Origin of the sequence: Streptomyces sp. ATCC 21386, from assembly GCF_018728545.1 — a bacterium.
Taxonomy (GTDB): Bacteria; Actinomycetota; Actinomycetes; order Streptomycetales; family Streptomycetaceae; genus Streptomyces.
Map to the genome: position 1 here is coordinate 3,725,915 of NZ_JAAVVL010000001.1, position 56,673 is coordinate 3,782,587.

General features: G+C 70.6%; 53 protein-coding genes and 7 tRNA genes (1 of these 60 running past the window's edge). 44 read left to right on the forward strand and 16 right to left on the reverse strand.

Features of this window, described 5'->3' with window-relative positions:
* Positions 1-10: 10 nt before the first annotated feature.
* A complete protein-coding gene (locus GWK25_RS16260; protein ID WP_215457397.1) occupies positions 11-1,351 on the reverse strand; it encodes a serine/threonine-protein kinase in 1,341 nt (446 codons plus the stop codon).
* Positions 1,352-1,547: 196 nt separating this feature from the next.
* Here GWK25_RS16260 and GWK25_RS16265 point away from each other — a divergent pair, with 196 nt between their 5' ends.
* The 4 genes from GWK25_RS16265 to GWK25_RS16280 all read left to right on the forward strand — a co-directional run bounded on the left by GWK25_RS16265 (position 1,548) and on the right by GWK25_RS16280 (position 3,929).
* On the forward strand, positions 1,548-1,787 hold the full coding sequence (locus tag GWK25_RS16265) for a hypothetical protein (RefSeq protein WP_033532621.1): 240 nt from the start codon (positions 1,548-1,550) through the stop codon (positions 1,785-1,787).
* Between the two features lie 266 nt (positions 1,788-2,053).
* Positions 2,054-2,254, forward strand: coding sequence for a hypothetical protein (locus GWK25_RS16270; protein WP_215450932.1), 201 nt, complete (start codon positions 2,054-2,056; stop codon positions 2,252-2,254).
* A 322-nt stretch (positions 2,255-2,576) separates the two neighbouring features.
* Positions 2,577-3,530 carry a phosphotransferase family protein gene (locus tag GWK25_RS16275; protein ID WP_215450933.1) on the forward strand — a complete coding sequence of 318 codons (954 nt, stop codon included), beginning with the start codon at positions 2,577-2,579 and terminating at the stop codon, positions 3,528-3,530.
* An 87-nt stretch (positions 3,531-3,617) separates the two neighbouring features.
* Positions 3,618-3,929 (forward strand): zf-TFIIB domain-containing protein, encoded by a 312-nt coding sequence (locus GWK25_RS16280; RefSeq protein ID WP_184898708.1) that lies wholly within the window; start codon positions 3,618-3,620, stop codon positions 3,927-3,929.
* Positions 3,930-4,024: 95 nt separating this feature from the next.
* On the opposite strand, the gene GWK25_RS16285 is transcribed toward GWK25_RS16280, so the two are convergent.
* From GWK25_RS16285 to GWK25_RS16305, 5 genes are all read right to left on the reverse strand, one after another.
* Positions 4,025-4,096: transfer RNA gene (locus GWK25_RS16285), tRNA-Val, on the reverse strand.
* Positions 4,097-4,128: 32 nt separating this feature from the next.
* A tRNA-Val gene (locus GWK25_RS16290) sits at positions 4,129-4,200 on the reverse strand.
* A gap of 40 nt (positions 4,201-4,240) precedes the next feature.
* Positions 4,241-4,312: transfer RNA gene (locus GWK25_RS16295), tRNA-Val, on the reverse strand.
* 1 nt (position 4,313) lies between these two features.
* Positions 4,314-4,387 (reverse strand) — tRNA-Cys (locus GWK25_RS16300).
* 40 nt (positions 4,388-4,427) lie between these two features.
* Positions 4,428-4,500: transfer RNA gene (locus GWK25_RS16305), tRNA-Gly, on the reverse strand.
* A gap of 157 nt (positions 4,501-4,657) precedes the next feature.
* Between GWK25_RS16305 and GWK25_RS16310 the strand changes: the two genes are divergently transcribed.
* The 3 genes from GWK25_RS16310 to GWK25_RS16320 all read left to right on the forward strand — a co-directional run bounded on the left by GWK25_RS16310 (position 4,658) and on the right by GWK25_RS16320 (position 7,424).
* Positions 4,658-5,701 (forward strand): chorismate-binding protein, encoded by a 1,044-nt coding sequence (locus tag GWK25_RS16310; protein WP_215450934.1) that lies wholly within the window; start codon positions 4,658-4,660, stop codon positions 5,699-5,701.
* Entirely contained in the window at positions 5,698-6,519 is an 822-nt protein-coding gene (locus GWK25_RS16315; RefSeq protein ID WP_215450935.1) for an aminotransferase class IV, read from the forward strand. The genes GWK25_RS16310 and GWK25_RS16315 overlap by 4 nt, the downstream gene beginning before the upstream one ends.
* An 80-nt stretch (positions 6,520-6,599) precedes the next feature.
* Positions 6,600-7,424, forward strand: coding sequence for a GNAT family N-acetyltransferase (locus tag GWK25_RS16320; RefSeq protein ID WP_215450936.1), 825 nt, complete (start codon positions 6,600-6,602; stop codon positions 7,422-7,424).
* A gap of 143 nt (positions 7,425-7,567) precedes the next feature.
* On the opposite strand, the gene GWK25_RS16325 is transcribed toward GWK25_RS16320, so the two are convergent.
* Positions 7,568-8,086: a DsbA family protein gene (locus GWK25_RS16325; protein ID WP_215450937.1), complete on the reverse strand. Its 519-nt coding sequence runs from the start codon at positions 8,084-8,086 to the stop codon at positions 7,568-7,570.
* Between the two features lie 192 nt (positions 8,087-8,278).
* On the opposite strand from GWK25_RS16325, the gene GWK25_RS16330 reads away from it, so the two are divergent.
* Together GWK25_RS16330 and GWK25_RS16335 are read left to right on the forward strand one after the other, a co-directional pair.
* A complete protein-coding gene (locus GWK25_RS16330) occupies positions 8,279-8,734 on the forward strand; it encodes a hypothetical protein (RefSeq protein WP_215450938.1) in 456 nt (151 codons plus the stop codon).
* 181 nt (positions 8,735-8,915) lie between these two features.
* Positions 8,916-9,068, forward strand: coding sequence for a hypothetical protein (locus tag GWK25_RS16335; RefSeq protein ID WP_189785967.1), 153 nt, complete (start codon positions 8,916-8,918; stop codon positions 9,066-9,068).
* Between the two features lie 83 nt (positions 9,069-9,151).
* On the opposite strand, the gene GWK25_RS16340 is transcribed toward GWK25_RS16335, so the two are convergent.
* Positions 9,152-9,712, reverse strand: coding sequence for a CGNR zinc finger domain-containing protein (locus GWK25_RS16340; protein ID WP_215450939.1), 561 nt, complete (start codon positions 9,710-9,712; stop codon positions 9,152-9,154).
* Positions 9,713-10,026: 314 nt separating this feature from the next.
* Positions 10,027-10,440 (reverse strand): SsgA family sporulation/cell division regulator, encoded by a 414-nt coding sequence (locus tag GWK25_RS16345; protein WP_004002642.1) that lies wholly within the window; start codon positions 10,438-10,440, stop codon positions 10,027-10,029.
* A gap of 191 nt (positions 10,441-10,631) precedes the next feature.
* Between GWK25_RS16345 and GWK25_RS16350 the strand changes: the two genes are divergently transcribed.
* The 7 genes from GWK25_RS16350 (at position 10,632) to GWK25_RS16380 (ending at position 18,487) form a co-directional block, all read left to right on the forward strand.
* Complete coding sequence (locus GWK25_RS16350; protein ID WP_215450940.1) at positions 10,632-11,111, forward strand: TIGR02611 family protein; 480 nt, start codon at positions 10,632-10,634, stop codon at positions 11,109-11,111.
* Between the two features lie 78 nt (positions 11,112-11,189).
* Positions 11,190-11,261 (forward strand) — tRNA-Val (locus GWK25_RS16355).
* 533 nt (positions 11,262-11,794) lie between these two features.
* Positions 11,795-13,084, forward strand: coding sequence for an ABC transporter substrate-binding protein (locus tag GWK25_RS16360; protein ID WP_215450941.1), 1,290 nt, complete (start codon positions 11,795-11,797; stop codon positions 13,082-13,084).
* Entirely contained in the window at positions 13,084-14,088 is a 1,005-nt protein-coding gene (locus GWK25_RS16365) for a carbohydrate ABC transporter permease (RefSeq protein WP_215450942.1), read from the forward strand. Before GWK25_RS16360 ends, GWK25_RS16365 begins: the two co-directional genes overlap by 1 nt.
* Positions 14,088-14,993 (forward strand): carbohydrate ABC transporter permease, encoded by a 906-nt coding sequence (locus tag GWK25_RS16370; protein WP_215450943.1) that lies wholly within the window; start codon positions 14,088-14,090, stop codon positions 14,991-14,993. Before GWK25_RS16365 ends, GWK25_RS16370 begins: the two co-directional genes overlap by 1 nt.
* A gap of 13 nt (positions 14,994-15,006) precedes the next feature.
* Positions 15,007-15,642, forward strand: coding sequence for a hypothetical protein (locus tag GWK25_RS16375; protein WP_215450944.1), 636 nt, complete (start codon positions 15,007-15,009; stop codon positions 15,640-15,642).
* A gap of 97 nt (positions 15,643-15,739) precedes the next feature.
* Complete coding sequence (locus GWK25_RS16380) at positions 15,740-18,487, forward strand: Tat pathway signal sequence domain protein (RefSeq protein ID WP_215450945.1); 2,748 nt, start codon at positions 15,740-15,742, stop codon at positions 18,485-18,487.
* A gap of 131 nt (positions 18,488-18,618) precedes the next feature.
* Here GWK25_RS16380 and GWK25_RS16385 read toward each other — a convergent pair whose 3' ends face one another.
* Positions 18,619-21,102, reverse strand: coding sequence for an SCO7613 C-terminal domain-containing membrane protein (locus tag GWK25_RS16385; protein ID WP_251828882.1), 2,484 nt, complete (start codon positions 21,100-21,102; stop codon positions 18,619-18,621).
* A gap of 102 nt (positions 21,103-21,204) precedes the next feature.
* Between GWK25_RS16385 and GWK25_RS16390 the strand changes: the two genes are divergently transcribed.
* Positions 21,205-21,663 (forward strand): SRPBCC family protein, encoded by a 459-nt coding sequence (locus GWK25_RS16390; protein WP_215450947.1) that lies wholly within the window; start codon positions 21,205-21,207, stop codon positions 21,661-21,663.
* Between the two features lie 39 nt (positions 21,664-21,702).
* Positions 21,703-21,774 (forward strand) — tRNA-Val (locus GWK25_RS16395).
* A gap of 39 nt (positions 21,775-21,813) precedes the next feature.
* Here GWK25_RS16395 and GWK25_RS16400 read toward each other — a convergent pair.
* Positions 21,814-22,542 (reverse strand): 3'-5' exonuclease, encoded by a 729-nt coding sequence (locus GWK25_RS16400; protein ID WP_215450948.1) that lies wholly within the window; start codon positions 22,540-22,542, stop codon positions 21,814-21,816.
* A gap of 168 nt (positions 22,543-22,710) precedes the next feature.
* Between GWK25_RS16400 and GWK25_RS16405 the strand changes: the two genes are divergently transcribed.
* The 3 genes from GWK25_RS16405 (at position 22,711) to thrS (ending at position 26,633) form a co-directional block, all read left to right on the forward strand.
* Positions 22,711-23,277: a DUF4365 domain-containing protein gene (locus GWK25_RS16405; protein WP_215450949.1), complete on the forward strand. Its 567-nt coding sequence runs from the start codon at positions 22,711-22,713 to the stop codon at positions 23,275-23,277.
* A gap of 50 nt (positions 23,278-23,327) precedes the next feature.
* Entirely contained in the window at positions 23,328-24,551 is a 1,224-nt protein-coding gene (locus tag GWK25_RS16410; RefSeq protein ID WP_215457398.1) for a hypothetical protein, read from the forward strand.
* A 105-nt stretch (positions 24,552-24,656) separates the two neighbouring features.
* Positions 24,657-26,633 (forward strand): threonine--tRNA ligase, encoded by a 1,977-nt coding sequence (gene thrS / locus GWK25_RS16415; RefSeq protein ID WP_215450950.1) that lies wholly within the window; start codon positions 24,657-24,659, stop codon positions 26,631-26,633.
* A gap of 41 nt (positions 26,634-26,674) precedes the next feature.
* On the opposite strand, the gene GWK25_RS16420 is transcribed toward thrS, so the two are convergent.
* Positions 26,675-27,331 carry a potassium channel family protein gene (locus tag GWK25_RS16420; protein ID WP_215450951.1) on the reverse strand — a complete coding sequence of 219 codons (657 nt, stop codon included), beginning with the start codon at positions 27,329-27,331 and terminating at the stop codon, positions 26,675-26,677.
* A 67-nt stretch (positions 27,332-27,398) separates the two neighbouring features.
* On the opposite strand from GWK25_RS16420, the gene GWK25_RS16425 reads away from it, so the two are divergent.
* A complete protein-coding gene (locus GWK25_RS16425) occupies positions 27,399-27,959 on the forward strand; it encodes an HIT domain-containing protein (RefSeq protein ID WP_215450952.1) in 561 nt (186 codons plus the stop codon).
* Between the two features lie 232 nt (positions 27,960-28,191).
* Here GWK25_RS16425 and GWK25_RS16430 read toward each other — a convergent pair whose 3' ends face one another.
* Together GWK25_RS16430 and GWK25_RS16435 are read right to left on the reverse strand one after the other, a co-directional pair.
* Complete coding sequence (locus tag GWK25_RS16430; RefSeq protein ID WP_215450953.1) at positions 28,192-29,862, reverse strand: hypothetical protein; 1,671 nt, start codon at positions 29,860-29,862, stop codon at positions 28,192-28,194.
* 265 nt (positions 29,863-30,127) lie between these two features.
* Positions 30,128-32,326: an elongation factor G-like protein EF-G2 gene (locus GWK25_RS16435; protein ID WP_215450954.1), complete on the reverse strand. Its 2,199-nt coding sequence runs from the start codon at positions 32,324-32,326 to the stop codon at positions 30,128-30,130.
* A gap of 228 nt (positions 32,327-32,554) precedes the next feature.
* Here GWK25_RS16435 and pgsA point away from each other — a divergent pair, with 228 nt between their 5' ends.
* From pgsA to GWK25_RS16510, 15 genes are all read left to right on the forward strand, one after another.
* Positions 32,555-33,304: a phosphatidylinositol phosphate synthase gene (gene pgsA, locus GWK25_RS16440; RefSeq protein WP_215450955.1), complete on the forward strand. Its 750-nt coding sequence runs from the start codon at positions 32,555-32,557 to the stop codon at positions 33,302-33,304.
* A complete protein-coding gene (locus GWK25_RS16445; RefSeq protein ID WP_215450956.1) occupies positions 33,301-34,338 on the forward strand; it encodes a phosphatidylinositol mannoside acyltransferase in 1,038 nt (345 codons plus the stop codon). The genes pgsA and GWK25_RS16445 overlap by 4 nt, the downstream gene beginning before the upstream one ends.
* On the forward strand, positions 34,335-35,495 hold the full coding sequence (locus GWK25_RS16450) for a glycosyltransferase family 4 protein (RefSeq protein WP_215450957.1): 1,161 nt from the start codon (positions 34,335-34,337) through the stop codon (positions 35,493-35,495). The genes GWK25_RS16445 and GWK25_RS16450 overlap by 4 nt, the downstream gene beginning before the upstream one ends.
* Before the next feature lie 101 nt (positions 35,496-35,596).
* Complete coding sequence (locus GWK25_RS16455; RefSeq protein WP_215450958.1) at positions 35,597-36,136, forward strand: hypothetical protein; 540 nt, start codon at positions 35,597-35,599, stop codon at positions 36,134-36,136.
* Positions 36,137-36,393: 257 nt separating this feature from the next.
* Positions 36,394-37,311 carry a pyridoxal 5'-phosphate synthase lyase subunit PdxS gene (gene pdxS, locus GWK25_RS16460; protein ID WP_215450959.1) on the forward strand — a complete coding sequence of 306 codons (918 nt, stop codon included), beginning with the start codon at positions 36,394-36,396 and terminating at the stop codon, positions 37,309-37,311.
* A 6-nt stretch (positions 37,312-37,317) separates the two neighbouring features.
* Positions 37,318-37,926: a pyridoxal 5'-phosphate synthase glutaminase subunit PdxT gene (pdxT, locus tag GWK25_RS16465; protein WP_215450960.1), complete on the forward strand. Its 609-nt coding sequence runs from the start codon at positions 37,318-37,320 to the stop codon at positions 37,924-37,926.
* A 48-nt stretch (positions 37,927-37,974) separates the two neighbouring features.
* Positions 37,975-38,727 carry a YebC/PmpR family DNA-binding transcriptional regulator gene (locus GWK25_RS16470; RefSeq protein WP_215450961.1) on the forward strand — a complete coding sequence of 251 codons (753 nt, stop codon included), beginning with the start codon at positions 37,975-37,977 and terminating at the stop codon, positions 38,725-38,727.
* Between the two features lie 145 nt (positions 38,728-38,872).
* Positions 38,873-39,403, forward strand: a complete 531-nt coding sequence (ruvC, locus tag GWK25_RS16475) for a crossover junction endodeoxyribonuclease RuvC (RefSeq protein WP_055521854.1) — start codon at positions 38,873-38,875, stop codon at positions 39,401-39,403.
* A complete protein-coding gene (gene ruvA, locus GWK25_RS16480) occupies positions 39,400-40,005 on the forward strand; it encodes a Holliday junction branch migration protein RuvA (protein ID WP_215450962.1) in 606 nt (201 codons plus the stop codon). Before ruvC ends, ruvA begins: the two co-directional genes overlap by 4 nt.
* A gap of 87 nt (positions 40,006-40,092) precedes the next feature.
* The gene (gene ruvB / locus GWK25_RS16485; RefSeq protein WP_215450963.1) at positions 40,093-41,163 is read left to right on the forward strand and encodes a Holliday junction branch migration DNA helicase RuvB; all 1,071 of its coding nucleotides are present in this window, start codon (positions 40,093-40,095) and stop codon (positions 41,161-41,163) included.
* A gap of 174 nt (positions 41,164-41,337) precedes the next feature.
* Complete coding sequence (yajC, locus tag GWK25_RS16490; protein WP_215450964.1) at positions 41,338-41,847, forward strand: preprotein translocase subunit YajC; 510 nt, start codon at positions 41,338-41,340, stop codon at positions 41,845-41,847.
* A gap of 133 nt (positions 41,848-41,980) precedes the next feature.
* Complete coding sequence (secD, locus tag GWK25_RS16495) at positions 41,981-43,771, forward strand: protein translocase subunit SecD (protein ID WP_215450965.1); 1,791 nt, start codon at positions 41,981-41,983, stop codon at positions 43,769-43,771.
* Position 43,772: 1 nt separating this feature from the next.
* Positions 43,773-44,867: a protein translocase subunit SecF gene (gene secF, locus GWK25_RS16500; RefSeq protein ID WP_215450966.1), complete on the forward strand. Its 1,095-nt coding sequence runs from the start codon at positions 43,773-43,775 to the stop codon at positions 44,865-44,867.
* On the forward strand, positions 44,864-45,403 hold the full coding sequence (locus GWK25_RS16505) for an adenine phosphoribosyltransferase (protein ID WP_184896358.1): 540 nt from the start codon (positions 44,864-44,866) through the stop codon (positions 45,401-45,403). Before secF ends, GWK25_RS16505 begins: the two co-directional genes overlap by 4 nt.
* A 307-nt stretch (positions 45,404-45,710) precedes the next feature.
* Positions 45,711-48,272, forward strand: a complete 2,562-nt coding sequence (locus GWK25_RS16510; RefSeq protein ID WP_215450967.1) for a bifunctional (p)ppGpp synthetase/guanosine-3',5'-bis(diphosphate) 3'-pyrophosphohydrolase — start codon at positions 45,711-45,713, stop codon at positions 48,270-48,272.
* A 68-nt stretch (positions 48,273-48,340) separates the two neighbouring features.
* On the opposite strand, the gene GWK25_RS16515 is transcribed toward GWK25_RS16510, so the two are convergent.
* The gene (locus tag GWK25_RS16515; RefSeq protein ID WP_215450968.1) at positions 48,341-49,570 is read right to left on the reverse strand and encodes a DUF349 domain-containing protein; all 1,230 of its coding nucleotides are present in this window, start codon (positions 49,568-49,570) and stop codon (positions 48,341-48,343) included.
* A gap of 135 nt (positions 49,571-49,705) precedes the next feature.
* The gene (locus tag GWK25_RS16520; RefSeq protein ID WP_215450969.1) at positions 49,706-50,551 is read right to left on the reverse strand and encodes a peptidylprolyl isomerase; all 846 of its coding nucleotides are present in this window, start codon (positions 50,549-50,551) and stop codon (positions 49,706-49,708) included.
* A gap of 167 nt (positions 50,552-50,718) precedes the next feature.
* Here GWK25_RS16520 and GWK25_RS16525 point away from each other — a divergent pair, with 167 nt between their 5' ends.
* The 7 genes from GWK25_RS16525 to GWK25_RS16555 all read left to right on the forward strand — a co-directional run.
* Complete coding sequence (locus tag GWK25_RS16525) at positions 50,719-51,438, forward strand: MBL fold metallo-hydrolase (RefSeq protein ID WP_215450970.1); 720 nt, start codon at positions 50,719-50,721, stop codon at positions 51,436-51,438.
* A 13-nt stretch (positions 51,439-51,451) separates the two neighbouring features.
* Positions 51,452-52,714: a histidine--tRNA ligase gene (gene hisS / locus GWK25_RS16530; protein ID WP_215450971.1), complete on the forward strand. Its 1,263-nt coding sequence runs from the start codon at positions 51,452-51,454 to the stop codon at positions 52,712-52,714.
* Positions 52,715-52,861: 147 nt separating this feature from the next.
* On the forward strand, positions 52,862-53,500 hold the full coding sequence (locus GWK25_RS16535) for a vitamin K epoxide reductase family protein (protein WP_215450972.1): 639 nt from the start codon (positions 52,862-52,864) through the stop codon (positions 53,498-53,500).
* A gap of 66 nt (positions 53,501-53,566) precedes the next feature.
* Positions 53,567-54,922, forward strand: a complete 1,356-nt coding sequence (locus tag GWK25_RS16540) for a replication-associated recombination protein A (RefSeq protein ID WP_215450973.1) — start codon at positions 53,567-53,569, stop codon at positions 54,920-54,922.
* Positions 54,923-55,225: 303 nt separating this feature from the next.
* On the forward strand, positions 55,226-55,840 hold the full coding sequence (gene rpsD / locus GWK25_RS16545) for a 30S ribosomal protein S4 (protein WP_033532580.1): 615 nt from the start codon (positions 55,226-55,228) through the stop codon (positions 55,838-55,840).
* Between the two features lie 195 nt (positions 55,841-56,035).
* Positions 56,036-56,482, forward strand: a complete 447-nt coding sequence (locus GWK25_RS16550; protein ID WP_215457399.1) for a DUF948 domain-containing protein — start codon at positions 56,036-56,038, stop codon at positions 56,480-56,482.
* Positions 56,483-56,489: 7 nt separating this feature from the next.
* Positions 56,490-56,673: the 5' portion of a hypothetical protein gene (locus GWK25_RS16555; protein ID WP_215450974.1), read on the forward strand. The gene runs 191 nt beyond the window's last position; 184 of the gene's 375 nt are visible here — the first part of the coding sequence; it begins with the start codon at positions 56,490-56,492; its stop codon lies off the right edge, out of view.

Sequence of the window (56,673 nt, forward strand, 5' to 3'; positions counted from 1 at the left end):
GGAGCACCTCTCAACTGCCGCCCGACTCCACAACCGCTCGCTCGGTCCGGAGCCCGTCGTCCCCGAGCCCCCGCGACGGCCCCTGACACCCCTGGGCCGTGGCGATCCCCAGCGCGGCCAGCAACGTCACCACGACGAACACGACGAGCCGCTGCCGCAACAGCCGGGGATTGGCGGGCCGCCGCCCGGTCCCGTTGGTCCGCGGCCCCGGCCGCCCCGCACCACTGCGCGGCGCGGGCCGCTTCCCCGACCCGGAGGTGTGGCGCGACGACCCGGAGGTGTTGCGCGACGGCGCGGGCCGCGCACCCGACCGCGAGCCGCCACCGGTGCGTGCACCGCCACCCCCACCCGTCCGGGAGCCACCCCCGGTGCGCGGCGACGGCGTCCCCGCCGCGCCCGGCTGCGCCCGCCGCGTCTCCGGCGGCTGCCGCAACGTCCGCTGGTCGACGTACTGCTCCGCGAGCCGTCCCGAGGGCCGGTCCGGATCGCCGCGCGGCGCGGGCGGGCGGACATCGGCCAGCCCCTGTGCCTCGCGTGCGGCGATCTCCTTGAGCCGCAGCGACAGTTGCAGGGTGCTGGGCCGCTCGTCCGGGTCCTTCGCCAGACAGGCGCGGACCAGCGGGGCGAGCGCGTCGGGCACTCCGCGCAACTGCGGTTCCTCGTGCACCACCCGGTAGAGCATGACCTCCGAACTGCCGTGTCCGAAGGGTGAGTCGGAGGTCGCCGCGTAGGCGAGGGTGGCCCCGAGGGAGAAGACGTCCGTGGCCGGTGTGACCGCGGCCCCGCGCACCTGCTCGGGCGCGAGGAACCCGGGCGACCCCACGGCCGTGCCGACATGGGTCAGAGTGGACGCTCCCGTCGCCCAGGCGATGCCGAAGTCGATGATCCGCGGCCCCTTCGGGGACAGCAGGATGTTGGACGGCTTCAGATCCCGGTGCACGACCCCGGCCTCGTGCACGGCCACGAGCCCCTCGGAGAGGGCGGCGCCGACGGCGGCCACGTCGGCGGCCGACATGGGCCCCTCCTCGGCGACCTTGTCGTGCAGCGAAGGCCCCGGTACGTACTGCGTGGCGAACCACGGGCGGTCCGCCTCCAGATCGGCGGCGACCAGCCGGGCGGTGCACCCGCCCCTGATCCGCCGAGCCGCCGACACCTCGCGCGCGAATCGCGACCGGAACTCCTGGTCCTCCGCCAGATCCGGCCGGATCACCTTGAGTGCGACGCGCTGTCCACGCCGGTCGGAGCCCAGGTAGACGACGCCCATTCCGCCCGCGCCGAGCCGTCTGTGGATCCTGAACGAGCCGACGACGCGCGGGTCCTCGCGCCTCAGGCGCATCATCGCCATGTTCATCCCCGCTGCCCGTTCCGTCTGACGAGCCACAGCTTACGTTTCCACGGCCGGGCGTGCGCAGAGGCCGCGCCCTCACGACCCGATCGATTGTCAGTGCCGGGTGGGAAACTTGAAGGGTGGTCAGGGAACAGGAGTTCGGGCCGGTGTTGGGCTCCCTGTGATCCCAACCACCCACCACAGAAGGGGGATTGAACCCGTGAAGGGTGACCGTGTGGAGATAGTCGTCGACGCCGGGGACACGACGCGCACCTACGAGGTGATCGCGAGCAGGGCGGGCCGCCGGGTGGAGACGGCGGTACGCCGAGGTGTTGTGGAAGTGAGCGAAGTCACCCGCAATGGATCGGTGGTCCGAACGGCCAGGTTCATGGCGAACAGGGTCCTGGCCCTGGTCGAACAGCCGGTGCCCCGGGAGGACGGCTCGGAGCGGACGGCGTGACGACCGAGTGACAACAGGGGGCAGACCGGACGTCCCCTCCGGGAAGACCCCGAGACCTAGGACCCCGTCTCCACCCTGGGGAGTACATCGCACGTCACCGCTCATCCTCGGGGAGGCCCGGCAATCGGTACGAGGGCATGACGACCCGGACGGGCCGCGCGCCTAGATTTGAGGTCAAGCGGCGGGTGCAGCACTCGTCCCCCGAGGTCAGACACCCGCCGCTGCCAACGACAGAGCAAGACCTACGAGAAGTCAGAGGAGGGACCATGGCCCACACGGCACCGCGGACCGCGATCCGCACACGGGAGCGCAGGGTGTTCACCGCCGACCGCCGCGCGGGTCGTCGCCACCCCTTGGTCGCGACCGCGATGGTCCTCCCCCTGGCGGCCCTGCTCGTGTACGCCTTCGGCGGCTGGGAAGCAGTGGTCACACAAGCGTCGTCCGTGGGTGTGATGCTGGGGCGCTGAGCGGCGACCCCAGGCCCGGAAGAGCGGTCCGGGCGGGGACATCCATCCATGAAACCCCGTGGGGACGGGGGTGCGGCGGACGGCAAATAAACGCCCGCGCAGCTGGGGAGCTGCGCGGGCGTTGCCGTGCCCAAGACCAACCCCCGGCACTTTTCCCCGCACCCCACTCCACGCTTCTTGCGGGGTCGTGCCGCCGGGGCGGCGCGGGTGGGCACAGGCGGCGCATCGTGACCGCCGAGCAGCGGGACCTCCCCCCGGCCCACCACCCCGCACCCGGACGTACGCTCACCCGCAGCGCCGTACGACATCCGCAGGGGGACCCATGACCGCCACAGCCGACGCCGACGGCGACGTACTCCCCGCCCTGAGGGCCAAGGTGCGACGCGCGGCCCACCCCCACCCCACCTCCTGCGCCCACCCCGACACGGTTCTCGCGCAGCGCCCCGACGGCACGGTCGTCCGCCACGCGAACACCGTCGCCAAGGCCCACGCACCCGACACCGAACCCACCCGGCTGGCCCTCCTCCTGACCGTCGCCGGCTCCCACCCCGACATTCTCCTGGCGCCCCTCGACCCCACCCCCACCCCCCTCCACGGACGCCTGGTCACGTTCTGGCCGTACGGCAGCCCGGTGGACCCCGACACCCCGGAGGCCGCCCCCTGGGAGGAGGCGGCCACCCTCCTCGCCCGCCTCCACCGGCAGCCCCCGTCTCCGGGCCTGCCGCCCATGCGCGGCCCGGACAAGGCCGCCCGTGCCATCGCCCGCCTCGAAGCCACAGCGCCCCGGCACCCCGCCACGCCCTCGATCCTCCGCGCCTGGCGCACCCTCCCCGCCTGGGCCAGGAACGAGGCACCCATGCCGGACACGGCCACCCTCTGTCACGGCGATCTGCACCTCGGACAACTGGTCCGCCACCCCGCGACGACCGGTCCCTGGCGCCTCATCGACGTCGACGACCTGGGCGTGGGCGTCCCCGCCTGGGACCTCGCCCGCCCGGCTGCCTGGTTCGCGTGCGGCCTCCTGCACCCCGACGACTGGGCCCGCTTCCTCGCCGCGTACCAGCGGGCCGGCGGCCCCGCGGTCCCCCCGCACGGCGACCCCTGGCCCTCACTGGACGTACCGGCTCGCGCACTGACCGCGCAGACCGCGGCCCTGGCGATCGCGAAGTCCACCGCCGCCGGTCACCCCCTCGACGACGCGCAGCAGTCCGTTGTGGACGCATGCGACCGAATGGGAAGCATCCCGCCGGAGTCGGTGGATCCTTTCCCGAAGTAGGGTGCAACCGACCGGAGCCGGACAGTGTCTGTCCTGGCGTAACGCGAAGCAGGACCGAACGGCGAGGAGTTGAACCGAACCATGCACATGCAGTGTCCGAAGTGCCATGCGCCGATGCACACCTACAACCGCAGTGGCGTCCAGATCGAGCAGTGCAGCGGCTGTCGCGGGATCTTCCTCGACTACGGCGAGCTGGAGGCGCTGACCCGCCTGGAGGGCCAGTGGGCCGGTGGCCCGGGCGTCCCTCCGCCGCCGGCCGCCCCGCAGTACCCGGCGGGCGGCGGCCACAACGCCCCGGCCTGGGGCGCCCCGCACGGCGGTCACCATGGTGGGCACCACGGCGGCCACCACGGGGGTCACCACAACCGAGGCTTCGGCCACATGCTGTTCTCCAGCTGAGGCGCGTGGGGCGCACCCGCGCCCCTCGCTCGCACGACGAGCGCCCGCACGACGAAGCCCCCGGCCGTACGAGACGGCCGGGGGCTCGGTGTGTGTGGACGATACTGGGATTGAACCAGTGACCTCTTCCGTGTCAGGGAAGCGCTCTCCCGCTGAGCTAATCGTCCTCGGGATCACAGCCGGGGCTGTGGATCTTGCGTGCGCGATACTGGGATTGAACCAGTGACCTCTTCCGTGTCAGGGAAGCGCTCTCCCGCTGAGCTAATCGCGCGGGGCGAAGCCGTAGGGCTCCAGAGGCCGACAGGCCTCAGTGGACGATACTGGGATTGAACCAGTGACCTCTTCCGTGTCAGGGAAGCGCTCTCCCGCTGAGCTAATCGTCCTTGGAGGTGGAGACGGGATTTGAACCCGTGTAGACGGCTTTGCAGGCCGTTGCCTCGCCTCTCGGCCACTCCACCAGGAGTGCGGGGGTTCAAGAAGATCCCCCACCTTCCTGCGAGCGGACGACCAGGTTCGAACTGGCGACCTCAACCTTGGCAAGGTTGCGCTCTACCAACTGAGCTACGTCCGCTTGTCGTTTCCGTTTCGCTTCCGCGTCCCGGCGACGAGTTGAACTCTAGCGGATTCCGGGGCCAGTACAAAAACGCGTTTGTGCAGCGTGCTGCGCTGCGTCCAGTCCGGGACCCGGCCGGGCCCGCCCGCAGGGCACCCGTCCTAGACTCGACTGCGTGCCCGACCTCCCTCCGCTCGCCCGCTTCGGCAACCTCGTGGCCACCGGTCTCACCGATGTGACCAGCGACGCCGCCGCCCTGGACTCCTCCGGCTTCTGGGCCGTGTGCGCGGACTACGAGGGTGGTCTGGTCTGCGCGCGCTTCAGTGACGTACGTCGCGTGCCCGCGCCCGCCCCCGTGCCGGGGGAGTGGCGCGGGCCGCGCGTCGGCGACTGGACGTCGTCGCTCGACCGCGCCGCGTACACGGCGGGTGTACGCCGGATCCGTGAGCACATCGCCGCCGGTGAGGTTTACCAGGCGAACCTCTGCCGGGTGCTGTCGGCGCCCGTCGCACCGGACGCCGACGTGGACGCCCTGACCGCGCTGCTGGCCCGTGGCAATCCGGCCCCGTTTGCAGGAACGATTCGCCTCCCGGCGCACGGCGTCGAGATCGCCACCGCCTCCCCCGAGCTCTTCCTGCGCCGCGACGGCAAGTTCGTCGAATCCGGTCCGATCAAGGGCACCGGAGCCACCGAGGCGGACCTCCTGGAGAAGGACTATGCCGAGAACGTCATGATCGTCGACCTCGTCCGCAACGACATCGGGCAGGTCTGCGCCACCGGCACCGTGACCGTCCCCGACCTCTGCGCCGTCGAGAAGCACCCGGGGCTGGTGCACCTGGTGTCGTTGGTGCGCGGTGAACTGCGCGAGCACGCAGGATGGCCCGAACTGCTCGCCGCCGCGTTCCCGCCCGGCTCCGTCACCGGGGCGCCCAAGTCGAGCGCCCTGCGGATCATCGACGCCCTGGAGACCGCCCCGCGCGGCCCGTACTGCGGGGGAGTCGGCTGGGTCGACGCCGACCGGGGCACCGCCGAGCTGGCCGTCGGCATCCGCACCTTCTGGATCGACCGGGCGGCGGGCGAACTGCGCTTCGGCACCGGCGCGGGCATCACCTGGGGATCGGACCCCGAGGCGGAGTGGCGCGAGACCGAGCTGAAGGCCGCCCGGCTGCTCGCGGTAGCGTCGGGGACGTACGAGGCGAGTGGGAGGACCCTTACGTGAAGATCTGGCTCGACGGCGGACTGCAGGACACCGACTCCGCCCGTGTCTCCGTCCTCGACCACGGACTGACCGTGGGCGACGGCGTCTTCGAGACCGTGAAGGCGGTCGGGGGCCGACCGTTCGCGCTGACCCGCCACCTCGACCGGCTGGCCCTCTCGGCGCGCGGACTCGGTCTGCCCGAGCCCGACCTCGACGAGGTGCGCCGTGCCTGCTCCGCCGTCCTGGAGGCGGAACCGGTCGCGCTCGGCCGGCTGCGCATCACCTACACCGGCGGCCTCTCCCCGCTCGGCTCCGACCGGGGCGACCACGGCCCGACGCTGGTCGTCGCCCTCGGCGAGACCGTCCGGCGGGCGGACTCCACCGCCGCCATCACCGTCCCCTGGACCCGCAACGAGCGCGGCGCCCTCACCGGCCTGAAGACCACCTCGTACGCGGAGAACGTCGTCGCCCTCGCCCGCGCCCACGAACAGGGCGCCTCCGAGGCGCTGTTCGCCAACACGGTCGGGCAGCTCTGCGAGGGCACGGGCTCCAACGTCTTCGTCGTCCTCGACGGAGAACTCCACACACCGCCGGTCGCCTCCGGCTGCCTCGCGGGCATCACCCGCGCCCTCGTCGTCGAGTGGACCGGCGCCCGCGAGACCGACCTGCCGCTGGACGTCCTGGACCGCGCCGACGAGATCTTCCTGACGTCGAGCCTGCGCGACGTACAGGCGGTGCACCGTGTCGACGCCCGCGAGCTGCCGAACGCGCCGGGCCCGGTGACGGCCAAGGCGATGCGTGTCTTCGACGAGCGGTCCGGCGACGACCTGGATCCGTGATCCGGACCCCTTCACGCGGTCCCGAGAATGCTGACGATATTCAGCGGACTCCTCGCGCCGCGGCGGGTAGAACACCCCTGATGACCACCACCCTGCGGCCGATCGAGCCGCTTCAGCAGGCCGCCGACGGGACGCGCTCGCGTCGCTACCAGGTATGTGTCAACAGCCGTCCCGTCGGCGAGATACACCTCGGCACCCGCCCCGACCCCGGATCGACGGCCGCGTGCATCCTGGACCTGCGCATCGACGAGCCGGACCGGCGGCGGGGCCGTGCCACCGTGGCGGCGCTCGCCGCCGAGGAGGTGGCCCGCGGCTGGGGCTGCCGGCGGATCGAGGTGTCCGTACCGGCGGGGGCCGAGCCCGCCCTGCGGCTGGCCCAGACGCTCGGGTACGTCCTGCGTAACCGGAACATGCGCAAGGCCCTCGGCGGCACCCCGCCCGAACTGCCCGAGGGCAGCAGGGGCAGGCCCATGACGAAGGCCGAGTACAGGCCCTGGAAGGAAGCCGGGCTCGAGGGCTACGCCCAGGACTGGATCGCCCGCGGCATGCCCGAGGCGGAGGCGTACGCGAAGGCCGCCCTGGACTACGAGCGCTGTCTCCCGCAGGGCGTGGCCTCGCCGAACAACCTGTGCAGCGTGCTGGAGCACGAGGGCACGAGGGTCGGCACCCTCTGGCTGTGGCTGACCGACGACCGGGCCTTCGTGTACGACGTCGAGGCGGACGCCGCCCACCGGGGCCAGGGCCACGGCCGCACACTGATGCTGTTGGCAGAGGCCCAGGCGATCGCGGCCGGGAAGCCCGAGATCGGACTCAACGTCTTCGCGGGCAACTTCCGGGCCGAATGCCTCTACGACTCCCTCGGCTACGAGACGACCAGCCACCACCTCTCCAAGCCGCTGCTCTGAACGGTCGTGGGGCGCCCGGGTCCCGGCCCGGCAACGGGGGAGCGTGGCCCCGGCTGGAGTGCCCTCAAGGGCGCGTGCCCCCCGACAGCGGGCCGCGTGGATCACGGGTGCCCCGTCGGCGCCTCGTCGGCGGCCTACGGTGCTCAGGCGCTCTGGGCCAGCAGCCGGTCGGCGATCTCCTCGATGCGCTCGCGCAGCCCCTCCTGGCTCTTGCCGCCGTCGAGGCGCTCGCCGCCGATGACGTACGTGGGCGTGCCCGTCACGCCGATCGCCTTGCCCTCGGCCTGGTCGGCGTCGACGATCAGGATGTGCCGGCCGTCGATCAGCGCCGTGTCGAACTCCTCGGCGTCCAGCCCGAGTTCACGGGCCGCCTCCACCAGGAACGGTTCTCCCGCCCGGTCCAGCTCCTCGACCCGGCCGAGCACGGCCTCGACGTACGGCCACGCCTGCCCCTGTTCCGCTGCCTCCTCGGCGGCCTGCGCGGCGGCGAAGGCGTGCTTGTGCTTCTCCAGCGGGAAGTGCCGCAGCCGTACGTCGAGCCGGTCGCCGTAGCGGGCCCGCAGCGCGCGGATGTCGTCGAGGGCGCCGCGGCAGTCGGGACACTGGAGTTCGCACCAGACGTCCAGGACGACGGCGGAGGGCACGGGGGAGGAGTCGCTCATGGGATCAGTCTCCCAGCTTCCGGGCCCGCGCCCGGACGTGGCCCGGTCGAGGCCACGGCGTGCACACCGACCCCGAGACGACCCGGAGATGTCCCTGAGGTCTCCCCGGACCATGGCATATCGGACGCCTGGCGGTGCAGGATGGAAGGGACGCACCGCGAACGCCCGACCGAGCACCGCCTGGAGGACCGGATGATTGCCGAGACAGTCTGCGCCGCCGTCTCAGCGGCGGGCCTGGGCATCGCCGCGATCACGGCGTATCGGAAGCGGTTCCTCCGGGCGGCCCGTATCGCCGCCTACTCGCTCGTTCCGCTCGGTCTGGTGATGACCGGAGTCGTCGAGTGGCTGGCCGACACCGCGTTCAGCCCGACCGCGTGGGCCGGCTTCGGTGTGCTCGGGGCCGCCTGGTTCCTGTTCATGACCACCCGCGCCGTGGAGCGGCGCCGCGGGGTCACCGGCAAGGAGCGCAAGGAGGCCAAGGCGTCCCGTACGGAGGCGATAGCCCCGACGGCCTCGGCCCCCTCGCTCGGCCAGGGCGCCCGGCCGGCGGCGCGCCCGGCGGCGACCCCTCGGGCGGCGGGTTCCGGAGCGTCCGGCGCGGACGACTTCAGCGACATCGAGGCGATCCTGAAGAAGCACGGCATCTGATCACGGCGGGCACGGCCTCCGACCCCGGTGAAGGCGTGCGGACTGAAACGACACAGAAGGTCGGGCGGCGGCGCCGAAGTGATCACGTTCGCTCCGTACATTGTGGATATTGGCGAACTCTCCGTCATTCCGGGTTGGTTGATCGCGCGGAGGGCCTCCGCTGCGTCATCATCGCGGCGAGATGCTGGACACAACACAAAGCGACACCGCCGCCCCGCCCGAGGAGCGACGAGGTTGTCTCTTCGCGCTCTCCCAGCCACCGCTGATGATCTTCCTAGCGGTGATCGGCTGCCTGCTGCTCATGGCGTCACTGCACGACCTGCTGATGCTGTGAGCTGTAAACGGAGCCCCTGACGTCACCCGTCGAGGGCTCCGTCAGCCCCCGTACGCGCACCCGGCCGCAGGGCCGGTGGTGCGTCAGCCCGCCGCCTCCTTGCGGCGTGCCCGGTAGGCGGCCACATGCAGACGATTTCCGCAGGTACGGCTGTCGCAGTAGCGGCGCGAGCGGTTGCGGGAGAGGTCGACGAAAGCCCGTCTGCAGTCGGGTGCCTCGCAGCGGCGCAGCCGCTCCTGCTCCCCGGCGACCACGAAGAAGGCCAGCGCCATGCCGCAGTCGGCGGCGAGGTGGTCGGCCAGCGACGCGCCGGGGGCGAAGTAGTGCACATGCCAGTCGTAGCCGTCGTGGTCGGTGAGCCGGGGCGTGGTGCCCGCGGCGGCGACCAGTTCGTTGATGACGGCGGCGGCCGAGCCCGGGTCGGGGGCCGCGAAGACCTCCGCGAACCGGCCACGGACCCTGCGTACGGCCGCGAGGTCGAGCTCGGTCAGCACTCCGACCTCGCTGACCTCGTGGTTTCGTACGAACTCGGCGAGCGCCGCGACGGTCGCGAGCCCGTCGGTCGCCGTGTCGTTCTCCGGCACGGTGTTCACCAGATCGACCACGGCGTCGAGAGAACACCGGGTGTCGTGGGTGATCAGCACGTTTCGCTCCCTGGCCTGCGGGGTCGGGCGGGCGCCCGCCGATGCTGGCCGATGGTAATGGTTCGGCGGGCGGCGGGCCGGTGTGGACCGTACTGGAGCTCCCTGGAGGACCCCTGGTACGAGCGGAACGGGCCAGGGCCCCGATTCGTGCCCGGGCCCGGGTTCGAGGGTTCGCGCGGACACGACACGGCGACGCCGCCGCACGGAGATCCGCGCGGCGGCGTCGATGGGTCGGCCTGAAGCCGTATTCGGTTGTACGGGCCCGAGCCGTCTCCCCGAGTGGACGGCGCCGGGCGGCTCTGTGGCCCTCGCCCCTAGCTTTCCGCCAGGATGTGCGAGAGCTCCTGATCGAGGTCGAAGTGCCGGTGTTCCGTGCCGGGCGGCACGGCGGCGTCTGTGCGCTTCAGGAAGGACTCCAGGGCCCGCGCCGGGGCTTCGAGGAGGGCTTCGCCCTCCGGGGAGCTCAGGGCGATGCACACGACGCCCTGGCCGTGACTGCGCGACGGCCAGACACGGACGTCACCGGTGCCGGTGGGCCGGTGCAGCCCCTCGGCGAGGAGGTCGCGGGCGAACACCCATTCGACGGTTTCCTCTGCTCCGGTGTGGAAGGTGGCGTGCACGGCGTAGGGATCGGCCGTGTCATACCGCAGTCCCGCGGGAACGGGCAGTGAGGACTCGCTCGACACAACGAGGCGCAGGTGCAGCTCGCAGCTGACCGTGGTGTTCATAAGCGCCAAGGCCTTTCGCTCAGTGTGCGCTCGGGGATTCGCACGTCGGCGAAATCGACATGCCACCTACGGTGCCGTTGTAAACCCCTCTGGGAGTTTTGCGTCGCTTTTGGTAGCTCATCCGGCCGAGACCGTCTTCTGTCGGTACGACCATTCCGGTGACCGGTTTCTCTCCGGTAGGGTTTGGCCGTATGGACACGGGGAGTTACGGACCGGGGGAGGCCGCACTGACGGCCGACGGAACGAAGAGTGACGGCAACGTAGCGAACAGTGAGGCCGATGTGGCCAAGAACGAGGCGCCGCTCGGATCCCGTGCGCCGGAATTCATCAGAGCGCGGCGGATGCTGCACCTGAGCTGGCAGGTGGCCATCTTCATCGTCGGTCTGGCGGTGGTGGTCGCGGGTGTGATCATGCTTCCGCTTCCCGGTCCCGGCTGGGTCGTGATCTTCGCAGGCATGGCGATCTGGGCGACGGAGTTCGTCTGGGCCCAGCTGGTGCTCCGCTGGACCAAGCGGAAGGTCACCGAGGCCACGCAGCGCGCCCTCGACCCCAAGGTGCGGCGCCGCAACATCATTCTGACCTCGGTCGGCCTGGTGATCGTGGCCGGCCTCGCCGGTTTCTACGTATGGAAGTTCGGCTTCGAGATGCCCTGGAACATCAAGAACCAGTGAGCCGCGCCGGGACGGCAGCGGGATTCCAGGTGTGGTCGGAGGCACCCCCTGACATGGGGTAATGTTCTTCCTGCGTCCGGGCGATTAGCTCAGTGGGAGAGCGCTTCGTTCACACCGAAGAGGTCACTGGTTCGAACCCAGTATCGCCCACCGGATGATGGCGGCCCGGTCCACGGAAACGTGGACCGGGCCGTTTTCGTGGTGGCGGCCGGGGGGGGGCGCGGTGTGCCCGGGGCGTTCGCCCTGCGGAGGTCCGGGTGCTGTGAGAGGCGGGCCGGCGGTCGTGCGCCGCCTCGGTGACGGCTCCGGCACTTCGGCATATGGCCGAATTCGGTGCTTGCGTGCCCTCGCGCCGCACTCGTGCTCGGTCGGCTCGCCGTGCTTCGCGGGCGGTTCGGGGGCGGGGGCGGGGCCCGCCCCGCTGACTCCTTTCAGCCTCGTCCGTCAGTCGCGCTGCGGACCTCTTCCCGTTCGGCCCGTCGACCGCAACTCGCCCACCTGCGCTTTCAGTTGACCGGCTGTCACCTGCGGGGCCGCAGCGCCGGGCGCGTCGCCGACTCCGCTTTCCATCAATTCCTGTCCGCATCATTGACGTCTCCTGAGGGGCTCCGTACCTTGTGCCAGCAAGCGCTTACTTGAAACGATTCATGGAGCGGTACGCAGCGTCGCGGGGAGGCTCAACCATGCAGCAGTACGGGAACGTTGAGAGGCGGACGGTCCTCAAGGCGGCCGGAGCCTCACTGGCCGTCGCGGGGCTGGGGGCGACGGCCACGGCTTGTGGCGGCGACAGTGGCGCGGGGGACGGGACGGTGACGATCCGTTACGCCTGGTGGGGCGCCGAGGACCGCGCGGAGCGCATCAAGAAGTGCATCGCGCTTTTCGAGAAGAAGTACCCGAAGATCAAGGTGAAGACGGACTTCCAGCCGTACCTCGACTTCTGGAAGAAGTTCAACACCCAGGCCTCCGGTGGAAATCCGCCGGATGTGTTCCAGAATGCCATCGGTTTCCTCCGGAAATATGACGCCAAGAATGTGCTGCTCGATCTCAGCCCACAGGTCGAGGCGGGCAATCTCTCCCTCGACGGCTTCAGAGCCGGCCTGGAGAAGTTCGGCGAGGTCGACGGAAAGCTGCTCGGCATCCCGGTCGGGTCCAACTCGATGGCCCTGGTGATCGACAAGCCCGTCTACACCAAGTCGGGTGTCAAGCCCGAGCAGGGGTGGACCTGGGACGACTTCGACGCGGCGATGAAGAAGATCCGCGACAAGACGGGGCGCGCCGGCGACAGCGGCATGTACGGGGTGATGTACCTCTACGACCTCTACCTGCGCCAGAACGGCAAGGCGTTCTTCACCGAGGACGGGCTCGGCTTCACCGAGGCGGACCTGAAGGCCTGGTGGTCGAAGGCCGAGAGGGGCATCGAGGAAGGCCTCTTCGCCGACCCCAAGAAGGTCGCGCAGATCAAGCCCAAGTCGGCGGTCGCCGCGGAGCTCGCCGCCGGTGAGTTCACCTGGGACAACTTCACCGTCCGCTACACCTCCGAGGGCAAGAGCGATTACGGTCTGGCGCCCATCCCGACCACCGACGGCAAGAAGACCGGCCAGTACCTCGGTTCCCTCATGCTCAGCGGGTCCAGGCGCACGCGGCACCCCAAGGAAGTCGCGCAGTTCATCGACTTCATGGTGCACGAGCCGGAGGTGGCCAAGATCATGGGCTATGACCGCGGGGTGCCCGCGACGCAGGCCCAGTACGACGCGTTCCAGCCGACCGACCCGGTCAACAAGGCCATCGCCGAGTACGAGGAGTCCCTCGTCTCGGCGGGCGTGCTGGAGCCCATCACCCCGCACCCGAACGGCGCGGACATCTGCGAGGCGGCCTTCCTGCGCATCGGTGAGGAACTCGGTCTCGGCACGCGCTCGGTCGACGACGCCGTCAAGCAGTTCTTCACCGAGTCGAAGACGGCTCTCGGCACCTGATGGGAACCACCGTGACACACGCCCCTGCGACGGAGGGCCTGTCCAAGGGCGAGCGCTCCGAGCCGCGGCAGAGTCCGGCCGACACCCCGAGCCCCGCCGCGCGTCTGCGGCGGGGCCGCCGGGAGAACCTGGCCGGCTATCTCTTCATGTCCCCGTGGATCGCCGGATTCCTGCTGCTCACGGCAGGTCCGATGGCCGCCTCGCTCTACTTCGCGTTCACCGACTACAACCTGTTCGACGCGCCCAGGTGGATCGGCCTGGACAACTTCTCCGAGATGTTCGCCGACCCCCGCTGGCGTCACTCGGTGCGGGTGACGCTGTGGTACGTCGTCGTCGGTACGCCCCTCAAGCTGCTGCTGGCCCTCGGCGTGGCGCTGCTGCTGGCCCAGAAGCGGCGCGGCCAGGCCTTCTACCGAGCCGCCTTCTATGCGCCGTCGCTGATCGGGGCCAGCGTCTCCATCGCGATCGTCTGGAAGGCGATCTTCTCCGACGACGCGATCGTCGACCGTACGCAGAAGATCTTCGGGATCGACGTCGGCGGCTGGACCGGCGACCCGGAGCTGATCATCTACAGCCTGGTGGCGCTCACCGTCTGGCAGTTCGGCGCTCCCATGGTCATCTTCCTCGCCGGGCTCAAGCAGGTGCCGCGTGAGCTGTACGAGGCCGCCGAGGTCGACGGGGCGGGCCAGTGGCGGCGGTTCTGGAACATCACCCTGCCGATGATCTCGCCGGTCCTCTTCTTCAACGTCCTGCTGGAGACGATCCACTCGTTCCAGATCTTCAGCTCGGCGTACATCGTCGGCGGCGGTGCCGGAGGCAACGCCTGTGGTCCCGCGGACGGTTCGATGGTCTATACCTGCTACCTCTACGTCCAGGGCTTCGAGAACAGCCGCATGGGTCTGGCCTCCGCCATGGCGTGGCTGCTGCTGATCGCGGTCGCCCTGGTGACAGCGGTGCTGTTCTGGTCCCAGAAGCGCTGGGTGCACTACGAGGAGGGTGCCTGATGAGCGCACAGGCCACCGAGATCGCCCCGGCCCCGGCCCCGGCACCGTCCGGACGGGCGACCGCACTGCGGCGCAGGCTGCCGGGTTCCCTTGCCTGGCACCTCGGGTCGCTCGCACTCCTCGCCGTGATCCTCTATCCCGTGATCTGGGTCGTCGGCGGCTCGTTCAAGAAGAGCGAGGACATCGTCGGCAGTCTGGATCTGCTGCCGACCGACCCGATCATCGCCAACTACACCCGGCTTTCCGACGGCATCGCCGACATCCCGATCTCCACCTTCTTCCTCAACTCGGTCGTGCTCGCGCTCGGCTCGGTGGTCGGGATCCTGGTGTCCTGCTCGCTGACCGCGTACGCCTTCGCGAAGATCAGGTTCGCGGGCCGCAACCTGCTCTTCACCCTGATGATCGGCACGCTCCTGTTGCCGTACCACGTCCTGCTCATCCCGCAGTACGTGCTGTTCCGCAACATGGAGATGATCAACACCTACACCCCGCTGCTGCTGCCGAAGTACCTGGCCACGGAAGCGTTCTTCGTCTTCCTGATGGTGCAGTTCATGCGGAACCTGCCCAGGGAGCTCGACGAGGCGGCCCGGCTCGACGGGTGCGGGCACTTCCGGATCTACTGGTCGATCGTCCTGCCGCTGTCCCGGCCCGCGCTCATCACCAGCGCGATCTTCACGTTCATCAACTCCTGGAACGACTTCATGGGTCCGTTGATCTATCTGAACGAGCCGGACAAGTACACGGTCTCGCTCGGTCTGAAGATGTTCGTGGACCAGGACGGCGTGGCCAACTACGGCGGCATGATCGCGATGTCGCTGGTGGCCCTGCTGCCGGTGCTCGCCTTCTTCCTCGCCTTCCAGCGCTACCTCATCGACGGTATGGCCACGTCCGGTCTGAAGGGCTGAGGTGAAGCCGACCATGGCCCTCGCCCGCAGCCGCAGCCGCAGCCGTACCCGCGACCGCGACCGCGCCAAGTCGGCCGCGCTCCGCGAGGAGTCCCCGTTCGCCGAACGGTTCGCGCTGTTCGCCGAGTGTCTGCTCACGGGGGTGTGGATCGCGCTGGCCGCGCTGCCGCTGGTGACGTACCCCGCCGCGTTCGCCGCGGGCTCCCGGCACCTGCGACGCCATACGGCCCATGTGGGCGGTGGCCGGCGGGAGTTCGTGGCCGACTTCCGGGCGGCGGTGCGAGGCGGCTGGATCGTCGGGCTCGTCGGCTGGGCGGTGCTGGCGGCGGTCTGGGTGGATGTCCAGGCCGTACGCGCCGGTCTCCCGGGCGGGCCGTTGGTCGGCGCGATCGGGGTCCTCGGGCTGATCGGCGCCGCCGTCGCCGTGCTCCGCGCGGCGGCGGTCTGGCGGCCCGGGGCCACCTGGCGGGGCCTGCTGGGCGCGGCCGGGCGGCGGACCGTGCTCGATCCCGCCGGATCCTTTCTGCTCGTCGGTGGACTGGCCGTGGTGGCCTGCTCCGCCTGGTTCGTCGCGCCGCTCGCGGTCCCCGTGCTCGGGGCCGTCGCGGCGGCGGCCGTCGCCGTGGAGGAGCGGCACCGGCGCCGCTGACCGGCCGGGGCCAGGTCGGCGCCCCGGAGGTGCCGGGTCTCTCTGTCATGCACCTGACCACCCGCACGTACGACTTCCCGTTCGGAAAGGAAAGGCCATGTCCCCGATCGACCGCAGGTCCCTTCTCAAGGCGGCCGCCGTCGCAGGAGCCGCCGCGCAGTTCAGCTGGGCGCTAGGGAGTTCGAACGCGCAGGCCGCACCCCGAGCCGAGGCCGCAGAGGCGGAACCGGTGACCCTGGACTGGCTGGAGGACGGCGGACTCGGCGCCGCTCCCGGTTCGACCCTGGGTGTGCCGTGGCCGAAGGGCGCCTATGAGAAGGAACAGTCGTTCTCTTTGCAGGACGCGGACGGCAAGGACATCCCGGTCCAGTCCTGGCCCATCGGCTACTGGCCAGACGGCTCCGTGAAGTGGACCGCGCACGCGGTGGGCGCGGGCGCCGGCTCCGGCAAGCTCACCCTCGCCGCCGGTACCCCCGCTGCCCCGGAGAAGAAGGTCACCGTCGACAGGAGCGGCGGCACCATCGACGTCTCCACCGGCGTCATCACCGCCAGGATCGGCACGTCCGGCTCGACCCTGGTGAAGTCCGTACGGCGCGGCTCCACCGAGGTCGCCCACACCGGCCGACTGGTCCTGCTGCGCCAGCCCGAGATCGAGGACGGCGACCAGGGCACCGAGAAGTACGAACGCTTCGAGAGCGTCATCGGCGAGGTCGAGGTCGAGCAGGAGGGCCCGGTCCGCGCGGTTGTCCGCATCGACGGCAAGCACCGCAAGGGGAGCCGCAGTTGGCTGCCCTTCTCGATCCGCCTCTACTTCTACGCGGGCGCCGAGTCGTTCCGCATGGTGCACACCATCACCTTCGACGGCACCCAGGAGCCCGGCAGGGCGAGCGGCGACTTCATCCGGGGCATCGGCGTCCGCTTCAAGGTGCCGATGCGCGACGCCGCGTACGACCGCCACATACGTGTCGGCGGCGAGGGCACCGGTCTGCTGCGCGAGGCGGTCAAGGGCATCACCGGACTGCGCCGCGACCCCGGCGCGGCCGTGCGCACCGCCCAGTTCGAGGGCAAGAAGCTGCCCGACCCCTCGACGTGGGACCAGCGGGTCACCACCCGCCTGCAGTACATCCCCGAGTGGGGCGACTACACGCTCTCGCAGCTGTCCGCCGACGGCTTCGGGGTGCGCAAGCGCACCAAGAAGGGCCACGGCTGGATCCCGGCCGGCGGCGGCCGCAGGGCGAGCGGCTTCGGGTACGTCGGCGGCGCGTCCGGCGGGTTCGCCTTCGGCCTGCGCGACTTCTGGGAGAAGTTTCCCGCCCAGCTCGACATCCGCGACGCCCACACCGACACCGCCGAGATCACCCTCTGGCTCTGGTCACCCGAGGCGCAGCCCATGGACCTGCGCTTCTACCACGACGGCATGGGCCAGGACACCTACCCCGAGCAGCTCGAAGGCCTCAACATCACCTACGAGGACTACGAGCCGGAGTTCGGCACCCCCTACGGCATCGCCCGCACCAGCGAACTGCTCTTCTGGGCCCACGAGTCCACACCCGGTGCCGAGGACATGGCCAAGCAGATCGAGGCCGTCCGCAGGCCCCCGCAGCTCGCCGCCCCGCCCAAGCAGCTCATCAAGGCAGGCGTCTTCGGCAAGCTCTTCTCCGAGCCCGACCGCTCCACCGCCGCCAAGGCGAAGATCGAGGACCACCTCGACTTCCTCTTCACCTACTACAAGGACCAGGTGGAGATGCGCCGGTGGTACGGCTTCTGGGACTACGGCGACATCATGCACAGCTACGACCCCAGCCGCCACCAGTGGTGCTACGACGTCGGCGGCTACGCCTGGGACAACTCCGAGCTCTCGCCCGACCTGTGGCTGTGGTTCGCGTACATGCGCTCCGGCCGCGCCGACATCTTCCGCTTCGCCGAGGCCATGACCCGCCACACCGGCGAGGTCGACGTGTACCACCTGGGGAAGTGGGCCGGCCTCGGTACCCGCCACGGTGTCCAGCACTACGCCGACAGCGCCAAGCAGCAGCGGATCGCCAACACCACCTACCGCCGCTACTACTACTTCCTCACCGCGGACGAACGCGTCGGCGACCTCATGCACGCCAATGTCGACTCCGACGAGACGTTCCTCGTCCTCGACCCCATCCGCAAGATCCGCACCGAGCCGTACACGCCCGACCGCAACGCCCTGTCGATCGGCTTCGGCACCGACTGGTCGGGCCTGGTGTCGGCGTGGCTGACCGAGTGGGAGCGGCGCGGCCCCAAGTGGGAGAAGGCCAAGGCCCGCGTCCTGTCGACCATGGAGACGATCGCTGCCCAGCCCAACGGATTCGTCCAGGGCACCGGCCTCTACGACCTGGACACGGGCAGGTTCGCCGTCGCGGACAAGCCCGTGGTCGGGGTCTCGCACCTGTCGGCGATGTTCGGTCTGGTCGAGATGTGCGCGGAGCTCATCGACCAGGTCGACATGCCGAAGTTCAAGGAGGCGTGGCTCGACTACTGCCGCTACTTCAACGCGACGAAGGCGGAACAGGCCGCGCGGTACGGCTCCAACTTCGGCAACCTGCTGCTCTTCCAGGGGCACTCACGGCAGGACGCGTACGCGGCGGTCCACCTGGGCGACGACAAGCTGGCGGCGCGGGCATGGCGGCAGTTCTACAACAGCGCCGACACCTGGGACTACAAGGAGTCGACCGACTGGTCCACGAAGAGGATCGAGGGCCCGACGGCGCTTGTGCCGGGCAGCGAGGCGGCGTGGGTGTCGACCAACGCGACGGCGCTGTACGGGTTGGCGGCGATTCAGAACCTGGCGTTGGTGGGCGACAAGATGCCGTGACGCTCCGCTGGGGGTGCTGGGGGGCTTCGGTTGCCTGGTGCCGGGGGGCTTCGGTTGCCTAGGGTTGGTGGGAAACCACAGGCTCGTGGGGGCTTCTCGCGCAGTTCCCCGCGCGTCTGACGGGGCGCGTCTCAGCTCAGCTTTCCCAGCGCGTTCCGCACTCGGCGTGCGTCGCGCAGGCGTTGTTCGTAGGTGGCGCCTGCCGCCAGCAGCGCCAGACCGGCGAGTGCGGGAGGCACCCAGCGGGGGAGGGCGTCCACGACCTGGGCGATGTAGGGGGCCAGCTCGTGCAGGGCGACCAGGGCGAGGGTGGCACCGCCGAGGAGGAGCGGGGCCTGCAGGCGGTGGCGGGCGCCCAGCAGGGTGACCGCCAGGGCGGCGGCGCCCAGCAGCAGGGGGCGGAGCCAGTGCGGGTCGCCCCAGGCAGCGAAGAGGCTCGGGACCAGCGTGACGGCGAGTCCCGGGCCGTACGCCGTCCAGGACGACGCCGTCACGTCCCGGCGCCGGCGCAGCAGGCCGACGACCAGGGCGGGCAGGGTCACCGGCAGGGTGTACGCCTCGGGCGCGCCGACCTCCCAGACCGCCAGCCGTACCCATGAGGCGGTCACGAAGAGCACGGCGGCCAGACAGCCGAGGTGACGGCGGTCCGGTCGTACGGCCCTGCCCGTGACGATCACCCCGCAGAGCGCGAGGGTCAGGGCCAGCAGAGGCGGGTGCGTGGCCGAGAGGGCGATGGCCAGGAGGCCGGCCGCTGCACCGGTCGCCTCGACCGGGATCGTCGTGGGCGAGTCGCCGAGGCGCGCCGCGAGCAGGGCCGCGATCGCCGGGACCGTCAGGACGAGCAGGGCGGTGTGCTGCGGCTCCCAGCCGACGGACGCGCCGATCGCGCAGGTCAGGGCCGTGGCGTGGACGAGCGAGGCCGGTGCGGCGAGGGGGCCGAGGCCGGTGCGCCAGGCGGCCCCCGCGAACAGTGCGGCCGAGATCGCGAGGGCGACGAGGGTCGTGGGCTCGGTGGCCAGGGAGAGGAGGACCAGGCTCACGGAGGTGACCAGGGCCAGCAGGGCACCGGTGAGCGGCAGCGGCGACCGAAGGCGATCGGACAGCGGGGAGGGCTTGGACGGCTCGGACTGCTCGGACGGCTGGGAGGGCTCGGGGGCCGCCAGTCGCAGGAATCCGGCCAGAGCCAGGGTCGCCGCCATGAGGACGCCCTGGGTCATCAGCCCGGCCAGGTACGGCAGTTCCAGGACCGCCGGGAGGACCAGGGCCGCGGCCCAGGCGAGGACCGAGGCGCCGGCCAGGGCCGGGGTCCGCCATGGGGCCGTGCGTCCGGTCAGGGCCAGTGTTCCGGCGACGACGGCGAGCACGAGGGGGACGGTCGCCGTGTTCGGGGGCCACGGGGCGTCGAGCGTCACCGCCGTGCGGGCGCTCTCCGGCGCGCCGGACCAGATCCGCTCCAGCAGGCCCACCGGGCCCAGCAGCGCGATCGCCACCACCGGCACCGTCGTGGCCACCGCGAGGCCCTGGACGACGGCGGAGGCGTGGACGAGACCGCGCCGTACGGGCTCGGGGGCCTGGGCCCGTACGGCAGTCAACAGGGCGAGCCCGCAGAGGAGATGGGCCGGAACCGTCCATACCTCGGGCAGGATCGTGCGGGCGATGCCGCCGACGCCCGTCACCGTCAGAAGCCCGCCGGCGAGGGCGGTGCCGAGGGCCAGAGCGGGCTTCGGGGCGAGCCGGGCCGTGGTCAGGGCGATCGCGGCGGCGAGGGCGAGGAGCGCCGCCGCACGGGCGGCGGCGCCCGGGCCGGTGGCGGCCCACGAGAGCCACCCGGCCGCCGACACACCCCAGGCACCCCAGCCGGACGCGCCGACGACGGCGACGATCCGTACCGGCTCGAGGGAGACCCGGAGCGCGATCGCGGTGTCGGCCGCCGCTGTCGCCAGCAGCACGGCCGTGACCGTCTCCACGCTCGCGTCCATCGCGAACGACCAGAGGAGAAGCGGGAGTTGAGCGGCGCACAGGGCGAGAGGAAGCGGGAGGCCGAGGGCCGTGCGGGGTGACGTCCCGCCGGACTCGGCCACTCCGGCCCGCAGTGCGCCGAGCCCCAGCCCGTAGGCCGCCCACACCGTCGCGAGCACCGCCGCCGCGGCCGCCGCGTACCCCGTACCGTCCGCCCCGGCGAACGCGACCTCGTGCAGGGCGTACGCGTCCAGGACCGTCAGGGCGAGGCCCAGACCGGCCACCGCCTCGGCCGTCGAACGCAGGCCCCGTCGCAGCAGGAGCACGGGAGCGCCGAGGGCGGCCACGGTCACCGCGCCGAGCACCAGGGCCCGGCCCGCGATGCCCAGGTGGCCCCAGCTGACCAGAGTGAACGCGATCGCCGCGACCGTCAGCAGGATGCCCCCGAGGACCAGCAGCACGTTCTGGACGCGAGGCGCCGTCGCCTCGGGGCGTCGTACGGGCGGTGCGGCGGGCGTGGACCCGGGCGCGGCGGTGTACAGGGCGTTCAGCAGCCACGCGCGGCGGCCGAGCAGGAAGGCGCGGCGGGCGTCGAGGTGCCGCAGCTCGGCATCGAGGGCCCGCAACTCCTCGGCAGGGGACGGAAAGGACGTCATGCAGGGGAGTGTGGTCCGCGTCACGGCGTACGACATGAGTGCGGATACTCAGGGCGTACTCACTTCCCGAGTGAACCGGCCCTGTGCAGGCAGAATCCGACCATGGACTGGTGCCACTACCGCTTCCTCAGCCACTGGAACCTGCCCGCCCGGCCCACCGCCGTGTACGACGTGCTCCAGTGCGTCGACGACTACCCGCGCTGGTGGCCGCAGGTCCGCGAGGTGACCCGGCTCGACGCCACCACCGGCACCGTCCGGGTCCGCTCGGTCCTCCCCTACGACCTCGCCTTCACCGCGCGGGAGGTGCGCAGCGACCGGGCGGCGGGGGTCCTGGAGATCGAGATGACCGGCGACCTGGACGGCTGGGCCCGCTGGACACTCACCGCCGACGGCACGGGCACGCTCGCCCGTTACGACCAGGAGGTCGACGTCTCCAAACCCCTGCTGCGGCGGTTCGCCGTACCGGGGCGGCCCCTGTTCCGCGCCAACCACGCGCTGATGATGCGGGCGGGACGAAGAGGACTGCTCGCGTACCTCACGGCGTGCGGACAAGCGGTTTGAACCAGACCCGTCGGGACCTGTATTGTTCAGTCCGTTCCCGGGCGATTAGCTCAGTGGGAGAGCGCTTCGTTCACACCGAAGAGGTCACTGGTTCGAACCCAGTATCGCCCACCGGGAAAGAGCCGGTCCGCAGTCGCGGACCGGCTTTTCTCATGCCGCCGCGGCCGGCAGATCCGGACGCAGGGGCCATGCCGGGTCCACCGCCTCCTCCGTGCCGCTGCGGGCGAACCAGGCCTGCAGCCCCCGGGCCTGGGCCGCGTGCCACACGGCCTGCAGCGTGTGCAGTTCGGCGGGGGAGAGGCGGGCGAGCCGGGTCGCGAAACGGTGGCCCACCGCGCGGACGACATCCATCGCGGCCTGCGCGTCGGCCGCCGCGTCGTGCGCGCCGTCCAGGGTCACCTCGTAGTGCGCGCACAGATCGGTGAGCGTGCGCCGGCCCTTGCGGTAGCGGTCCAGATGCTTGTCCAGGACCCGGGGATCGAGGACCCGCAGCGGCGTCGCCTCGAACCAGCGGTCCAGCGACGAGGCGCGATGGCGTCGCAACTCGCGGTCCAGCAGCGTCAGATCGAACGGCGCGTTCATCACGACCAGCGGACGGCCGCGCACCGCCTGCTCGGCCAGCGCCCTGGCTATCTCCTCCATCACCGGCGCCGGCCACCGGCCGTCGCGCTGCAACTGATCGTCCGTCAGCCCGTGCACCGCCGTCGCCGCGGCGGGCACCGGCACCCCCGGATTCACCAGCCACCGGGTCACCCGGGGGCGGGTGCCGGGCGCGTCCTGGACGACGACGGCGGCCGACACGATCCGGTCGGTCTCGACGTCCACGCCCGTGGTCTCCGTGTCGAACGCCGCCAAGGGCCCCTCGTACCAACACGTCATGTGTCCACAACTCCTCGTTCACCCACGGCAGCTGACGTCCCGTCTTCTGCCAGTTTGGTGATACCCGGGCTGTTTGCGCCGTACGCCGGACGGAGACAACAGAAGTACGGGTCTGTGCAGTTCAGGGGCCCGGCACGGGGAAGCACCTGTAGGGGAAGGCTGTTGGTCATGGCCATTGCGCAGCCCGAGCGGGGCGGGCTGCTGCCCGAGCACGCGGCACCGCTCCGCGGCTCCCTCGCCACCACCGCCTGCATGGAGACCCTGCAGGTGGGCTATCTGCACGCGGTGGCCGCCGCCGCCGGCTGCTCCCTGTCCCAGCCCTTTCCGGACAACGGCATCGACTGGCACGTCAGCCACGGCTCGCCCGGTCACACCGTCGACGACGAGGTCACCATCAAGGTGCAGCTCAAGGCCACCTACCAGCTCGCGCCGAACCCCCCGGGCCGCTTCTTCTCCTTCACCCTCGACAACGAGCACCTGGCGAAGCTCGCCCGCACCCCCGTCTCGGTGCACAAGATCCTGGTCGTGATGATCGTCCCCAGGTCGCAGGAGCAGTGGCTGCGGGCCGGCCACGACCGGCTGGACCTGCGGCACTGCTGCTACTGGATCAATCTCGCCGGACACCCGATCACCGGTCGGCGCCGCACCACCGTGCGCATCCCGACCTCGCGCATCTTCGACGACCGAGCGCTCTGCGAGATCATGACGCGGGTCGGAACGGGAGGCAGACCGTGACCCACGGCCCCATCGACGACGGCCGCGGCCCGCGGACCGCGGGCGCGTCCGTGCGCCGCCCCATCAACCAGCCCGTGGGCCCCGCCCGGCCCCACCCCGCAGAACCCGTCTGGACCCAGCCGCCCGACCCCACGCAGGTCGACCCCGCCGTACTGGGCACCCTGCTGCGACGGCACGGGTGGCAACGCCGTGGCGGAGCCACCGGGCGGTACGGGCGCTGGACCCCGCCCGAGCCGGCCGGGCGGGCCATGAGCCTGCTCGTGCCGGAGAACCGGGCCTTCCCCGACAGCGACGACCTGCTCGGCGAGGCGCTCACGGCGCTGTCGCGGAGCGGTTCGCCCGCCGCTCGGGACGTGCTGACCGCCCTCGCCGTGCCCAGCGACGAGATCCACTGGTGGCGGGACGTCCCCACCGGACCGCTGGGCACCGCCTCCTGGGTCGTCGAGGACCAACTGCGCTCCGCCGCCCGCCAGATGCTCCTCGCGGCCGCACTGGCCACCCGCGCGCGGGCCGGCTACCACGGTGCCCGGCACCGCCTGCCCGCCGCCGCGTCCCTCGACGGAGTCCTCGTCGGCGCGGCCCCCGGCGGGCGCCGGCTGACCGCCTTCGTCCCCGTCGCCCACGGCCGTTCCCTGGCCTTACGACTGCAGCAGGCCCTCTATGCCGCCCGCGAAGCCATCGACTACCAGCGCGCCACCGGCGGCATGGACGCCTTCGACGGCGCCGTCGAGGCCGGGGTCAGCCACGAGCTGACCGAGGCCCTCGTCGCCCTCGTCCGCGGCACGGAGGGCGCCCGCGTCGCCGTCGACTGGGCGCCCGCCGCCGGTGTCCCCGAGGGCGGTGCGACACCGGCCGACCCTGTCGAGTTCTCCCCGGGCGACCTGCCCGTGCTGCGCGAGGCCGGCGCCCGCTACCTCCGTGCCGAGCCCCCGATGCCGGTGCGGATCACCGGAGCCGTGGTGCGGATGCGCAGGTCGGCGCCGCGCGGGGAGGGCACGGTACGGCTGCGGGTCATCGCCGGCGCCGAGGTCCCGCACGTCCGGATGACCCTGGACGAGGAGTCGTACCGGATCGCAGGGCAGGCCCATCTCGTCGGTCTGCCGGTCCGGGTGCACGGCAGGCTGGAGAGCCGCGGCGGCTTCCGGCGGCTGACGAACGCCGACGGGATCGCACCCGTGCAGGTCGACGAGGCCGAACGGGACCGGCTGATGAAGTCGCTGCAGGAGACCGCGGAGATCACGGCCTTCTTCGAGGAGGCGTGCGGAGGGGACTGACCGCGTCCGCCCTTAACCGTTTCGCAGAGGGCACCCGCGGCTCGGTACGATTCGGGGACCACCTCCGAAAATCCGGAGGTGGTCCCCTTCAGTCAGGAGAGACCGGTGTCCGACGTCCGTGTGATCATCCAACGCGATTCCGAGCGGGAAGAGCGCGTGGTGACGACGGGCACTACGGCCGCCGACCTCTTCGCCGGCGAGCGGACCGTCGTCGCGGCCCGCGTGGCCGGAGAGCTGAAGGACCTCGCGTACGAGGTGCGGGACGGCGAGACCGTCGAGAGCGTGGAGATCTCCTCCGAGGACGGTCTGAACATCCTGCGCCACTCCACCGCGCACGTCATGGCCCAGGCCGTGCAGGAGCTCTTCCCCGAGGCGAAGCTGGGCATCGGCCCGCCGGTCCGGGACGGGTTCTACTACGACTTCGACGTGGAGAAGCCGTTCACGCCCGAGGATCTCAAGGCCATCGAGAAGAAGATGCAGGAGATCCAGAAGCGCGGTCAGCGTTTCTCCCGCCGTGTCGTCACCGACGAGGCCGCCCGCGAGGAACTGGCGAACGAGCCGTACAAGCTGGAGCTGATCGGCCTCAAGGGCTCCGCGTCCTCGGACGACGGCGCGGACGTCGAGGTCGGCGCCGGCGAGCTGACGATCTACGACAACCTGGACGCCAAGACCGGTGACCTGTGCTGGAAGGACCTCTGCCGCGGTCCCCACCTGCCGACCACCCGCAACATCCCGGCGTTCAAGCTGATGCGCAACGCCGCCGCGTACTGGCGCGGCAGCGAGAAGAACCCGATGCTCCAGCGTATCTACGGCACCGCCTGGCCCTCCAAGGAGGAGCTGAAGGCCCACCTCGACTTCCTCGCCGAGGCCGAGAAGCGCGACCACCGCAAGCTGGGCAACGAACTCGACCTGTTCTCGATCCCCGACGAGATCGGTTCCGGCCTCGCCGTCTTCCACCCCAAGGGCGGCATCATCCGCCGGGTCATGGAGGACTACTCGCGCCGCCGGCACGAGGAGGAGGGCTACGAGTTCGTCTACACCCCGCACGCCACGAAGGGGAAGCTCTTCGAGGTCTCGGGTCACCTGGACTGGTACGCCGACGGCATGTACCCGCCCATGCAGCTCGACGAGGGCGTGGACTACTACCTCAAGCCCATGAACTGCCCGATGCACAACCTGATCTTCGACGCGCGCGGCCGCTCGTACCGTGAACTGCCGCTGCGCCTCTTCGAGTTCGGGACCGTGTACCGGTACGAGAAGTCCGGCGTCGTGCACGGCCTGACCCGCGCCCGGGGCTTCACCCAGGACGACGCGCACATCTACTGCACCCGCGAGCAGATGGCGGACGAGCTCGACAAGACGCTCACCTTCGTCCTCAACCTGCTGCGCGACTACGGCCTCACCGACTTCTACCTGGAGCTGTCCACCAAGGACCCGGAGAAGTTCGTCGGCTCGGACGAGGCCTGGGAGGAGGCGACCGAGACGCTCCGCCAGGTCGCCGAGAAGCAGGGCCTCCCGCTGGTCCCCGACCCGGGCGGCGCCGCGTTCTACGGGCCTAAGATCTCCGTCCAGGCCAAGGACGCGATCGGCCGCACCTGGCAGATGTCCACGGTCCAGCTCGACTTCAACCTGCCCGAGCGCTTCGACCTGGAGTACACCGGCCCGGACGGCTCCAAGCAGCGTCCGGTCATGATCCACCGCGCGCTGTTCGGCTCGATCGAGCGATTCTTCGCCGTGCTCCTGGAGCACTACGCGGGCGCGTTCCCGGCATGGCTGGCGCCCGTCCAGGCGGTCGGCATCCCGATCGGCGACGCGCACGTGGAGTACCTGCGGAAGTTCGCCGCCGAGGCGAAGAAGAAGGGGCTGCGCGTCGACGTGGACTCCTCCTCCGACCGTATGCAGAAGAAGATCCGCAACGCCCAGAAGGCGAAGGTGCCCTTCATGGTCATCGCGGGCGACGAGGACATGGCGGCCGGCGCCGTCTCCTTCCGCTACCGCGACGGCTCGCAGGAGAACGGCATCCCCGTCGAGGAGGCCATCGCGAAGATCGCGCAGGTCGTGGAGGACCGCGTCCAGATCTGAGGCGTACCCGCGCCGAGGCCCAGGTGAGGCCCCCGGGGAGCTCAGCTCCCCGGGGGCCTCTGCTCGTCCTCCCGGGCGAACACCTGGAGCAGCCACGACCCGAACGATCCCGTCACCGTGCCGAGCAGGGCGAGACCGCAGGCCATGAGGAAGACGGCGATCGTCCGCCCCATCGGGGTCACGGGGGTGACGTCCCCGTACCCCACCGTGGCGAGCGTGGCGCAGGTCCACCACACGGCGTCCCCGAAGGTCACGATCGACGCGTCCGGCGCCGCGTGTTCCTGCTGGTAGACGGCGAGGGCTCCGGTGAAGCCGAGCAAGGTCACCGACAGGCCCGCGTAGACGGCCACACGCGCGTGCAGGGAGAGCCGGGGCCGGTCGTGGCGGCGCTGCACGGCGTCATGGATCTGCACGACCCGCAGCGGCCGCAGCAGCGGCAGCAGCAGGACGACGGTGTCCAGCCAGTGGACCCGCACGAACCTCGGGCCCAGCCCGCTCAGCCGCCAGCGCACCCCGTAGTCGACGACGAAGACCACCCAGCACAGCAGGGTCACCGCGAGACAGAGGTCGAGCCAGGCCTGGGGGAGGTCGTGGGCCAGCACCCGTACCGCGTACGAGGCGAGGAAGAGGGCCGACGCTCCGGCGAGAACGCGTCCGGTGCGGCGTTCCCAGCGGAGCGTCCGGCTGTCGTGGTCCATCGACTCAGCTTGGCCCCGGCCGCCCGGCGCCGGTACCCGGCGACACGCCGCGAACGGGCGAAGCCATATGCTGCACTGCATGACGAGTGAGCCGGAGCAGCAGATCGGAGTGGGAACGCAGGACGCGTTCCAGCGCCTGTGGACGCCCCATCGGATGGCGTACATCCAGGGCGAGAACAAGCCGACCGGTCCTGGGGCCGGGGACGGCTGTCCGTTCTGCTCGATCCCGGTCAAATCGGACGAGGACGGCCTGGTCATCAGGCGCGGGGAGCATGTGTACGCCGTGCTCAACCTCTACCCGTACAACGGCGGCCACCTCATGGTCGTCCCCTACCGTCACGTCGCCGACTACACGGACCTCACCGGGCCGGAGACCGCCGAGCTGGGCGAGCTGACCAAGCAGTCCATGACCGCGCTGCGCACCGCCTCAGGGGCCCACGGCTTCAACATCGGCATGAATCAGGGGTCGGTCGCGGGGGCGGGTATCGCGGCCCACCTCCACCAGCACATCGTGCCGCGCTGGGGTGGGGACACCAACTTCATGCCGGTCGTCGGTCACACGAGGATCCTGCCGCAGCTGCTGGCCGACACGAGGAAGATGCTCGCGGAGGCCTGGCCTACGGCGTAAGCCGGGTCGGGTGCGTGGGGTTGGGGGCCGTTTTCGTCTGCGGGTGCGTGGGGGCTGGTCGCGCAGTTCCCCGCGCCCCTCAAAAAGCAGGGGCTGCGCCCCTGGCTTTTTGATGAAAGGGCCGAAGGCCTCCTTCAGCGGCGCGGGGAACTGCGCGAGAAGCCCCCCACCCGCACCCGGCGACCAAACCCGCACCCCACGCTCCCCCCGCCGCCCAAGCCCAGCGCAGCGCTCACGCGTCGTAGAGGTCCGCCTTCCGCGGTGTGGGATCCTGCACCGCCCCGCTGAGGAACCCGGCCCGCGACCCGAACTTCTCGGTGTCCACGCCGTTCTCCTTGAGCACCTTGATCGCCGCGTTGTGCACCACGCGGAGCACCGGCGTGGCCGCCCGCAGCGCGTCGTCGGCCATGAAACGGTGCCGCCACGGCTGGTCGGCCCACGCGTGGCGCAGGCCGAACGGCTCGGGCAGTCCCATGGAGCCGCCGAGCCAGTTGAGCAGCGGCGGGTACCAGGTCAGAGGGGCGCGCGCGGCGAGCCGTACGACCTCGTCGGCGTCGACGAGCGGGAGCTTGATCTTGCGCGTCTCCCAGAAGCGCAGCGACTTCTGGACTTCCTTCTCCTTGGCCGCGGGGCCGGTCGTGAACAGGCCGTGCACCGGCCCCAGCGCGTGCCCGGTGACCTCGATGCGCAGCGTCTGGTGCAGCACGGTGACCGTGACCAGCATGGTGATGATCAACTGGCCGTCCCAGAGGGTCCATTGGACCCCCAGGTAGTGGCGGTTGCCGCTGCCGAAGTGCTGCTTGTTGCAGATCTCCTGTATGGCGTGCGTCTTGTACTGGTAGGCGTCCACGTCGGTGCTGTCGGGCCGGGCCACGGCTCCGGCGCCCTCGCCGATGGGGCTCACGATCCAGTGCTTGATGGAAGGGGCCGTGAAACCACCGGTGTTGAGGGGGGTGCGCTCCAGCATGCGCAGCTGGTCGTGGATGGCGCGTATGACGTCCCAGCTGCGGAACGGGTGGATCTCCTTGCCCGCTTCGGCCGGCACGAGGTCCTCGGCGAGCTGCCAGCTGCCCCACCGGGTGCCCATGCCGAGGATGCCCTTGGGGCCGGCGTAGAAGACCAGGTTGGAGCGCTGCTCGGCGCTGAGCCGGGCCAGTTCCTTGCGCAGCTGCTCGGCCTTGGTCTCGCCGGGGCTGCCGGGCACGGCCTCGGGGATCTTGGCGCCGATGCCACCGCCCGCCAGCAGGCCGGACCAGCGCTCCCGCAGATCCTTCGCGGCGCGCTCGCAGACCTGCTTGGCCCAGAACCAGCCGACCACCGGCAGCACCACGCACGCTCGCGCGTACCAGGCCCAGAAGCCGTCGAAGGGCATCTTGAGCAGGAAGATCACGGCGAGTGCGCCCACCGCGACCAGCACGGTGGTGCCGAGGGCGCCCGCCCGCTTGTCGTCACGCTTGGCGACCGTCGTACGGATCTGGAAGACCAGCAGCCACACCAGGAGCCCGGGCAGGAAGAGCAGGCCGCACAGGACCATGATCGCCGAGAGCCAGTTGTCGCGCTCCCGGCGGATGTTGTTGGCCGCGAGGCAGTGCTCGACCACGACCTGAGGCTCCATGCCGAAGGACTGGATGAGCGGTTTGCGGCCCGCGCCGACCATCCGGTCCCGCACCGCGAGGGAGAAGGCCTCCCCGAGGTTCGGCCGGAAGATGGTCGCCCACTTGCGGCCCGGTTTGACCGTGGACTTGTGCCAGTCGTTGTTGGCCTTGAGGATCTCCGCGATCTCGTTGTCCCGGTAGGCCGCGGACGCCAGGGCGTACGTCGCCGCGGTCTGGCCCGCGGTGCCCGTCAGCGGCACCTGTGCCCCGGGAGAGAAATCGAATTCGTCCGCCACCGCCGCCCCCATCGCCGCACACTCGCTCCTGCGGCTCTTCCCGACTTCCGTGCTCCGCACACCTGTTGATCAGGTCATAGCCTGATCTGGACCTGATCGAGCCATACTTGTCGATCAGGTGATCAGCGTATCCGCAGCCGCGGGCAACGCGCGGCGCCGGGAACGGACATTCACGGAACCCACCGGTGGACGGCCGGGGCCGCCCACCGTGAGGTCACGGGTGTCGTCCGCGCCTTCTGTCCCTCTGATCCCAACTCCTCGGTCGGCCGCTTCTCCCTCAGTTCTCCTTCGTCCGTTCCCGGAGCTTGTCGGCGACACGGGACGGCATCGGCTCGTGCCGCGTGTACCGGCGGCCGAAACGCGCGGTGCCGTGGGAGAGCGACCGCAGGTCGACGGCGTACCGGTCGATCTCGATCTCCGGTACCTCGGCCCGGACGAGGGTGCGCCCGCCGCCCGCCTGCTCGGTGCCGACGACCCGGCCGCGCCGCCCGGACAGATCGCTCATCACCGGGCCGACGTAGGAGTCGCCGACCAGCACCGACACCTCGGCCACCGGCTCCAGCAGGTGGATCTTCGCGTCGGCGGCCGCCTCGCGCAGTGCCAGCGCGCCCGCCGTCTGGAACGCGGCGTCCGAGGAGTCGACCGAGTGCGCCTTGCCGTCGCGCAGCGTGATCCGTACGTCGATGAGCGGATAGCCCGCCGCGACGCCCTTCGCCGCCTGCGCCCGCACGCCCTTCTCGACGGACGGGATGAACTGCCGGGGCACCGCGCCGCCGACGACCTTGTCGACGAACTCGATGCCGGAGCCGCCGGGCAGCGGCTCCACCTCGATCTCGCAGATCGCGTACTGCCCGTGTCCGCCGGACTGCTTCACGTGCCGGCCCCGGCCCGCCGATCTGTCGGCGAACGTCTCCCGCAGGGAGACGCGGTGCGGTATCACGTCGACCTGGACGCCGTAGCGGCTGCGCAGCCGTTCCAGGGCCACGTCGGCGTGCGCCTCGCCCAGGCACCACAGGACCACCTGGTGCGTGTCCTGGTTCTGCTCGAGCCGCATCGTCGGGTCCTCGGCCACCAGCCGGGCGAGGCCCTGGGAGAGCTTGTCCTCGTCGGCCTTGCTGTGCGCCTGGATGGCGAGCGGCAGCAACGGGTCCGGCATCTCCCACGGCTCCATGAGCAGCGGGTCGTCCTTGGCGGACAACGTGTCCCCGGTCTCCGCGCGGTTGAGTTTCGCCACGCACGCCAGGTCGCCCGCGATGCAGTGGGTGAGTGTCCGCTGCTGCTTGCCGAACGGGGCCGAGAGGGCGCCGATCCGCTCGTCGACGTCGTGGTCCTCGTGTCCCCGGTCGGCCAGACCGTGCCCGGATACATGCACCGTCGCGTCGGGGCGCAGCGTCCCGGAGAAGACCCGTACCAGGGAGATCCGGCCCACGTAGGGGTCGCTGGCGGTCTTCACGACCTCGGCGACCAGCGGCCCGTCCGGATCGCAGGCCGACGTGAGCTCGCGGGGGCGGCCCTCGGGGGTGGTGACCGAGGGCGTCTCACGCTCCAGGGGCGTGGGGAAGCCGCCGGTGACCAGTTCGAGGAGCTCGACCGTGCCGAGGCCCTGCCTGGCGCCCTCGGCCGCGGGGGCGGCGGCCAGCACCGGGTGGAAGACCCCGCGCGCGACGGCCCGCTCCAGGTCGTCGACGAGCGTCTTGACGTCGATCGCCTCGCCGCCGAGGTAGCGGTCCATGAGGGTCTCGTCCTCGCTCTCGGCGATGATCCCCTCGATGAGCCGGTTGCGGGCCTCCTCGATCGCCGGCAACTGCTCCGGGCCCGGCTCGGACTCCTTGCGCTCGCCGGAGGAGTAGTCGAAGAGCTTCCGCGTCAGCAGTCCGGTCAGCCCGGTCACGGGCGCGTGCCCGTCGGGACCCTGGGGGCCGCGCAGCGGCAGATAGAGCGGCAGGACGGCGTCGGGATCGTCCCCGCCGAACGTCTCCGCGCAGATCCTGGTCATCTCCTCGAAGTCCGCCCGCGCGGCCTCCAGATGCGTGATCACGATCGCCCGCGGCATGCCCACCGCCGCGCACTCCTCCCACACCATGCGCGTCGAGCCGTCGACGCCGTCCGAGGCCGAGACGACGAAAAGGGCCGCGTCCGCCGCTCGCAGACCGGCCCTGAGTTCTCCGACGAAGTCGGCGTATCCGGGGGTGTCCAGCAGATTGATCTTGTACCCGCCCCATTCGACGGGGACCAGGGAGAGCTGCACCGAGCGTTGCTGCCGGTGTTCGATCTCGTCGTAGTCGGAGACGGTGCCGCCGTCCTCCACGCGGCCCGCCCGGTTCACCGCTCCCGCCGTCAGCGCGAGAGCCTCCACCAAGGTCGTCTTGCCCGAACCGGAGTGGCCGACCAGCACCACATTCCGTACGGACGCGGGGTGGTCGGCCGCCGTAGCCCTGCCGGCGGCTCCGGGATGTGCGTTCGCCTTGTCGCCCATGATCCTGCCTCCCGTGCACGGTGAGGTCACTGTGGGCGCGGACATGCGGATCCGCGTGCGGTGCGGCTCCGATGACGCCCGCGGTGTCTTCGAGCTTTGCACTCGCGTCACGGTGCGTCCATACGAACGACGTGATCGCTCCTCGCGGCCCCGCCCGGGACCGGGGACACGGCGGGCTGGTGCCCGACGGTCGCACACGCGCGCGCGTGGCTACGATGGGCCAGCCGGATGGCCAACAGGGGCCACGCGGCGACACCGACCCTCGGGAAGGCCATGCTGAACAAGTACGCGCGTGCATTCTTCACGCGTGTCCTCACACCGTTCGCCGCGTTTCTGATCCGCAGGGGCGTCAGCCCCGACACGGTCACTCTCATCGGCACCGCCGGAGTGATCGCGGGCGCGTTGGTCTTCTACCCCCGGGGCGAGTTCTTCTGGGGCACGATCGTCATCACGCTGTTCGTGTTCTCGGACCTCGTCGACGGCAACATGGCCCGCCAGATGGGCCGCTCCAGCCGCTGGGGAGCTTTCCTCGACTCCACGCTCGACCGGGTCGCCGACGGCGCGATCTTCGGCGGTTTCGCCCTCTGGTACGCGGGCAAGGGCGACGACCTCGCGCTGTGCGCCGTCTCGATCTTCTGCCTGGCGAGCGGCCAGGTGGTGTCGTACACCAAGGCGCGCGGCGAGTCGATCGGTTTGCCGGTGGCGGTCAACGGGCTGGTGGAGCGCGCCGAGCGCCTGGTGATCTCGCTGGTCGCGGCCGGCCTTTCCGGCCTGCACGCGTTCGGGGTGCCCGGGATCGACGTCCTGCTGCCCATCGCCCTGTGGATCGTCGCCGTCGGCAGCCTCGTCACGCTGATCCAGCGCGTGGTCACCGTCCGCCGCGAATCCGCCGAGGCGGAGGCGGCGGCCGAGGCGGAGGCCGCCTCGACCGTCCAGGACACCCCGGACACCGCCCGCAACAGCGAGGCGACCCCGTGAGCGCTCTGCGGGAACGGCTGACCGACGGGCTGTACGGCCTGGGCTGGAGCACCGTCAAGAAGCTCCCCGAGCCCGCCGCCGTCCGCCTCGGCCGGACGATCGCCGACGCCACCTGGAAGCGACGCGGCCCCCTCGTCCGCCGGCTGGAGGCCAACTACGCGCGCGTGGTCCCGGACGCGGGCCCGGAGCGCCTCGCCGAGCTGTCCCGCGCGGGCATGCGGTCGTACCTGCGCTACTGGATGGAGTCCTTCCGCCTCCCCGCCTGGAGCGAGCAGCGCATCAGGACCGGCTTCGCGGCCCAGGACCTCCACCACCTCACCGACGGCCTCGCGGCCGGTCGCGGTGTCGTGCTCGCGCTGCCGCACCTGGCCAACTGGGACCTCGCCGGAGCCTGGGTCACCACCGAGCTGAAGACCCCGTTCACCACCGTCGCCGAGCGCCTCAAGCCCGAGACGCTCTACGACCGCTTCGTCGCCTACCGCGAGGGCCTCGGTATGGAGGTGCTGCCGCACAGCGGCGGCTCCGCCTTCGGCACCCTCGCGCGGCGGCTGCGCGACGGCGGGCTCGTCTGTCTGGTCGCCGACCGCGACCTGTCCGCGTCCGGCGTCGAGGTCGACTTCTTCGGCGAGCCCGCCCGGATGCCCGCCGGACCGGCGCTGCTCGCCCAGCAGACCGGCGCGCTGCTGCTGCCGGTGACGCTCTGGTACGACGACTCGCCCGTCATGCGCGGGCGCGTGCACCCCCCGATCGCGGTACCCGGGACAGGTACCCGCGCCGAGAAGACGTCTGTCATGACACAGGCGCTGGCAGACGCCTTCGCCACCGGCATCGCCGACCACCCGGAGGACTGGCACATGCTCCAGCGCCTGTGGCTCGCGGACCTCGACCCGGCGAAGAGCCCGGGCGGGCCCACGACACCCGCACCGAGACCGGCCGCGGATCCCGCGACGGAAGCGGGGAGCGGTCCGCAGACGGGTTCCGCGCGTGGCCCGCTGCCGGGTGCCGCGAAGGATTCCGAGAAGGGGCGCCCGTGAAGATCGGGATCGTCTGTCCGTACTCCTGGGACGTGCCCGGGGGAGTCCAGTTCCACATCCGTGACCTGGCCGACCACCTCATCCGGCTCGGCCACGAGGTGTCGGTGCTCGCCCCGGCGGACGACGACACACCGCTGCCGCCGTACGTCGTCTCGGCGGGCCGCGCGGTCCCCGTGCCCTACAACGGCTCGGTCGCCCGCCTGAACTTCGGGTTCCTGTCGGCCGCCCGGGTACGGCGCTGGCTGCACGACGGGACCTTCGACGTGATCCACATCCACGAGCCGGCCTCCCCGTCGCTCGGTCTGCTGGCCTGCTGGGCCGCGCAGGGCCCGATCGTGGCCACCTTCCACACCTCCAACCCGCGCTCCCGGGCCATGATCGCGGCCTACCCGATCCTGCAGCCCGCGCTGGAGAAGATCAGCGCGCGGATCGCGGTGAGCGAGTACGCCCGTCGCACCCTGGTGGAGCACCTCGGCGGCGACGCGGTGGTCATCCCGAACGGCGTCGACGTCGACTTCTTCGCCCGCGCCAAGCCCAACCCCGACTGGCAGGGCGACACGCTCGGCTTCGTCGGCCGCATCGACGAACCCCGCAAGGGGCTGCCGGTGCTGGTGAAGGCCCTGCCGAAGATCTTCGCCGAGCGCCCCGGGGCGAGGCTGCTGGTCGCGGGCCGGGGGGACGAGGAACAGGCGGTGGAGAGCCTGCCCGCCGAGCTCCGCTCCCGCGTCGAGTTCCTCGGCATGGTCAGCGACGAGGACAAGGCCCGCTTCCTGCGCAGCGTCGACGTCTACGTCGCCCCCAACACCGGCGGCGAGAGCTTCGGCATCATCCTCGTCGAGGCCATGTCCGCCGGCGCCCCCGTCCTCGCCTCCGACCTCGACGCCTTCGCCCAAGTCCTCGACCAGGGCACCGCGGGCGAGCTCTTCGCCAACGAGGACGCCGACGCCCTCGCGACAGCCGCCGTACGCCTGCTCGGCGACCCGGAGCGCCGCGCGGAACTCCGCGAACGGGGCAGCGCCCACGTCCGCCGGTTCGACTGGTCCACCGTCGGCGCCGACATCCTCGGCGTCTACGAGACCGTCACGGAGGGCGCGGCGTCGGTGGCGGCGGACGAACGGGTCGGCCTGCGGGCGCGGTTGGGGCTGGGCCGGGAGTGACTGCGGTGGGGGCGGGGGCCGTTCGCACGGTTCCCGCCCGTCTCGTGCGCGGCTGAGCTGGGGCGTGGTCGTCGTGGGCACCGGTAGTAGCCTTGCCGCCCGTGACTTCGACACTCATCTGGATCGCTGTCGTCCTGTTCGCGATCGGCCTCTATCTGAGCTGGACCGCGGGACGCCTCGACCGGCTGCACGCGCGCATCGACGCCGCCCGGGCCGCGCTCGACGCACAGCTGCTGCGCCGCGCGTCGGTCGCCCAGGAACTGGCCACCTCCGGAGTGCTGGACCCGGCCGCCTCGATCGTCCTCTACGAGGCGGCACACGCGGCCCGGCAGGCCGAGGAGGAGCAGCGCGAGGTCGCCGAGAGCGAGCTGAGCCAGGCGCTGCGCGCCGTGTTCGCCGACGCGCAGCAGGTGGAGGTGGTGCGCGAGGCGCCGGGTGGTGAGGACGCGGCGAACGAGCTGGCCCAGGCGGTGCGCCGGGTGCCGATGGCGCGGCGCTTCCACAACGACGCGGTGCGGGCGGCGCGGGCGTTGCGCCGGCATCGCAAGGTCCGCTGGTTCCGGCTCGCCGGGCACGCGCCGTTCCCGATGGCGTTCGAGATGGACGACGAGCCGCCGGGGGCGTTGGCTTCGAACGCCTAGGGGCTCGGGGGTGCGGTTGCGTGGGCGACCGCGGACCCGGTGAGGCTTTTCGCGCCGAAAAAGCAGGGGCGCAGCCCCGCTTATCAGGGGCGCGGGGAACTGCGCGACCAGCTCCCACCGGCCCGCGCCCGACCACTCACCACCCCTCACCTCGCGAAAACGATCCACCGCCTCCCCATTGGCCCTTGCCGTGGCCCGCTGCCCTCGCGTTTCCTCGGTGATTGCAGAAACCCCCTTCCCCGAGCGAGGTCAAACCCGTGTCCAGCACGCTCTCCCACTCCGCCGCCCAGACCCCCGAGACCGGCACCGCCCGCGTGAAGCGCGGCATGGCCGAGCAGCTCAAGGGCGGTGTGATCATGGACGTCGTCACCCCGGAGCAGGCCAAGATCGCCGAGGACGCGGGAGCGGTCGCGGTCATGGCCCTGGAGCGGGTCCCCGCCGACATCCGCAAGGACGGCGGCGTCGCCCGGATGTCCGACCCGGACATGATCGAGGGCATCATCGAGGCCGTCTCCATCCCGGTCATGGCCAAGTCCCGCATCGGCCACTTCGTCGAGGCCCAGGTCCTGCAGTCGCTCGGCGTCGACTACATCGACGAGTCCGAGGTCCTCACCCCGGCCGACGAGGTCAACCACTCCGACAAGTGGGCCTTCACCACCCCCTTCGTCTGCGGTGCCACCAACCTCGGCGAGGCCCTGCGCCGCATAGCCGAGGGCGCCGCCATGATCCGCTCCAAGGGCGAGGCCGGCACCGGCAACGTCGTCGAGGCCGTCCGCCACCTGCGCCAGATCAAGAACGAGATCGCCAAGCTGCGCGGCTTCGACAACAACGAGCTGTACGCCGCCGCCAAGGAGCTGCGCGCCCCGTACGAGCTGGTCAAGGAGGTCTCCGAGCTGGGCAAGCTGCCGGTGGTCCTCTTCTCCGCCGGTGGCGTCGCCACCCCGGCCGACGCCGCGCTCATGCGCCAGCTCGGCGCCGAGGGCGTCTTCGTCGGCTCCGGCATCTTCAAGTCCGGCGACCCGGCCAAGCGCGCCGCCGCCATCGTGAAGGCCACCACCTTCTACGACGACCCGAAGATCATCGCGGACGCCTCCCGCAACCTGGGCGAGGCCATGGTCGGCATCAACTGCGACACCCTCCCCGAGGCCGAGCGCTACGCGAACCGGGGCTGGTAAGCACCCATGAGCGACACCCCGGTCATCGGCGTCCTGGCGCTCCAGGGCGACGTACGGGAGCACCTCGTCGCCCTGGCCGCGGCCGACGCCGTGGCCAGGCCGATCAGGCGCCCCGAGGAACTCGCCGAGGTGGACGGCCTCGTCGTCCCCGGCGGCGAGTCCACCACGATCTCCAAGCTCGCCGTCCTCTTCGGCGTCATGGAACCGCTCCGCGCGCGTGTCCGCGCGGGCATGCCCGTGTACGGCACCTGCGCCGGCCTGATCATGCTCGCGGACAAGATCCTCGACCCGCGCTCGGGCCAGGAGACCATCGGCGGCATCGACATGATCGTGCGCCGCAACGCCTTCGGACGCCAGAACGAGTCGTTCGAGGCGGCGGTCTCCGTCAAGGGCGTCGAGGGCGATCCCGTGGAGGGCGTCTTCATCCGCGCCCCGTGGGTGGAGTCCGTGGGCGCGGAGACAGAGGTGCTCGCCGAGCACGACGGTCACATCGTCGCCGTACGCCAGGGCAACGCCCTCGCCACGTCCTTCCATCCGGAGCTGACCGGCGACCACCGGCTGCACGCCCTCTTTGTCGACATGGTGCGCGCGAACCGGGTGACGGAGTCCTTGTAGGATCTCTGGGGTTCGTACGGAGTTGGGTAACGCGAAGGAGACAGGCAGATGTCCGGCCACTCTAAATGGGCTACGACGAAGCACAAGAAGGCCGTGATCGACGCCAAGCGCGGCAAGCTCTTCGCGAAGCTGATCAAGAACATCGAGGTCGCCGCGCGGATGGGCGGCGTGGACCTCGAGGGCAACCCGACGCTCTACGACGCCGTGCAGAAGGCGAAGAAGCAGTCGGTCCCCAACAAGAACATCGACTCCGCGATCAAGCGCGGCGGCGGCCTCGAGGCCGGTGGCGCCGACTACGAGACGATCATGTACGAGGGCTACGGTCCGAACGGTGTCGCGGTGCTCATCGAGTGCCTCACCGACAACCGCAACCGCGCCGCCTCCGACGTCCGGGTCGCCATGACCCGCAACGGCGGCTCGATGGCCGACCCGGGTTCCGTCTCGTACCTCTTCAACCGCAAGGGCGTCGTGATCGTCCCCAAGGGCGAACTATCCGAGGACGACGTCCTGGAGGTCGTGCTCGACGCGGGCGCCGAGGAGGTCAACGACCTGGGTGAGTCCTTCGAGGTGCTCAGCGAGGCCACCGACCTGGTCGCGGTCCGCACCTCGCTCCAGGAGGCCGGCATCGACTACGACTCGGCCGAGGCCAACTTCGTCCCGACCATGCAGGTCGAACTGGACGAGGAGGGCGCCAGGAAGATCTTCAAGCTGATCGACGCGCTGGAGGACAGCGACGACGTCCAGAACGTCTTCGCCAACTTCGACGTCAGCGACGACGTGATGGCCAAGGTCGACGCGTAGCGCTGCCGCGAACCGAGCGGATCGGGCGGGCCGGTGGGGGACACACCCACCGGCCCGCCGCCGTTGTCGGTGGCAGCAGATAGCCTGCACAAACTTGGGGCACCTCCCAGCGGTAGCTGGGGGAGATCGAGTGGGAGGGGGCACGGTGCGTGTACTCGGGGTGGACCCCGGACTGACGCGGTGCGGCGTGGGCGTGGTCGAGGGCGTCGCCGGCCGGCCGCTCACCATGCTCGGCGTGGGCGTGGTGCGCACGCCCGCGGACGCGGAGTTGGGACACCGCCTCGTCGCGATCGAGCAGGGCATCGAGCAGTGGCTCGACGAGCACCGTCCCGAATTCGTCGCCGTGGAACGGGTGTTCAGCCAGCACAACGTCCGCACGGTCATGGGCACCGCACAGGCCAGCGCCGTCGCCATGCTGTGCGCCGCCCGCCGCGGCATCCCCGTCGCCCTGCACACCCCCAGCGAGGTCAAGGCCGCCGTCACCGGAAGCGGCCGGGCCGACAAGGCCCAGGTCGGCGCCATGGTCACCCGCCTCCTCAGGCTCGACGCCCCACCGAAACCGGCGGACGCCGCCGACGCCCTCGCCCTCGCCATCTGCCACATCTGGCGGGCCCCCGCCCAGAACCGCCTCCAGCAGGCCGTGGCCCTGCACGCATCGAAAGGCCGTACGTCATGATCGCCTTCGTCAGCGGCCCCGTCGCCGCCCTGGCTCCGGACTCCGCGGTGGTCGAGGTCGGTGGGATCGGCATCGCGGTCCAGTGCACGCCCAACACGTTGTCCGGGCTCCGCATGGGCCAGCCGGCCAAGCTCGCCACCTCCCTCGTCGTCCGCGAGGACTCGCTGACGCTGTACGGCTTCGTGGACGACGACGAGCGCCAGGTCTTCGAACTGCTCCAGACCGCGAGCGGGGTCGGACCGCGTCTGGCGCAGGCGATGCTCGCCGTGCACACCCCCGACGCGCTGCGCCGAGCGGTCGCCACCGGCGACGAGAAGGCGCTGATCGCCGTCCCCGGCATCGGCAAGAAGGGTGCCCAGAAGCTCCTGTTGGAGCTGAAGGACCGGCTGGGCGAGCCCGTCGGCGCCCCCGCGCTCGGCGCCCCGGTCACCCAGGGCTGGCGCGACCAGTTGCACGCCGCCCTGATCGGCCTCGGGTACGCCACCCGCGAGGCCGACGAGGCCGTGTCGGCCGTGACCCCCCAGGCCGAGGCCACCGAAGGCACGCTCCAGGTGGGCCAGTTGCTGAAGGCCGCACTCCAGACCCTCAACAGAGCCCGCTGACCGCCCTGTTGAAGCGCTCGTACACCGCAGGTACGGGCTTGCGCCCCCCTTCCGCTCCATCCGACCGCGACCCGCGAGGCACACGCAATGAACTGGGACGACACGACCGACGACACCGCCGCCGACCGCCTGGTGGGCTCCGTCGCCGACCGTGAGGACCAGGCCGTCGAGGCCGCCCTGCGCCCCAAGGACCTGGACGAGTTCATCGGCCAGGAGAAGGTCCGTGAACAACTCGACCTCGTCCTGCGGGCCGCACGCGCGCGGGGGGCTACGGCCGACCACGTCCTGCTCTCCGGCGCCCCGGGCCTCGGCAAGACCACCCTCTCCATGATCATCGCGGCCGAGATGGGCGCCCCCATCCGCATCACCTCCGGCCCCGCCATCCAGCACGCCGGCGACCTCGCCGCGATCCTCTCCTCCCTCCAGGAGGGTGAGGTCCTCTTCCTCGACGAGATCCACCGCATGTCGCGGCCCGCCGAGGAGATGCTGTACATGGCGATGGAGGACTTCCGCGTCGACGTGATCGTCGGCAAGGGCCCCGGCGCCACCGCGATCCCCCTCGAGCTGCCGCCCTTCACCCTGGTCGGCGCCACCACGCGCGCGGGACTGCTGCCGCCGCCGCTGCGCGACCGTTTCGGCTTCACCGCGCACATGGAGTTCTACGAGCCCGCCGAACTGGAGCGCGTCATCCACCGCTCGGCGAACCTGCTCGACGTCGAGATCGACACGGACGGCGCCGCCGAGATCGCGGGCCGCTCCCGCGGCACCCCCCGTATCGCCAACCGCCTGCTGCGCCGCGTTCGGGACTACGCGCAGGTCAAGGCCGACGGCGTCATCACCCGTGAGATCGCCTCCGCCGCCCTCGCCGTGTACGAGGTCGACGCCCGCGGCCTGGACCGCCTCGACCGGGGTGTCCTCGAAGCGCTGCTCAAGCTCTTCGGCGGCGGACCGGTCGGTCTGTCCACCCTCGCCGTCGCCGTGGGGGAGGAGCGCGAGACCGTCGAGGAGGTCGCCGAACCCTTCCTCGTCCGTGAGGGACTGCTCGCCCGCACCCCCCGCGGCCGGGTCGCGACCCCGGCCGCCTGGGCCCACCTCGGACTCACCCCGCCACGCGGCACGACCGGCGCAAACGGACAACAGGACCTGTTCGGGGCGTGACCTTCTCGTGACGGCGCGGTACTCGCCCGGCATGGAACCCCGGTGACATGCTGTGCGTTGTTCCATCACGGTGGACTCGCTTAGACTCCGCCGATGCCGCCCTTGTCGGCAGCACACATACCCCCAACCATCAGGCCGCTCGCCATCGCGGTCGTGTGAAGGAAGTTCCGACCCGTGAGTCTCGTGACCCTCCTCCCGTTCATCGTGCTCATCGGGGCCATGATCCTGATGACCCGATCGGCCAAGAAGAAGCAGCAGCAGGCCGTCGACATGCGGAACCAGATGCAGCCCGGTTCCGGCGTCCGCACGATCGGGGGCATGTACGCGACCGTCAAGGAGGTCAGCGAGGACACGGTCCTCCTCGACGCCGGGCCGGGCGTCGAGCTGCTGTTCGCGAAGAACGCCATCGGTGCCGTCCTCAGCGACGAGGAGTACAACCGCATCGTCCACGGCATCGAGCACGACCTGAAGTCCGACGTCGTCCCGGACGACGCCTCCTCCCTCACCGAGACCGACGAGCCCTCCGACGACGCTTCCGCCGCTTCCGACGACAAGCCCATCGACCTCGGCAAGAAGGACGCGCCCGACGACGCGGCCGACGACACCGCCGAGGCGAAGGCCGACGAGGCCAAGGCCGCGGAAGCAGAGCCGAAGAAGACCGACGGCGAGTCCGACGCGAAGTAGTCACGTCCCGGGAGCGCGAGCGAGAACCGCCCGCGCCCCGGGCACGTGCCGTTTTCGCCCGGCTTCCCGACACAAGTCATGGCCGTCCCCGCGCTGACCCCGCGCACGGCGGCCCGAGAGGGAGTACGAGAAGGTGGCAGCACCGAAGAAGGGCCGGAGCGCGAGCACCCAGAGCAAGCCTGGGCGCGCACTGGCCCTCATCCTGATCGCCCTTGTGGCGCTCACCGGGGGAATGTTCGCCTCCGGACACACCACTCCGCGTCTCGGCATCGACCTCGCCGGTGGTACGAGCATCACACTGACGGCGGTCAACGAGCCCGGCCAGCCCAACGCGATCAACAAGACCAACATGGACACCGCGGTCGAGATCATGAACCGCCGTGTCAATGGTCTGGGCGTGTCCGAGGCGGAGGTCCAGACCCAGGGCAATGAGAACATCATTGTCAACATCCCCAAGGGCACGGATTCCGAGGAAGCCCGGGAACAGGTCGGCACCACCGCGAAGCTGTACTTCCGTCCCGTCCTCCAGAGCCAGGTCGGCACCGGCGCGACGGAGAACCCCACCGCCTCGCCGAGCACCAGCCCCAGCGGCAGCGGCTCGCCGAGCCCGTCGAGCTCCGACGGCAAGGACGAGGCCACCGAGCCCGGGGCCGGTGACTCCGCGAGCCCGTCGTCGAGCCCGTCGTCCTCCGCCACGTCGCAGGGCCGCGCGCTCACCGACGCGCTGAAGGCCGACCCCACGCCGTCCGGCAGCGGTTCCGCGTCGGCCAAGGCCTCCGACAGCGCCTCCCCGCCCGCGAGCCCGAGCGCCGACAAGGAGACCCAGGCGATCCAGGCGAAGTTCGCGGCCCTGGACTGCAACGACCCGAAGCAGCGCGCCGAGGCCGGCAAGGGCAAGACCACCGACACCGTCGTGGCCTGCGGCCAGGACAACGGCAGCTGGAGCAAGTTCGTCCTCGGCCCGGTCGGGGTCGACGGCACCGAGGTCGACAAGGCCCAGGCGCTGCTCGACACGCAGAGCGGCACCGGCTGGCAGGTCGTCATGGACTTCGACTCCAAGGGCGCCGACAAGTTCGCCGACATCACCGGCCAGCTGGCGACGCAGACCTCCCCGCAGAACGAGTTCGCGATCGTCCTCGACGACGAGGTCGTCTCCCACCCCTACGTGCAGGCGGCGGTCACCGGCGGCAAGGCCGAGATCTCCGGCAGCTTCACGCAGGAGGAGGCCCAGAACCTCGCCAACATGCTGTCCTACGGCGCGCTCCCGCTGACCTTCAAGGAGTCCAGCGTCACCACCGTCAGCCCCGCGCTCGGCGGTGAGCAGCTGCAGGCAGGTCTGATCGCCGGTGCGATCGGTCTCGCCCTGGTCGTGATCTACCTGGTCGTCTACTACCGCGGCCTGTCGCTGATCGCCATCGCCTCGCTGCTGGTCTCCGCGGCTCTGACCTACCTGCTCATGGCGCTGCTCGGACCGGCCATCGGCTTCGCCCTGAACCTGCCGGCGGTCTGCGGTGCGATCGTGGCGATCGGTATCACCGCGGACTCGTTCATCGTGTACTTCGAACGCGTCCGGGACGAGATCCGCGAGGGTCGTACGCTGCGCCCCGCGGTCGAGCGGGCCTGGCCGCGTGCCCGGCGCACCATCCTGGTCTCCGACTTCGTGTCCTTCCTCGCCGCCGCGGTGCTCTTCGTCGTCACCGTCGGCAAGGTGCAGGGCTTCGCGTTCACGCTGGGCCTGACGACCGTGCTCGATGTCGTGGTGGTCTTCTTCTTCACCAAGCCGCTGCTGACGCTGCTGGCCCGCACCAAGTTCTTCGGCGGCGGCCACAGCTGGTCCGGCCTCGACCCGAAGCGACTGGGTGCCCGGCCCCCGCTGCGCCGCACCCGCCGTCCAGCCGTCCCCGCCGACCCGAAGGAGGCCTGAGATGTCGAAGCTCGGTGACCTCGGAGCTCGACTCCACCGCGGCGAGGTCGGTTATGACTTCGTCGGCAACCGCAAGCTCTGGTACGGCCTCTCCATCCTGATCACCATCACGGCCATCGTCGGTCTCGCGGTCCGTGGCCTGAACATGGGCATCGAGTTCCAGGGCGGCGCGGTCTTCACGACGCCGAAGACGAGCGTCTCGGTCGCCCAGGCGGAGGAATACGCCACAGAGGCCTCCGGCCACCAGGCGATCGTCCAGAAGCTCGGCAACGACACCCTGCGCATCCAGATCTCCGGTGTGGACACCAGCAAGTCCGACGAGATCAAGGAAACGCTCGCCGACGACCTCAAGTTGGACCCGGAAAAGATCAACGCCGATCTGGTCGGCCCCAGCTGGGGTGACCAGATCGCCAACAAGGCATGGCAAGGTCTCGGGATCTTCATGGTCCTCGTGGTGATCTACCTGGCGATCGCGTTCGAGTGGCGCATGGCCATCGCCGCGTTCGTCGCCCTGATCCACGACATCACCATCACGATCGGCATCTACGCCCTCGTCGGCTTCGAGGTGACGCCGGGCACGGTGATCGGTCTGCTGACCATCCTCGGTTATTCGCTCTACGACACGGTCGTCGTCTTCGACAGCCTCAAGGAGCAGACGAAGGACATCACCAAGCAGAACCGCTGGACGTACGCCGAGATCGCCAATCGCTCGATCAACAGCACCCTGGTGCGGTCGATCAACACCACGGTGGTGGCGCTGCTCCCGGTCGCCGGCCTTCTCTTCATCGGCGGCGGTGTCCTCGGCGCGGGCATGCTCAACGACATCTCGCTGTCGCTGTTCGTCGGCCTCGCGGCCGGTGCGTACTCGTCGATCTTCATCGCCACGCCGCTCGTCGCCGATCTCAAGGAGCGCGAGCCGCAGCTGAAGGCCCTCAAGAAGCGCGTCCTCGCCAAGCGGGCCCAGGCCGAGCACGACGCGGAGACGGCGACCGACGGTCCGTACGACGACGAGCCGGCGGACGCCACCCCTGCGGTGGTCGGCCCGCGTGCCCAGTCGGGGAGCCGCAGCCGGGGCCGGGGCGGGAAGCGGCGATGACCGACATCAAGGAGCTGCTGCTCAGCCGTATCCGTGATGTTGCGGACTACCCGGAGCCGGGCGTGATGTTCAAGGACATCACCCCGCTGCTGGCCGACCCGGCGGCGTTCACCGCGCTGACGGACGCGCTGGCCGAGCTGACCGTCCGGCACGGCGCCACGAAGATCGTCGGCCTGGAGGCCCGGGGCTTCATCCTGGGCGCCCCGGCCGCCGTCCGCGCCGGCGTCGGCTTCATCCCCGTACGCAAGGCGGGCAAGCTCCCCGGAGCCACGCTCGGCCAGGCCTACGACCTGGAGTACGGCTCCGCCGAGATCGAGGTGCACGCCGAGGACCTGACCGCGGGAGACCGCGTCATGGTCATAGACGACGTCCTCGCCACCGGCGGCACCGCCGAGGCCTCCCTCCAGCTGATCCGCCGCGCGGGCGCGCAGGTCGCCGGCGTCGCGGTCCTGATGGAGCTGTCGTTCCTCCCGGGCCGACAGCGCCTGGAGACGGCCCTGGCCGGGGCCCCGCTGGAGGCCCTGATCACGGTCTGAAGCACGGCACACGATCACACGGCGGGCGCCCCGGGATTCTCCTCCCGGGGCGCCCGCCGCTTTACGGTCACGTGCCACATGCCCGCGCCCCTTCAGGGGCGCGGGGAACTGCGCGAGCAACCACGTACGACCCGCACCGACCCACCAACGCCCCCCGAGCAGCACCCCGGAATCCGCCGCGCGCTGCCCGTGTTGCAGGGGTAGGCCCCCCTCAATGTGGCCTGAAGGCGATCCTGGGGCGCGGGATCGCTACCATGGGTGCTCCGGAACCTGACCGGGGGACCCGGATCGCGCACGAGGAGCCCTCTTGGCAGACGAGGCCCAGCACCTGACCGCCGCCAAGCCCGAGTCCGCCTCGGGCCCCGCGGCCAAGCCCGCACAGCACGCGGCGAAGGCGAACCCCGAGAACACCGCCACGTCCGCGCAGGGCTCCGTCGAGCACGCCCAGTCCGCGCCCGCCGACAAGACCGACGGCCCCGCGCGCCCCAAGCCGGCCCCGCCCGAGCGCACGGCACCCGCGCCCGCTCCGGCGCCCCCGGCCCGCCCGGCCGGCACGGGCCAGCCCGCCCGCTCCGGTTCCTCCAACCGCGTACGCGCCCGTCTCGCCCGGCTCGGCGTGCAGCGCTCGAACCCGTACAACCCGGTCCTTGAGCCGCTGCTGCGGATCGTGCGCAGCAACGACCCGAAGATCGAGACGTCGACGCTCCGCCAGATCGAGAAGGCCTACCAGGTCGCCGAGCGCTGGCACCGGGGCCAGAAGCGCAAGAGCGGCGACCCGTACATCACGCACCCCCTAGCCGTCACCACGATCCTCGCCGAACTCGGCATGGACCCGGCGACCCTGATGGCGGGCCTCCTGCACGACACCGTCGAGGACACCGAGTACGGCCTCGACCAGCTCCGCCGCGACTTCGGCGACTCCGTCGCCCTCCTCGTGGACGGCGTCACCAAGCTGGACAAGGTCAAGTTCGGCGAGGCCGCGCAGGCCGAGACCGTGCGCAAGATGGTCGTCGCCATGGCCAAGGACCCCCGCGTCCTGGTCATCAAGCTCGCCGACCGCCTGCACAACATGCGCACCATGCGCTACCTCAAGCGGGAGAAGCAGGAGAAGAAGGCGCGCGAGACCCTGGAGATCTACGCGCCGCTCGCCCACCGCCTGGGCATGAACACCATCAAGTGGGAACTGGAGGACCTCGCTTTCGCGATCCTCTACCCCAAGATGTACGACGAGATCGTCCGCCTCGTCGCCGAGCGCGCTCCCAAGCGCGACGAGTACCTGGCCATAGTGACCGACGAGGTGCAGCAGGACCTGCGCGCGGCCCGCATCAAGGCGACCGTCACCGGCCGCCCCAAGCACTACTACAGCGTCTACCAGAAGATGATCGTCCGCGGCCGTGACTTCGCGGAGATCTACGACCTGGTCGGCATCCGCGTCCTGGTGGACACCGTCCGCGACTGCTACGCGGCGCTGGGCACCGTCCACGCCCGCTGGAACCCGGTTCCGGGGCGGTTCAAGGACTACATCGCGATGCCCAAGTTCAACATGTACCAGTCGCTGCACACGACGGTCATCGGACCCAACGGCAAGCCCGTCGAACTCCAGATCCGTACGTTCGACATGCACCGCCGCGCCGAGTACGGCATCGCCGCGCACTGGAAGTACAAGCAGGAGGCCGTCGCCGGTGCCTCCAAGGTGCGTACGGACGCGCCCCGGACCACCGGCAAGGACGACCATCTCAACGACATGGCCTGGCTGCGGCAGCTGCTGGACTGGCAGAAGGAGACCGAGGACCCCGGAGAGTTCCTGGAGTCCCTGCGCTTCGACCTCTCCCGCAACGAGGTCTTCGTCTTCACCCCGAAGGGTGACGTCATCGCGCTGCCGGCCAGCGCGACCCCCGTCGACTTCGCGTACGCGGTCCACACCGAGGTCGGTCACCGCACCATAGGCGCCCGGGTCAACGGCCGCCTGGTGCCACTCGAATCCACCCTGGACAACGGCGACCTGGTGGAGGTCTTCACCTCCAAGGCGGCCGGCGCGGGCCCCTCCCGCGACTGGCTCGGCTTCGTGAAGTCGCCGCGCGCCCGCAACAAGATCCGCGCCTGGTTCTCCAAGGAGCGGCGCGACGAGGCCATCGAGCAGGGCAAGGACGCCATCGTCCGCGCGATGCGCAAGCAGAACCTGCCGATCCAGCGCATCCTCACCGGCGACTCGCTCGTCACCCTGGCACACGAGATGCGCTACCCGGACATCTCAGCGCTCTACGCGGCCATAGGCGAAGGCCACGTCTCCGCGCAGAGCGTGGTCCAGAAGCTCGTCCAGGCCCTCGGCGGCGAGGAGGCCGCCACCGAGGAGATCGACGAGGCCGTACCGCCCACCCGCGGCCGGAGCCGCAAGCGGCGCGGCAGCAACGACCCCGGTGTCGTGGTCAAGGGCGTCGAGGACGTGTGGGTCAAGCTCGCCCGCTGCTGTACGCCCGTCCCCGGCGACCCCATCATCGGCTTCGTCACCCGGGGCAGTGGCGTATCGGTTCACCGCAGCGACTGCGTCAACGTCGAGTCGCTCTCCCGTGAACCCGAGCGCATCCTCGACGTCGAGTGGGCCCCGACCCAGTCCTCGGTCTTCCTCGTCGCCATACAGGTCGAGGCGCTGGACCGCAGCCGTCTGCTCTCGGACGTCACCCGCGTCCTGTCCGACCAGCACGTCAACATCCTGTCGGCCGCCGTCCAGACCTCCCGCGACCGCGTCGCCACCTCCCGCTTCACCTTCGAGATGGGCGACCCGAAACACCTGGGCCACGTCCTGAAGGCCGTACGCGGCGTGGAGGGCGTCTATGACGTGTACCGGGTGACATCGGCGCGACGGCCGTAGACACGACACATGTGAGAGGGGCTCCCGTACGAACCGTACGGGAGCCCCTCTCACATGTGCCTTCGACGTCAGCCGCCGAACTCCTGCAGACCCTTCAGCGCCTGGTCCAGCAGCGCCTGGCGGCCGTCGAGCTCACGCTGGAGCTTGTCGGCCTTGGCGTTGTTGCCCTGGGCACGGGCGGCCTCGATCTGCGCCTTCAGCTTGTCGACGGCGGCCTGCAGCTGGCCCGTGAGACCGGCCGCGCGGGCGCGGGCCTCCGGGTTGGTGCGGCGCCACTCCGCCTCCTCGGCCTCCTGGATCGCCCGCTCGACCGCGTGCATCCGCCCCTCGACCTTCGGACGGGCGTCACGCGGCACGTGGCCGATGGCCTCCCACCGCTCGTTGACCGAGCGGAAGGCGGCACGGGCGGCCTTCAGATCCGTCACCGGCAGGATCTTCTCAGCCTCTCCGGCCAGCTCCTCCTTGAGCTTGAGGTTCTCCGACTGCTCCGCGTCACGCTCGGCGAACACCGAGCTGCGGGCGGCGAAGAAGACGTCCTGGGCGCCGCGGAAGCGGTTCCACAGGTCGTCCTCGTGCTCGCGCTGGGCGCGGCCGGCGGCCTTCCAGTCGGTCATCAGCTCGCGGTAGCGCGCGGCCGTCGGACCCCAGTCCGTCGAGTTCGACAGCGCCTCGGCCTCCGCGACCAGCCTCTCCTTGGTCTTGCGGGCGTCCTCGCGCTGCGCGTCGAGCTGCGCGAAGTGGGCCTTGCGACGCTTGGAGAACGCCGAGCGGGCGTGCGAGAAGCGGTGCCACAGCTCGTCGTCGGACTTGCGGTCCAGACGCGGCAGACCCTTCCAGGTGTCCACCAGCGCCCGCAGCCGCTCACCGGCGGCCCGCCACTGATCGGACTGCGCCAACTCCTCCGCCTCGGTGACCAGCGCCTCCTTGGCGTGCCGGGCCTCGTCGGACTGCTTGGCCCGCTGCTGCTTGCGCTCCTCGCGGCGTGCCTCGACGGTCTCGACGAGCTTGTCCAGCCGTACCTTGAGCGCGTCCAGGTCACCGACCGCGTGGTGCGCGTCGACCTGCTCGCGAATGTGGTCGATCGCGGTCTGGGCGTCCTTCGCCGACAGGTCGGTGGTCTTGACGCGCTTCTCGAGGAGGCCGATCTCGACAACCAGGCCTTCGTACTTGCGCTCGAAATAGGCCAGCGCCTCCTCGGGGGAGCCTGCCTGCCAGGAACCGACGACCTGCTCGCCGTCGGCCGTACGCACGTACACGGTCCCCGTCTCGTCGACGCGGCCCCACGGGTCGCTGCTCACAGCGCCTCCTCCACATGATGCCTGCGAGGGGCCTCAGCACCCCCGGGCATCGTCCACAGTTTCGTCACGGCCAACATAGGCGACCGGCGGGTTGCCTGTCCGCATCCCGCGCGACCGAAATTTCACTGGTGGCGGTCAGGATTTCTTGACAGTCGCCTTGTTGATTACCACCGTCGCGTTGGGTGCCGTGTTGCCGGTCTGGGGGTCCGCGGGCTGGGCCCCGGCGTCGGCGATCTTCTTCAGGACCTTCATGCCGTCCTTGGAGACGGTGCCGAACGGTGTGTAGTTGGCCGGCAGCGGACTGTCCTGGGTGACCAGGAAGAACTGGCTGCCGCCGCTGTTCTTGCCCTGGCCCGTCTGCGCGTTGAACTGGTTCGCCATCGCGACCGTGCCCGCCGGGTACACGTCGCCCTTCAGACGCGGGTCCTTGAGGTTCTCGTCCGGGATCGTGTAGCCGGGACCGCCCGTACCGGTGCCCTGCGGGTCACCGCACTGCAGGACGTAGATGCCCTCCGTGGTGAGACGGTGGCACTTGGTGTGGTCCAAGTACCCCTTGTTCACCAGGAAGTCGAACGAGTTCACGGTGCGCGGAGCCTTCGCCGCGTCCATCGTTATGGGGATGGAACCACAGGTCGTCTGCAGATCCATCGTGTACTTCGCGGTCTTGTCGATGGTGAGCGCGGGTTCCTTCTTGAAGGTGAGTTCCTTCACCTTGCCCTCGGTCGGCTTCTCGCACGGGTCCGGCGCCTTGCTGGGCGACGGGCTCGCACTCGCGTCCGCGCTCACGTTGTCCTTCTTGTCGTCGCCCTTGAGGACGTCGGTGGTGTAGAGCGCCACACTGCCCACCAGGATCACACCGAGCACCGAAGCGATCGCCGCGTTGCGGACTCGTGCCTTGCGTCGCGCGGACGTGCGCCGCTGCTGCTGCCGCAAGAACTTCTCCCGGGCGAGCTGACGCCGCCGCTGATCCTGGCTGACCACGGGGTTCTCTCCTCATGCGTCTCGTACGTCGACGGGTGCGTCGCGCGTCCGTTGAGTGGACTGATTGCGTGTGACCCGTACCGTATATGGGTTCGCTGAGGAAACGGCAGCGCCGGTAGGCTCTGATCCACAGCAACCCACCCTCGTACGCCACAAGAAGGACGATCGTGCTCATTGCCGGGTTCCCCGCCGGGGCCTGGGGGACCAACTGTTATCTGGTCGCCCCCGCCGCCGGTGAGGAGTGCGTGATCATCGACCCGGGCCACCAGGCCACCCAGGGAGTCGAGGAGACGCTGAAGAAGCATCGGCTCAAGCCCGTCGCCGTCGTCCTCACCCACGGCCACCTCGACCATGTGGCCTCGGTCGTCCCGGTGTGCGGCGCGCACGACGTACCGGCGTGGATCCACCCCGAGGACCGGTACATGATGAGCGACCCGGAGAAGGCGCTCGGCCGGTCCATCGGCATGCCGCTCATGGGCGAGCTGACCGTGGGGGAGCCGGACGACGTCAAGGAGCTGACCGACGGCGCCAAGCTGGAGCTGGCCGGTCTGGAGCTGTCCGTCGCGCACGCGCCCGGCCATACCAAGGGGTCGGTGACCTTCCGGATGCCCGAGAACACGGAGATCCCCTCCGTGTTCTTCTCCGGGGATCTGCTCTTCGCCGGCTCCATCGGACGCACCGACCTGCCCGGCGGTGACATGGCCGAGATGCTCGACTCGCTGGCCCGCGTGTGCCTGCCGCTCGACGACTCGACCGTGGTGCTGTCCGGCCACGGCCCCCAGACGACCATCGGCCAGGAGCGCGCCACCAACCCGTATCTGCGGCAGGTGGCGGACGCCGGCGGCCAGGGAGCGGGTCCGACGACCCCTCCCCGACGAGGAATGTGACGAGAGACCTTCCGTGACCACCTTTCAGGCCCCCAAGGGCACGTACGACCTGTTGCCCCCGGACAGCGCCAAGTACCTGGCCGTCCGCGAGGCCATCGCCGCGCCCCTGCGCGACTCCGGCTACGGCTACATCGAGACGCCCGGCTTCGAGAGCGTCGAGCTGTTCGCGCGCGGTGTGGGTGAGTCCACCGACATCGTGACCAAGGAGATGTACGCCTTCGAGACCAAGGGCGGCGACAGGCTCGCCCTGCGCCCCGAGGGCACCGCGTCCGTCCTGCGCGCGGCCCTGGAGGCCAACCTCCACAAGGTCGGCAACCTCCCGGTCAAGCTCTGGTACTCCGGCTCGTACTACCGCTACGAGCGCCCCCAGAAGGGCCGCTACCGCCACTTCTCCCAGGTGGGCGCCGAGGCGATCGGCGCCGAGGACCCGGCCCTGGACGCCGAGCTGATCATCCTGGCGGACCAGGCGTATCGCTCGCTGGGCCTGAGGAACTTCCGCATCCTGCTCAACAGCCTGGGCGACAAGGAGTGCCGTCCCGTCTACCGGGCGGCGCTGCAGGAGTTCCTGCGCGGCCTCGACCTCGACGAGGACACGCTCCGCCGCGCGGAGATCAACCCGCTGCGCGTCCTCGACGACAAGCGCGAGTCGGTCCAGAAGCAGCTCGGGGACGCCCCCCTGCTGCGCGACTACCTCTGCGACGCCTGCAAGGCGTACCACGAGGAGGTGCGCGAGCTGATCACGGGCGCGGGCGTCGCCTTCGAGGACGACCTCAAGCTGGTGCGCGGCCTCGACTACTACACCCGGACGACCTTCGAGTTCGTCCACGACGGTCTGGGCTCGCAGTCCGCGGTGGGCGGCGGCGGCCGCTACGACGGCCTCTCCGAGATGATCGGCGGCCCCGCGCTGCCCTCGGTCGGCTGGGCGCTCGGCGTCGACCGGACCGTCCTCGCCCTGGAGGCGGAGGGCGTCGAGCTCGAACTCCCCGCCGCCACCAGCGTGTTCGCCGTCCCGCTCGGCGACCAGGCCCGCCGGCTGCTGTTCACCAAGGTCACCGAACTGCGCAAGGTGGGCATCGCGGCCGACTTCGCCTACGGCGGCAAGGGCCTGAAGGGCGCGATGAAGAACGCCAACCGCAGCGGCGCGCGCTACACGATCGTGGCCGGCGAGCGCGACCTCGCCGAGGGCGTCGTCCAGCTCAAGGACATGGAGTCCGGGGAGCAGGTCGCCGTCGGCGTGAACGAGATCGTGGCCGAGCTGGAGGCCCGACTGGGCTGAGTTCGAACCGTTGTCGCCCTCGTCGCCCTTTACGGGTGGCGGGGGCGACTTTTACGTCCAGCGAACGCTGCGCGCGCGAGGGTGTACGGCACAATGACCGTGCCCCAGCGGCCCCTTCGACGCTACGGAATCGACGGAATCGACGTGATGAGCAAGACGACAGTCAGGGACGTCTCGACCACCGACCGGGAACGCACCGAGACCCCGCGCACGGTGGGCGGAAGCCGGGCCTTCGCGATCCTGCTGCTGATCACCGGTGCGGCCGGGCTGCTCGCCTCCTGGGTCATCACGCTCGACAAGTTCAAGCTGCTGCAGGACCCGAACTTCACCCCCGGGTGCAGCCTCAACCCGGTCGTCTCCTGCGGCAACATCATGAAGAGCGACCAGGCCTCCGTCTTCGGTTTCCCCAACCCGATGCTCGGGCTCGTCGCCTACGGCATCGTCATCTGCGTCGGCGTGAGCCTGCTCGCCAGGGCCACCTACCCGCGCTGGTACTGGCTGACCTTCAACGCGGGCACCGCGTTCGGCGTCGGCTTCGTGACCTGGCTCCAGTACCAGTCGCTCTACAACATCAACTCGCTCTGCCTCTGGTGCTGCCTCGCCTGGGTGGCCACCATCCTGATGTTCTGGTACGTCACGTCCTCCAACATCCGCAACGGGTTCCTGCCCGCCCCCGGCTGGCTGAAGGGCTTCTTCGCCGAGTTCACCTGGGTCCTGCCCGTGATGCACATCGGCATCATCGGCATGCTGATCCTGACCCGCTGGTGGGACTTCTGGACCAGCTGACCGGCGGCTCCCGCGGGGACGGCCGCCGGGGCCGGGCTGTCGGTGGCGTGACATAGGGTTTTCCGTGTGGAGCCCGATCTGTTCACCGCCGCAGCCGAAGAACGCCAGGAGAAGGACCCGGCCGCCAGCCCCCTGGCCGTACGGATGCGCCCGCGCACCCTGGACGAGGTCGTGGGCCAGCAGCACCTGCTGAAGCCCGGCTCACCCCTGCGCAGACTGGTCGGCGAGTCCGGCGGCGGCCCCGCCGGCCCCTCCTCGGTGATCCTCTGGGGCCCGCCCGGCACCGGCAAGACGACCCTGGCGTACGTCGTCTCCAAGGCCACCAACAAGCGGTTCGTGGAGCTCTCCGCGATCACCGCCGGGGTCAAGGAGGTCCGCGCGGTGATCGAGGGCGCCCGCCGCGCCACCGGCGGCTTCGGCAAGGAGACCGTCCTCTTCCTCGACGAGATCCACCGCTTCAGCAAGGCCCAGCAGGACTCCCTCCTCCCGGCCGTCGAGAACCGCTGGGTCACCCTGATCGCGGCGACCACGGAGAACCCGTACTTCTCGGTGATCTCCCCGCTGCTGTCCCGCTCCCTGCTCCTCACCCTGGAACCGCTCACCGACGACGACCTGCGCGGCCTGCTCCAGCGCGCCCTCACCGACGAGCGCGGCCTGAAGGGCGCCGTCACCCTCCCCGAGGACACCGAGGCGCACCTCCTGCGGATCGCCGGCGGCGACGCCCGCCGCGCCCTGACCGCCCTGGAGGCCGCGGCCGGCGCGGCCCTCGACAAGGGGGAGGGGGAGATCGGTCTCCAGACGCTGGAGGAGACCGTCGACCGCGCCGCCGTGAAGTACGACCGCGACGGCGACCAGCACTACGACGTGGCCAGCGCCCTGATCAAGTCCATCCGCGGTTCGGACGTCGACGCCGCGCTGCACTACCTGGCCCGGATGATCGAGGCCGGTGAGGACCCGCGGTTCATCGCCCGCCGCCTGATGATCTCCGCCAGCGAGGACATCGGCCTGGCCGATCCGAACGCCCTGCCCATAGCCGTCGCGGCCGCCCAGGCCGTCGCCATGATCGGCTTCCCCGAGGCGGCGCTCACCCTCAGCCACGCCACCATCGCCCTCGCCCTGGCCCCGAAGTCGAACGCGGCGACGACGGCCATCGGCGCGGCCATGGAGGACGTGAGGAAGGGCCTGGCCGGCCCCGTGCCCCCGCACCTGCGGGACGGGCACTACAAGGGCGCGGCCAAGCTCGGGCACGCCCAGGGGTATGTGTACCCGCACGACCTGCCCGAGGGGATCGCCGCCCAGCAGTACGCGCCGGACGCCATCAAGGAGCGGGAGTACTACACCCCGACCCGGCACGGCGCCGAGGCCCGGTACGCCGACGCGGTGGAGTGGACCAGGAAGAACCTCGGTCGGAAGCAGTCCTGAACCCCCTGTAGACTCCTGCACAGTGCTGCGTCCCGTGTCCGGCTCCGGTCGGCGCCTCAGGCGGGACATCCAGCCGGATCTTCGGATCCAGGAGCGTCGCGCACCGTCGTAGGTGTCGCGGGCCGCCCACCACCACCCGGATTCCCGGGACCGGTCGGTGGGCCGTTCGTGTGCTGCACGTATGTGCCCAGACCAGGGGAGCGGCTGCCCGGCAAGTCCCCAGCGGACCTGACGGGATTCCCCGGCTGCGGATGCGACCTCCCGTAACCCTGAGGCAGCCGAATTGAAGGAAAAGGAAAAGAAGTGGCGAACCAGTCCCGCCCCAAGGTCAAGAAGTCGCGTGCCCTCGGCATCGCGCTGACCCCGAAGGCCGTCAAGTACTTCGAGGCCCGCCCCTACCCGCCGGGTGAGCACGGCCGCGGCCGCAAGCAGAACTCGGACTACAAGGTCCGTCTGCTCGAGAAGCAGCGTCTGCGCGCGCAGTACGACGTGTCCGAGCGCCAGCTCGTCCGCGCCTACGAGCGTGCCTCCAAGGTCCAGGGCAAGACCGGTGAGGCCCTGATCATCGAGCTCGAGCGCCGTCTCGACGCGCTGGTCCTGCGTTCGGGCATCGCCCGCACGATCTACCAGGCCCGCCAGATGGTCGTCCACGGCCACATCGAGGTCAACGGCCACAAGGTCGACAAGCCGTCCTTCCGCGTCAAGCCGGACGACGTCGTCATGGTCCGTGAGCGCAGCCGTCAGAAGCCGCTGTTCGAGGTCGCCCGCGAGGGTGGCTTCGCCGCCGACGGCGAGACCCCGCGCTACCTCCAGGTGAACCTGAAGGCCCTGGCCTTCCGCCTGGACCGCGACCCGAACCGCAAGGAGATCCCGGTCATCTGCGACGAGCAGCTCGTCGTCGAGTACTACGCCCGTTGATCCTCTTTCGACGGACGTAGTACACACGCACCGAGCGTCAGCCCGTCGTCCCACCGCCCTCCAGGGCGGGCGGGACGGCGGGCTGACGCCTTGGTGCGGTAGGCATTAATGCGGTACTGAGCGATCGCCGCGGCGCGATAGGCTCGGGACACGACTTTCGACGTTCAGGCATGTTCCAGGGAGCGGGTGCAGACAGTGTCCGGTGGAGAGGTGGCCGGGATCCTGGTGGCCGTCTTCTGGGCGATCCTGGTCTCCTTCCTCGCCGTCGCGTTGGCGAGGCTGGCCCAGACGCTCAAGGCGACCACCAAGCTCGTCGCGGACGTGACCGACCAGGCCGTCCCCCTCCTCGCCGACGCGTCCACCGCGGTCCGCTCCGCGCAGACCCAGATCGAGCGGGTCGACGCCATCGCGTCCGACGTCCAGGAGGTCACGTCGAACGCCTCGGCGCTCTCCACGACCGTCGCGTCCACCTTCGGCGGCCCCCTCGTGAAGGTCGCCGCCTTCGGCTACGGCGTACGCCGGGCCATGGGCGGCCGACGGGAGGGCGAGCCCGCCGAGGAACGGCGTCGTACCGTGATCGTGGGACGCACCGTTCCGGGCACGCGCCGGAGCAGGCGTGACACCCGTGGAAAGAAGGACTGACCGAGCGATGTTCCGCCGTACGTTCTGGTTCACCACAGGGGTCGCCGCCGGCGTGTGGGCCACCACCAAGGTCAACCGCAAGCTGAAGCAGCTCACCCCCGAGCACCTCGCCACCCAGGCCGCGCACAAGGCGGTCGAGGCGGGCCACCGGATCAAGGACCGGGCCGTCCACTTCGCGCTCGACGTCCGCG

What these genes read in the sequence shown, in the direction of transcription:
- GWK25_RS16260 (WP_215457397.1), bottom strand. Translation starts at nt 1,351, where the DNA reads ATGAACATGGCGATGATGCGCCTGAGGCGCGAGGACCCGCGCGTCGTC.
- GWK25_RS16270 (WP_215450932.1), top strand. Translation starts at nt 2,054, where the DNA reads ATGGCCCACACGGCACCGCGGACCGCGATCCGCACACGGGAGCGCAGG.
- GWK25_RS16275 (WP_215450933.1), top strand. Translation starts at nt 2,577, where the DNA reads ATGACCGCCACAGCCGACGCCGACGGCGACGTACTCCCCGCCCTGAGG.
- GWK25_RS16280 (WP_184898708.1), top strand. Translation starts at nt 3,618, where the DNA reads ATGCAGTGTCCGAAGTGCCATGCGCCGATGCACACCTACAACCGCAGT.
- GWK25_RS16320 (WP_215450936.1), top strand. Translation starts at nt 6,600, where the DNA reads ATGACCACCACCCTGCGGCCGATCGAGCCGCTTCAGCAGGCCGCCGAC.
- GWK25_RS16325 (WP_215450937.1), bottom strand. Translation starts at nt 8,086, where the DNA reads ATGAGCGACTCCTCCCCCGTGCCCTCCGCCGTCGTCCTGGACGTCTGG.
- GWK25_RS16330 (WP_215450938.1), top strand. Translation starts at nt 8,279, where the DNA reads ATGATTGCCGAGACAGTCTGCGCCGCCGTCTCAGCGGCGGGCCTGGGC.
- GWK25_RS16335 (WP_189785967.1), top strand. Translation starts at nt 8,916, where the DNA reads ATGCTGGACACAACACAAAGCGACACCGCCGCCCCGCCCGAGGAGCGA.
- GWK25_RS16345 (WP_004002642.1), bottom strand. Translation starts at nt 10,440, where the DNA reads ATGAACACCACGGTCAGCTGCGAGCTGCACCTGCGCCTCGTTGTGTCG.
- GWK25_RS16350 (WP_215450940.1), top strand. Translation starts at nt 10,632, where the DNA reads ATGGACACGGGGAGTTACGGACCGGGGGAGGCCGCACTGACGGCCGAC.
- GWK25_RS16360 (WP_215450941.1), top strand. Translation starts at nt 11,795, where the DNA reads ATGCAGCAGTACGGGAACGTTGAGAGGCGGACGGTCCTCAAGGCGGCC.
- GWK25_RS16365 (WP_215450942.1), top strand. Translation starts at nt 13,084, where the DNA reads ATGGGAACCACCGTGACACACGCCCCTGCGACGGAGGGCCTGTCCAAG.
- GWK25_RS16370 (WP_215450943.1), top strand. Translation starts at nt 14,088, where the DNA reads ATGAGCGCACAGGCCACCGAGATCGCCCCGGCCCCGGCCCCGGCACCG.
- GWK25_RS16375 (WP_215450944.1), top strand. Translation starts at nt 15,007, where the DNA reads ATGGCCCTCGCCCGCAGCCGCAGCCGCAGCCGTACCCGCGACCGCGAC.
- GWK25_RS16380 (WP_215450945.1), top strand. Translation starts at nt 15,740, where the DNA reads ATGTCCCCGATCGACCGCAGGTCCCTTCTCAAGGCGGCCGCCGTCGCA.
- GWK25_RS16385 (WP_251828882.1), bottom strand. Translation starts at nt 21,102, where the DNA reads ATGACGTCCTTTCCGTCCCCTGCCGAGGAGTTGCGGGCCCTCGATGCC.
- GWK25_RS16390 (WP_215450947.1), top strand. Translation starts at nt 21,205, where the DNA reads ATGGACTGGTGCCACTACCGCTTCCTCAGCCACTGGAACCTGCCCGCC.
- GWK25_RS16400 (WP_215450948.1), bottom strand. Translation starts at nt 22,542, where the DNA reads ATGACGTGTTGGTACGAGGGGCCCTTGGCGGCGTTCGACACGGAGACC.
- GWK25_RS16405 (WP_215450949.1), top strand. Translation starts at nt 22,711, where the DNA reads ATGGCCATTGCGCAGCCCGAGCGGGGCGGGCTGCTGCCCGAGCACGCG.
- GWK25_RS16420 (WP_215450951.1), bottom strand. Translation starts at nt 27,331, where the DNA reads ATGGACCACGACAGCCGGACGCTCCGCTGGGAACGCCGCACCGGACGC.
- GWK25_RS16425 (WP_215450952.1), top strand. Translation starts at nt 27,399, where the DNA reads ATGCTGCACTGCATGACGAGTGAGCCGGAGCAGCAGATCGGAGTGGGA.
- GWK25_RS16430 (WP_215450953.1), bottom strand. Translation starts at nt 29,862, where the DNA reads ATGGGGGCGGCGGTGGCGGACGAATTCGATTTCTCTCCCGGGGCACAG.
- GWK25_RS16435 (WP_215450954.1), bottom strand. Translation starts at nt 32,326, where the DNA reads ATGGGCGACAAGGCGAACGCACATCCCGGAGCCGCCGGCAGGGCTACG.
- pgsA (WP_215450955.1), top strand. Translation starts at nt 32,555, where the DNA reads ATGGCCAACAGGGGCCACGCGGCGACACCGACCCTCGGGAAGGCCATG.
- pdxT (WP_215450960.1), top strand. Translation starts at nt 37,318, where the DNA reads ATGAGCGACACCCCGGTCATCGGCGTCCTGGCGCTCCAGGGCGACGTA.
- GWK25_RS16470 (WP_215450961.1), top strand. Translation starts at nt 37,975, where the DNA reads ATGTCCGGCCACTCTAAATGGGCTACGACGAAGCACAAGAAGGCCGTG.
- ruvA (WP_215450962.1), top strand. Translation starts at nt 39,400, where the DNA reads ATGATCGCCTTCGTCAGCGGCCCCGTCGCCGCCCTGGCTCCGGACTCC.
- ruvB (WP_215450963.1), top strand. Translation starts at nt 40,093, where the DNA reads ATGAACTGGGACGACACGACCGACGACACCGCCGCCGACCGCCTGGTG.
- secF (WP_215450966.1), top strand. Translation starts at nt 43,773, where the DNA reads ATGTCGAAGCTCGGTGACCTCGGAGCTCGACTCCACCGCGGCGAGGTC.
- GWK25_RS16505 (WP_184896358.1), top strand. Translation starts at nt 44,864, where the DNA reads ATGACCGACATCAAGGAGCTGCTGCTCAGCCGTATCCGTGATGTTGCG.
- GWK25_RS16535 (WP_215450972.1), top strand. Translation starts at nt 52,862, where the DNA reads ATGAGCAAGACGACAGTCAGGGACGTCTCGACCACCGACCGGGAACGC.